Genomic DNA, 56,825 nt, shown 5'->3' with positions numbered 1-56,825 from the left:
TTCAGTTCGAATTGATGTTCACGGCTTACAATCACTATTGCGCCGTCAGCGAACGAATCGTAGCTGCTGCCTATCATTAACAACATGGGGGATATCCCTCGTGACATGCCTTGTAACACCCGATAGATTTCATTAAAAAGACCCCGATTTTTATTACCTCATGATCGAATTTCAGCATGTGTTCAAGTCATATGGCCGCAGCCGGAACATTCTGGCTGACATCAACTTTCGCATCGAGCCGGGCGAGTTTGTGTTCGTGTCGGGCCCGTCGGGCGCCGGCAAGTCCACATTGCTGAAGCTGATCGGGGGGCTGGAACCGCCCAGCCGAGGATCGGTGCACGTGAACGGACACCGCATCGACAAGATGCCGGGCCGTGCCCGCCCTTATCTGCGGCGGGCGGTGGGCGTCATTTTGCAGGACATGCACCTTCTGTACGACCGCAATGCCGTCAACAATGTCCTGCTGCCGCTGGCCGTCACTGGGCTGGACACGCGGCTGGCCGGCACGCGGGCGCGCGCCGCCATGGAAAAGGTCGGCCTGTCGGGCAAGGAAGATCTGAATCCCATCGAAATGTCGGGCGGAGAACAGCAGCGCCTGGCCATCGCCCGCGCCATCGTGAACCGCCCCGCCATCCTGATCGCCGACGAACCCACCGCCAACCTGGATGAAGAAAGCGCGCGCAAGATCATGGAGGTCTTCCGGGATTTCAACCGGGTCGGTGTCACCACGCTGATCGCCTCGCACGATCGCGCGTTGATGGCGGCGTACGCCTCGCGTACCCTGCGCATCGACGCGGGCCGGTTTTCCGACACGCAAGGAGTCCACCCATGAGGCGCTGGCTGCGACAACATCGTTACGCCCTGCTGGTGGCCATACGCCGCCTGCTGGCCCAACCCTTTTCTTCGCTGGCCAACATTCTGGTCATCGGCCTGACCCTGGCCATTCCCATTATCGCCGCGTCGGTACTGGTGTCGGCCCAGCCCATTGCCCGGCAAATACCGGTGTCCCCCGAACTCACCCTGTTCCTGAATCCCTCGACCACGCAGGACGACGCCAGGCGCCTGGCGGACCAGTTGCGAAGCGAACATGCCCAGGCCGTCCTGGACGCCAGCGTGGTCACGCGCGAACAGGCGCTGGAAACCCTGCAGGCCAATCCCTCATGGAGCGATGCCCTGGCCGTCCTGCCCGGCAACCCCCTGCCCGACGCCCTTGTCGTCACCTTGCGCGACTCGCCCGAGCTGGCCCAACAAGCCAACGAGCTGGCACAGGCGTGGCGCCGTCTGGATCAGGTCGACTCGGTGCAGCTGGATAGCGATTGGGTCAGGCGGCTGGAGGCCATGCTTCGCTTCATCCGCATAGGCCTGGGCATGCTGGCCATTGGCGTGGCCGTAGTGGTGCTGGCCACGGTATTCAACACGGTGCGCATGCAGGCCTTGACCCAGCGCGAGGAAATCGGCGTTGCCCGCCTGGTAGGCGCGACCGAATCATTTGTCCGGCGTCCCTTCCTGTATCTGGGCGCCCTGACGGGCATCGTGGCCAGTGTGGTGGCCATCGGCCTGGCTGCGCTGTCGCTGCAGCCGCTCAATGCGGCGCTCGCCCGGCTGGCCAGCCAATACGGCACACAGTTTTCCCTGCAATTGCCCGACCCCCTGAGCCTGCTGCTGGCCATTGTCATCGTGGCGATACTGGCCGCCTTGTCGGCACGCTGGTCCGTCACGCGCAACACCCGGTTCTGATGCTGTTGAACAAAACCCCGCAGATCGCCGGCTTTGCCGGCACCATTACGGCCTGGCAGAAACAGCATGGCCGGCATCACCTGCCCTGGCAGGATACCCGCGATCCCTACCGGATATGGCTGTCGGAAATCATGCTGCAGCAAACGCAGGTTGCGACAGTCATCGGCTATTACCAGCGCTTCCTGTCGCGCTTTCCCGATATCGCTTCGTTGGCCGCGGCCAGCCAGGACGAGGTCATGCCATATTGGGCCGGGCTGGGCTACTACGCCCGGGCCCGCAATCTGCATCGCTGCGCGCAGGTGATCTGCGCCGACTGGGGCGGCCGCTTTCCCGGCAACGCAGACGATATCGCCACCCTGCCGGGTATCGGACGCTCAACGGCCGCCGCCATTGCCGCCTTCGCCTATGGCGAGCGCGGCCCCATCATGGACGGCAACGTAAAACGGGTTTTCACGCGTTACTTCGGCATCGAAGGCATCACCAGTGAACGCGCCACCGAACAAGCGCTGTGGCGCACAGCCGAAGCGGTGCTGGATGCCGCGCCCGACAGCCTGGACATGGTGGCCTACACCCAGGGCCTGATGGACCTGGGGTCGCAGTGCTGTACCCGCAGCAGGCCCGATTGCCTGCTGTGCCCGCTGCAGGACCGCTGCTATGCCCGGGCCCATGGACGGCAACATGAACTGCCGACGCCGCGAAAAAAGAAAGCCAGCCCCGAAAGGCACTGCCGGATGCTGGTCGCCCATTGCGGCGGCCATATTCTGCTGGAACAACAGGCCTCGCCCGGCATCTGGGGCGGCCTGTGGAGCCTGCCGCTCTATGACAGCGACGAAGATGTGCAGCACGCCTGTAGGCGATTGGGCGCCGGCCCGGCGGCGCAGAAGATGGCCGGCTTGCTGCACGTTTTCACGCATTTCAAGCTGCACATAGAACCCTGGTACATGCGTTGCGATGAAGCGCCTCTGACGGAAACGAGCCCAGCGCAACGCTGGATTGCGCTGGCCGACCTGCCCGCCACGGCCCTTCCGGCGCCTGTAAAGAAAATCCTGGCGGGGCTGTTTCCCGCTCCGGATTAGAAGGAGCTTGGGGCTGGCTGTTTACAGTGCGGCATGTGTAGCTGTGCGGCACATGTGCACAACAGCGCGGCATGTTTACAGCAGTGCGGGAAGATGTTGTCTGCTGCGGGCGGGGGCGGTCCGGCTACGGCGTGCTTATTTCCGCATCTTCCTCGTTCGGCCGGGCGTCGGGCGAACTCACTCGCTACGCTCGCTCAGACAACGCCCGACGACAGCCCCCGGCCTGCCTTCGGAAGCCTGCGGCGCACGCCTAACCGCCGGACCGCCCCCGCCCGCAGCAGCCAACCGCGGCATATGCCAGAAGTCAGCTTGGCCGCTTGATCGGATTGTTCATATAAAGGCTCATGTGGGAGGACACATAAAGGCTCATGCGGAGGTTTATATAGAAGCCTGCTTAAGTTAGAAGCTTGCATAAGACCTTCGATAAGGACTTAGATAACGGCTCACTTAGATCACGGCTAGCTTAAAAGCCCAAATAGGCATCCACATAGCCCCCTGCATAAAGGGTGAGGGCCCCCAACCTTCGCTCCTGCAAAAAGCCGGGTGTGGCAAAGGGCTGTGCAGGCGCCTCGCGCACGCCGGTTCAGGCGCGCAAATCGTGGATTCAAGAGTGCGGCCTGTTTGAGGCCGGCGAATGTCGGGCCACTGGCCCGACCGGCCGAGTTCCGCACTCGCCACGATTTGCGCGCCTGGACCGGGCAGCCCTGGCGCAGCCAGGGCCGTAGCGCGCGAAGCCGGAACAGCCCTTTGCCACACCCGGCTTTCTTTAGAACGAAGAGCCCCACCTTTAGAACGAAGAGCCCCCAACACCGCCACAAGCCATCAAGCCGCTAATTCCTCACCGGCCGATAACGGCTGATGCTCATCAAAATCCCGCAGGCGATCCCCAGCGTCAGCAAGGCCGTGCCGCCATAGCTCATGAAAGGCAAAGGCACGCCCACCACCGGCAGAATGCCCGTGACCATGCCCACATTCACAAACACATAGACGAAAAACATCATCGACATGGCGCCCGCCATCAGCCGGCCGAACTGGGTGTGCGCACGCGCCGCAATCGCCAGCCCGCGCACAATCAACAGCGCATACAGCACCAGCAGCATAATGCCGCCGTAAAAACCGAACTCTTCCGCATACACTGCAAAAATAAAGTCCGTCGTGCGCTCTGGAATAAAGTCCAGATGCGTCTGCGTCCCCATCATATAGCCCTTGCCGTACACACCGCCCGAGCCCACCGCGATCATGGACTGTATGGTGTGAAAACCCTTGCCCAGCGGATCGGAGCTGGGGTCCAGCAGCGTACACACCCGGTGCTTCTGGTACTCATGCAAGACCACCCAATCGATTCCCGGCTGGCAGATGTCCGTTTCGTAATACACCAGCGTCCCCAGCCCCAAGACCATCACCACCGCGGCCGGCGCCAGCAGTTTGAACGACAGCCCCCCGAAGTAAATAACGCAGAAACCCGACGCAAATACCAACAGGGCCGTACCCAGATCGGGCTGCATCACGATCAGGGCGAAAGGAATAGCCAGCAAGACGCTTGCTACGAAGAAGTCCAGCACGCGCAGGCGCCCCTGATTGCGATGGAAGTACCAGGCAAGCATCATGGGCACCGAGATCTTCAGCATTTCGGACGGCTGGATACGCACCAGACCCAGGTCCAGCCAGCGCGTGGCGCCCTTGCTGGTTTCGCCGAAAAACTCCACCCCCAGCAACAGCACCACGCCCATGACATAAAAATAAGGCGCCAGACGCATCAGCAACGGGGGCGGCATCATGGCGGCTCCCCACATGAAGACAAAGGCAATCAGGAAGTTGCGCGACTGATCCGTAAAGCGCCAATCGGTTCCGCCCACCGCGGAATGCATGACGGTCATGCCCAGGATCGTCATCAATACCAGCAGCGCCAGCAGGGGCCAGTCGAACGCCGTGACGGCCTTGATCACCCATTGCATCAGGCGTTTCATTGCACGCTCCCGGAATCAGGCGCCCGGCCGGCCACGACTGCCTCTCCTGGCCTGTGGCCCGCGGTCTGCCGCTCGGGCGCAAGCCAATAGTCGAACACGCGGCGGGCCACCGGCGCGGCCACCGTCGCCCCCCAACCGCTGTTCTCCACGATCAGGGCCAGCGCTATCTTGGGGTTCTCCATGGGAGCATAAGCCATGAACAGGGCATGGTCGCGCAAACGCTCGTCAATCTCGCTGGCTTTGTATTTGGCGCCCCTTAGGCTATAGACCTGCGCCGTGCCGGTTTTTCCGGCAGCCTGATACGGAGCCCCTGCGAATGCCCGCCGGGCGGTGCCTTTGCGCATGACATCCGCCATCGCGTTGCGGATCACTTCAAGGTTCTCGGGTTTCAGCGGAATGACATGCGACGGTTCGGTCACGGTGGGCGTGAGCGTGCCGGCCTGGGAATTCTCGACCAGGCTGACCAGATGCGGTTTCATGTAAACCCCTCCGTTGGCCAGCACCGAGGTCGCCTGCGCCAACTGCAGCAGCGTGAAAGCGTTGTAGCCCTGCCCTACCGCAACCGACACTGTCTCGCCTGCATACCAGCGCTGCTGATCGGGCTTCTTGTATGCCTGGCGCTTCCATTCAGTGGACGGCAGGACGCCCCGGCGCTCGCCGTCCAGGTCAATACCGGTAATCTGGCCGAAGCCAAACTGCTGGCTGAAGTCGTGCAAGGCGTTGACGCCTATGTCGGGACCCAGCGAATAAAAATAAGTGTCGGACGACACCACGATGGCGCGGTGCATATCGGTGGGTCCGTAGGCCACGCTGCCCGCATTGCGAAAGCGCTGGCCGCCCAGTTCGAAAAAGCCCGGATCGGGAATACGCTCGGTGGCGCTGCGCTTGCCCATTTCCAGCGCGGCAAGGCCCACAAAAGGCTTGTAGGTCGACCCGATGGGGTAGGTGCCGTACAACGGCCGGTTGATCAGGGGGTGGTCAGGTGATTCGTTCAGCTTGCGCCAGTTCTCGACATCGATGCCGTCGATAAACAGATTCGGGTCGAATGACGGCGCCGACACGAAGGCCAGCACATCGCCCGTGCTGGGCTCGATCGCCACCAGGGCGCCGCGCCGCCCGGCGAATTCCTGCTCCGCCACCTTCTGCAGGCCGATATCAAGGGACAAGACTAGGTCCGAGCCCGGCACGGGATCGATGCGGCTAAGCGTGCGCACCGGCCGGCCGGTGGCCGTGACCTCGACCTCTTCGACGCCGGTACGGCCATGCAGGGTTTCTTCCCAGGTCTTTTCGATGCCCTTTTTGCCGATGATGTTGCTGCCGCGATAGTTGCCCGACCGGCCTTCCCGCTCGAGGGTTTCAAGGTCGGCCTCGGAAATGCGGCCTACATAGCCCAGCACGTGCGCCGCGGACTCGCCTTCGGGGTACTCGCGCACCCACCGCGCGCTCAGATCGACGCCGGGGAACTTGTAGGCATGCGCCGCAAACCAGGACGCTTCGGTATCGTTCAGATTGTTGCGCAGCAGAATCGGCGCATAGCGCCCGCTTTGATTCAGGTTCTGGAAGAACCGCCGGCGGTCGTTGGCGCTCAGATATACAAGCTGCCCCAGCTCGTTCAGAATGTCTTCCATGTCTTGCTTGACATAGGCGGGGGTGATGGACAAGGTATAGTCGCGATAGTTGCGGGCCAGCACCACCCCATTGCGGTCGACGATTTCGCCGCGCCGCGGCGGTATGGGAACCACCGCTATCCGGTTCTGGTCGGCGCGCGCCGCCAGCCCTTCGTAGCGGACGACCTGCAAATACCACAGCCGCGCCCCCAGCCCGCCAAAACACAGGGCCGCAAAGACGCCCGCCACCACGACGCGTATCAGCATGCGCCGCTTCAGATGGTGGGTGGTCTTCTTGAATTCGAACATGGGGCGGATCCTGGCTAGTCGGTCACACGGAGCCCGCGTCCGTTTCGTCCATCCTGCGCTGCGGCATATGCAGCAGAATATCGGCCAGCGGCCAGAGCGCCGCGGTAAACAGCGCCGACCAGAGCCACGACCAGCCGACCCACTCACCCGAAAGCCAGGCGCAAATGAACTGGGTCACCGCCGCCGCCACGACAAAGACCGGCAACATGTGGATGGCCTGTATGGTTGCATTGAAGCGCTGCAGGCGGCGGCGCAGAACCAGCGCGCCATAGGCGACCAGGGTATAGCTCAGGGCATGCCCGCCCAGCAAGGCCGCGTCATGCACATCCATGAAAATCCCGAATACAAAGGCGGTCAGCATGGTGACGCGCTGCGGCTCATTCAGGCACCAAAATGCAATGACCAGCAACAATAGGTCGGGGGCCGGGTCCCATAGCCGCCAGGGCAAAAGCGATATCATCCAGAACAGCAAAACCGTGAACCAGACGAACAGCAGGCTTGAAGGCTGCTTGAAGGGCGATGTGTCGATAGGCTGCAGGGCCGTCAACGGCGAGTGCCTGCCTGCGCTGAGCGGCATGCCGCTATTCGGCTTGCGAACCATTCAACAGGCCCCCTTGAAGCGTTTGATCCGCGTTATCGACCCGCAGGACCAGAAAATGGCGGTGCCGCTCGGGGTGCGACAAGGGTGTCGCTACCGCCAGGGCAAAACCCGACGCCGCATCGCGCTGCACGTGGTCGACCGTGGCCACTGACAGGCCGGCGGGAAACAAACCGCCGATGCCGCTGGTAATCAGCGTGTCGCCGGGGGCCAGATCGACATTGGCGGTCAGGTAACGCACCTCGACCTTGCCCGATATATTGCCGCCGAAGGCAATCAAGCGCAAGCCATTGCGCAGCACCTGGACCGGAATCGACACCTTGTCGTCGGTCAGCAATGCCGCCTCGGACGTAAAAGGGGTGACCCGCACGATCTGCCCCACGACACCGCCCTCGTCAATGACGGGCATGCCCGGACGGATGCCGCTGGCCGAACCTTTATTGAAAATAAGGTGGTGCGAGAACGCATTGGAAGGCTCGTACAGCACCTCGACCGCCACAGACGGCTGGACAACCGCATCGGCTACGCTAAGAAGGCGGCGCAACTGTTCGTTTTCGGCGGCCAACTGCGCCGCATGCGTCGAAATCTGCGCCAGCTCGATCCGCTGGCGCTGCAGGGCTTCTTTTTCAGTGCGCGCCACGGCGGCGGCGTCCGCCCAGTTATTGATGTGCTCAAGGGCGTCGCGCGGCGCGAACATGGCGCGCTGAAACGGGTAAATCACGACCGACACGGCCTGCCGGGCCGGATCGAGCACTGTCCAGCGCGCATCGACCAGCAGCAGGCCAAGCGCCATCAGGACGAACACGAACAGCCTGAACTCCGCGGTGGGCCCGCGCTTGAACAGCTTGATCGTGCCTGACTCTTGCATGGATGAGTGTGCCTACGCCTTGACAGATCCGGCGCACCAAGGAAACACCGGATCCTGCTGAATCGAATTTAGTCGTAAATGAAGACCGAACCCAGGCGCTCCAGGTGTTCAAGCGCTTCGCCGCAGCCGCGCACCACGCAGGTCAGGGGGTCTTCGGCCACCACCACGGGCAGGCCGGTTTCTTCTTGCAGCAGGCGATCCAGATCGTGCAGCAGCGCGCCGCCGCCGGTCAGGGCAATGCCTTTGTCGGTGATGTCGGCGCCCAGTTCCGGGGGCGTCTGTTCGAGCGCCGTCTTGACGGCCGATACGATCTGATTCAGGGGGTCGGTGAGGGATTCCAGGATCTCGTTGGACGACACCGTGAAGCTGCGCGGCACGCCTTCAGACAGGTTGCGGCCCTTGACTTCGATTTCACGGATCTCAGAGCCCGGGAATGCGGAACCGATTTCTTTCTTGATGAGTTCGGCGGTGGGCTCGCCGATGAGCATGCCGTAGTTGCGGCGGATGTAGTTGATAATGGCTTCGTCGAACTTGTCGCCGCCAACGCGGACCGAGCCTTTGTACACCATGCCGCCCAAGGAAATAATGGCCACTTCGGTGGTGCCGCCGCCGATATCGACCACCATTGAGCCGCTGGCATCGGATACGGCCAGGCCCGCGCCGATGGCGGCCGCCATGGGTTCTTCGATCAGGTAGACTTGGCTGGCGCCGGCGCCCAGGGCCGACTCGCGGATCGCGCGGCGCTCGACCTGCGTGGAGCCGCAAGGCACGCACACAATGATGCGGGGGCTGGGGGCAAACATGCTGCGCGGATGCACCATGCGGATGAACTGCTTGAGCATTTGCTCGGTCACGGTGAAGTCGGCGATCACGCCGTCTTTCATGGGACGTATGGCTTCGATGTTGCCCGGCACGCGGCCCAGCATCTGTTTGGCCTCGCGGCCGACAGCCTGGATGATTTTCTTGCCGCTGGGTCCGCCGTCGTGGCGAATGGCGACGACCGAAGGCTCGTCCAGCACAATGCCCTTGCCGCGGACGTAAATCAGGGTGTTGGCGGTACCGAGGTCGATCGCCATATCGCTGGAGAAGTAACTACGAAGGAATCCGAACATGGGCGCTCAGTGATATGAAAATTGAAAGAAATCCGTTAAGGTCAGCCCCACGGCAGGCACAAAGAGGCGCGCAGAAAAATGACTAACGAATTAAACCGACAATGATAACTTATAATTGTCGCTTGATAAGGTCGAATAACGGCATATTATTTTCTGTAACCAGCCCGTTCACAGAGCCGCTTACGCTTTATTGCATGTCGGCCGGAACCCTCTCTAATATATAAACCCATGGCAATTACCGAACAAGACGTAGCCCGCATCGCGAGGCTTGCGCGCATTGAGCTTTCGCCAGACGAAAGCGCACGCGCCCAGCATGAACTGAACGGCATCCTGGGCCTGATCGAGCAGTTGCAGGCCGTTGATACCCACGGTATCGAGCCCATGGCCCACCCCCTGTCGGCGCACCAGGACATCAAGCTGCGCCTGCGCGACGACGCCGCCGCGGCGACCCGGACGCTCGATGAGCGCAAGGCCCTGATGGCCAATGCCCCCGCCGAAGACAATGGCCTTTTCCTGGTTCCCACGGTAATCGAGTAAACGATGTCAAGCACGCCACTTCATACTGAATTCGACAGCATCGCCCACTTGCGCGATGCCCTGAGGGACCGCAAAGTCAGCGCCCGCGAGCTGGCGTCCAGCGCGCTGGACGCCGCCCAGGCACGCGCGGACCTGAACGCCTTCCTGCATATCGACCCTGACCTGACCCTGGCGCAGGCCGACGCCGCCGATCAGCGGCTGGCGAGCGGGCAGCCGCCGGCCCTGGCGGGCGTGCCCATCGCCCATAAAGACGTTTTCGTCACGCAGGGCTGGCGCACCACCGCGGCCAGCAAAATGCTGGGCCAGTATGTCAGCCCCTTCGACGCGACGGTGGTCAGCCGCCTGCAACAGGCCGGCGCCGTCTCGCTGGGCAAGCTCAATTGCGACGAATTCGCCATGGGCTCGGGCAACGAGAACTCCGCCTTCGGCCCCGTCCGCAACCCCTGGGACCCTTCCGCCGTACCCGGCGGGTCGTCAGGCGGGTCGGCCGCGGCCGTTGCGGCTGGACTGGTCATGGGCGCGACCGGCACCGACACCGGCGGCTCGGTACGCCAGCCTGCGGCGCTTTGCGGCGTCAGCGGCATCAAGCCCACTTACGGCACAGTCTCGCGGTTTGGCATGGTCGCCTATGGCTCCAGCCTGGATCAGGCCGGCCCCATTGCGCGCCACGCCCGCGACCTGCTGGCGCTGCTGGACCCCATGTCGGGCTTCGACCCCCGCGACGCCACCAGTCTTGAAAGCTGCGACGGCAGCCAGAACCAGCCTGGCCGCATCCAGGCCGATTTCCAGACCGCCGCCGCCAGCCAGGAAGCCGCCGGCAGCCAGCCGCTGAAAGGCTTGCGCATTGGCGTGCCCAAGGAATTCTTCAACGCCAGCCTGGCGCCCGACGTTGCCGGCGCAATAGAGGCCGCCCTGCAGGTGTTCGAATCGCTGGGAGCCGTGCGCGTCGGCATCTCGCTGCCCCGCACCGAGCTGTCCATCCCCACTTATTACGTCATTGCGCCCGCCGAGGCCTCCAGCAACCTGTCGCGCTATGACGGCGTGCGTTACGGCCACCGCGCCGCGCAGTATGGCGACCTGGCTGAAATGACCAGCCGCTCGCGCACGGAAGGCTTCGGCGCCGAAGTCCTGCGCCGCATCATGGTAGGCACCTATGTGCTGTCGCATGGCTATTACGACGCCTATTATCTGCAGGCCCAGCGCGTGCGCCGCATGATCGTCAACGACTTCCAGCAAGCCTTTTCCAGCCAGTGCGACGTCATCATGGGGCCGGTCACCCCCAGCGTTGCCAAGCACATTGGCGATAATCGCGAAGACCCGACTGCCGACTGGCTGGCCGACATCTACACCCTGGGCATCAGCCTGGCCGGCCTGCCGGCCATGTCCATACCTTGCGGCTTCGGCGCCGAAAGGCCCTTGCCGGTGGGGCTGCAGATCATCGGCAATTATTTCACCGAAGGCCGGCTGCTTGCCCTGGCCGACCGCTACCAGCAAGTCACTGACTGGCACCAACGCAAACCGGAACAGCAATAATGGAATGGGAAATCGTCATCGGCCTGGAAACGCACACGCAGCTTTCCACCGAATCCAAGATTTTTTCTGACAGCAGCACGCAATTCGGCGCAGCACCCAATACCCAGGCCAACGAAGTCGACATGGCCCTGCCCGGCAGCCTGCCCGTCATGAACAAAGGCGCGGTTGAGCGCGCCATCCGGCTGGGCCTGGCGGTTGGCGCGCACATTGCGCCCCGCTCCATTTTTGCCCGCAAGAACTACTTCTACCCCGATCTGCCCAAAAACTACCAGATCAGCCAGTTCGAAATCCCCGTCGTACAAGGCGGCGCCATCAGTTTTTTCGTCGATGGCGAAGCAAAAACGGTGAATCTGACGCGCGCGCACCTGGAAGAAGACGCCGGCAAGTCCCTGCACGAGAATTTCACCGGGCCGCACGGGGAATCCTCGACCGGCATCGACCTGAATCGCGCCGGCACGCCTTTGCTGGAAATCGTCTCGGAGCCTGAAATGCGCTCGGCGGCCGAAGCGGTGGCCTACGCCCGCGCCCTGCACGGGCTGGTCGTCTGGCTGGGCATCTGCGACGGCAACATGCAGGAAGGCTCGTTCCGCTGCGACGCCAACGTATCGGTGCGCCGCAAGGGCGACCCGGTACTGGGCACCCGCACCGAGATCAAGAACGTCAACTCCTTCCGCTTTCTGGAACGCGCCATTCTGTTCGAGGCGCGCCGCCAGATAGAACTCATCGAAGACGGCGGCAAGGTGGTGCAGGAAACGCGCCTGTACGACTCCGACCTGGACGAAACCCGCAGTATGCGCAGCAAGGAAGACGCCCACGATTACCGCTACTTTCCCGATCCCGACCTGCCCCCGCTGGTGATCGAGCCTGAATGGGTGGAACGCGTCAAGGCCGCTATGCCGGAACTGCCCGCCCAGAAGCGCGCCCGCTTCGAGCAGGACCTGGGCCTGAGCGCCTACGATGCCGCCCAGCTCACCATGTCGCGCGCCGGCGCCGACTATTTCGAAGCCGTGTCCGGCCAGTTGCCGCAAGGCCAGGCCAAGCTGGCCGCCAACTGGGTGCTGGGTGAATTGTCGGCCGCCCTGAATCGCGAGGAACTGGATATCGCCCAAAGTCCTGTCGCGCCGGCCGGCCTGGCCGCGCTGATCGCACGCATCATCGATGGCACGATCTCGAACAAAATGGCCCGCGATGTATTCGGCGCCATGTGGGCCAAGGAACACGGCGGCGATCCCGATGCGATTATCCAGGCGCGCGGCCTGAAGCAGATCAGCGACAGCGGCGCCATTAGCGCCATGATCGACGAGGTCCTGGCGGCCCACCCCGCCATCGTCGAGGAATATCGGGCCGGCAAGCAGAAGGCCTTCAATTCCCTGGTCGGCCAGGTCATGAAAGCCGCCAAAGGCAAGGCCAACCCGCAGCAGGTGAATGACCTGCTTAAGGAAAAGCTGGGCTAAACGCCGTATTTGGCCCGATAGGCCGCGACGGCTTCGCGGTGCTCGGCCAATGCGGCATCGCCTTCGAGCACGGCCATGATGTCGGCCAGCGAAGCGATGCTGACCACCGGGATGCCGTAAGTTGCGGCCACGTGCTGCACCGCGGAATGCGCCGACAAGGCATCGTCGGCGCCGGCGCGCTCCATGCGGTCCAGCGCAATCAGCACAGCGGCAGGCTCGGCCCCGGCTTGCCGGATAATGTCCACCGACTCGCGCACTGACGTTCCCGCCGTAATCACATCGTCGATGATCACGACCTTGCCGCGCAGCGGCGCCCCCACCAGCATGCCGCCTTCGCCATGGTCTTTGGCTTCTTTGCGATTGAAGGCGAACGGCACATCGCGGCCGGCCAGCGACGCGTGGCCGGCCAGCGCGACCGATGTGGCGGCCGCCAATGGAATCCCTTTGTAGGCCGGACCGAACAGCATATCGAACGCAATGCCCGAATCGACCAGGGCCTGCGCATAGAATTGCGCCAGCCGCCCCACCGAGCGGCCGGTGTTGAAGAGCCCGGCATTGAAGAAGTAAGGGCTCAGGCGCCCTGATTTAACCTTGAAGCTGCCAAAACGCAAAACCCCCTGATCCAAGGAAAAGCGCACGAAATCCGCGCGGTTGGAAGTATCAGCCATGATTCATATTGAAAGGGAAAACCGGTATTATCCGTCATAACGCCCAGTTGCCCAATGCGCCGGCCAGGTGCTTCTTAATGAAACACCCGGCACTGCGCGCCGGACATTTGGGATTACTATACGCAGCAACCGCCGATTTTTGCAGTGCTTATGTTTTATCAAGGCCGTATCTTGCACCACCACACCAACCGGGGAATGACATGATGAACGACACTTGCACCACTTGGACACCACGCGTACTCAGTATCTTGCGCATTGTCGCCGGCTACTGCCTGTTGTGGCATGGCACCAGCAAATATTTCGGATTTCCCGGAAACGCCATCGACGGCCTGCAGATATTCTCGATGATGGGTATTGCAGGGCTGATCGAACTGATCGCCGGCATTTTGCTGATCATCGGCCTGTTCACCCGCGGCGCAGCTTTCGTGGCCTCGGGCTTCACCGCGGCCGCCTATTTCATCGGCCATGTGGCGTCCAAGGGCATGCTGCTGTTCCCAGCCATGAATGGGGGCGAAGCCGCCGTCTTGTTCTGCTTTGTTTTCCTGTACATTTTTTTCGCCGGCCCCGGCCCCTGGAGCGTCGACGCGGCACGCCGTAAATCGTAAGCGCGGCATCCGCCGCGCAGTTCCATGCCCGGGGCGGCGAATCATCGGCCGCAGCGCCCGGGCCCTTCAATTCGGGTTACAGTTTGGGCTTCTTCAGTACTTTAGAAGCGCCACATCATGCTCCGTGTCATCTCCGCCAACCTCAACGGCATCCGCTCAGCGGTCAGCAAAGGCTTTCTGGGCTGGGTCGCCCAGCAAAATGCCGACTTCATCTGCATGCAGGAATTGAAGGCCCAGGCCGACAACATGACCGCCGACATGCTGAACCCCGAAGGCTACTACGGCTACTTCCACTATGCCGAGAAAAAAGGCTATAGCGGCGTGGGCCTGTATGCGCGCCAACAGCCGCAGCAGGTGATCCAGGGACTGGGCGTGCCTGAAATCGACATGGAAGGCCGCTACCTGGAACTCCTCTACGACCAATTGTCGGTCATTTCCGTCTACCTGCCCTCCGGCTCCAGCGGGGATCATAGGCAGGCCGCCAAGTATGTATTCATGGAACACTTCTTCAGCCACCTGGATGCGCTGGCCAAGTGCGGGCGCCAGGTCATCCTGTGCGGCGACTGGAATATCGCCCACCAGGAAATCGACCTGAAGAACTGGAAGGGCAATCTGAAAAACAGCGGCTTCCTGCCGGAAGAGCGCGCCTGGCTGACCCGCGTCTTCGATGAAATGGGCTGGATGGATGTGTACCGCCGCCTATACCCCGACGCCACAGGCGACGCCTACACCTGGTGGAGCAACCGGGGGCAGGCCTGGGCCAAAAACGTGGGGTGGCGCATCGATTACCAGATCGCAACCCCCGACATCGCTGCCACCGCAAAAGAAGCGCGCATCTACAAAGCGGAACGCTTCAGCGACCACGCTCCGCTTACCATCGACTACGACTGGACGCTGTCCGGCGCATCGTAAAAGCAGTAGGCATTGCTTCCGCCTCGTTTGGCGTGATACATGGCCATATCGGCCTGCGACAGCAAATGGCCGGCCGTCAGCGGCCCGCCCTGATACACCGCGATCCCTATCGATACGGTCAACGCCAGCGTGTGCTCGCCGACGCGATAGGGCTGGCGCATGCGAACCAGGTACTCCTCGGCGATTTTCCCGGCATTGCGGTGGGCGTCATCCAGATCGATCAACAGCACGATGAACTCATCGCCCCCAAACCGGGCCACGGTGTCGGTGCGCCGCCGCCCTTGGGCCAGGCGCTTGGCCACCTGCACCAGCGCGGCGTCGCCCACCTCGTGCCCATACCGATCATTGATAGGCTTGAACTGGTCCAGATCAAAGAACAGCACCGCAAAGGAGGTCCCGTTCCTGGCTGCCCGCTCCACCGCCTGCTGCAGCCTATCGTCCAGAATGCCGCGGTTGAGCAAGCCGGTCAGTGCATCGTGATGCGCCATGAACGACAAGCGCGCCTCGGTGTCCTTGAGCGCTTCTTCCTTTTCCCGCAGGCGGCCCACCAGCCTGTTGAACCCCTGTACCAGTTCGCCCACCTCGTCATTCCGGGTGATGGCCAACTGGCCCAGTTCGCGCTTGCCATCAGCCATATCCCGGATAGCCCTGGCGGTGTTGGTCAGCGGCGTCAATATGCGGGACAACAGCAAAAGCAGCGCACCCAGCACGACCACCAGGGCCACCACAGTGCTATTCAGGATCATGCTCTGCAAAAGCTGGATGGGTGCGAACGCCTCTTTGACCGGAAGATGCGCCTCTACAAACCAACCCGTGCTGGGGATGCTGACGATGGCCGACAATTCCTCGACGCCTGCGGCATTGATGGTGGTGCCCGTGCCCCGGTAGCCTTCCATCGCGCGGTCATGCAGCAGGTTCACGCCGGGCCCGGGCGTAGGCTTGAGTATCATCGACGGGTCGCTGGCGCTGACATACACCTTGTCAGCCGGTGAAATCAGCAGCAGGCCGCCGCCCGTGTCCCTGGAATGGTGCAGCAAGCCCTGAAGAAAGCCCGACGCGTCCAGCCTGACAAAACCGGCCAGGACCGCCACCGAGTGCCCCTCGTCATCGCGCACCGGCATGGCAAAGGCGATGACCGGCTCACCCGCCGCGAATCCCCGCTGTGGGCCGCCGACAACGGGAGCATGGGTATTCAGCGCCGCAAGAAACCATCCCTTCTCCCTGAAATCCATGGACTCGTTCTCAGCAACGGGCGACGAGCCGCCCAGCAATGACGTGCCCTCGGTATCGATCGCGTACAAGCCCGCCCGGAAACTGCCCAGCAGGCGCTGACGCTCTTGAAGCCAGTCCGACAAAGCACCCGGCTGGTCGAGCCGTTCATGCGGAAACGAATGGGCCATCAACTGGATCGCCGTTCGCCGCTGCTCGATGCTCCGCTCGATATCGCGAGCCACGTAGGATGCGATGGACAATTGCTGGTCGGCCACCAGATCGCGCAGCAAATCCTTGACCGGCGGCAATGCAATCAACAACCGCAGCACGGCGCTCGCCAAGACGAGTGAAACGCCCAGCGCAATCAGACGGAACCGTATGGTGTGGACATTCATTGACCGCCTACCTTACCGCAACAGCGTGAAACCAAATGATACTTAAGATTTGGCCTATTGAGACGCTAGCGCCACTCATCGCGATAAACGAACTTGGGCATTTGCCAGTTGTAGCGTAGCGCCAGCATGCGCACCACCAGACCGACAATCATGGAAGCGACCATGGACACGTTCAGGTTCATCCCCAGGTACTGCGCACCGATGAACAATGATCCGGTCAGCACCGACACGCTGGCGTACAGCTCTTTGCGCAGCAGCAAGGGAATGTCGTTGCACAAGATATCGCGCAATATGCCGCCGGCGCAGCCGGTGATCATGCCGCTGATCAGCACCACCGTCGTGGGCAGTTCCATGCGCAGCGCAATCTGGCAACCGATCACCGTAAAGACCACCAGCCCCAAGGCATCGAGCCATAGAAAGACGCGGCGCAGACGGCGCATCACGGGGGCGACCAGCGCCGTCAGCAAGGCCGCTGCCGCCGTGATCCATAGATACTCGGGATGCAATACCCAGGTGACGGGATAATGTCCCAGCACCACATCGCGCAAGGTGCCCCCGCCCAACGCCGTCACGCAGGCAATAATCGATACCCCGACCCAGTCCATATCGCGCCGGCCGGCGGCCAGCGCCGCCGTCATGGCTTCGGCGGTAATGGCGATCAAGTACAGGGCGAGCAGCATGGCTAAGGCTGGCCGTCCAGGCCGTCGATTTCCGCCCGGCGCAAGCGCAGCAGAATCAGGCCCGGCAAGGCAATCAGCACCGTGACGACGAAAAAGCCCGGCCATCCTATGGTTTCCACCAGCGGCGGCGTGAGCGGGCCGGCCAGATAAGTGCGCCCCACCGCCGACAAGGCGGACAGCAAGGCAAACTGGGTTGCCGAGAATTCCTGCTTGCACAATGCCATCAGCAAAGCCACGAACGCGGCCGTGCCCAGCCCGCCGCACAGGTTTTCAACCGCCACCACCAGCGCCATGGAATACACATGCGGCGGCGTCACCGCCAGCACCCAATATCCGAAGTTGGATACGGCCTGCAGCAGGCCGAACAGCATCAAGGACCGGTACAGGCCGAGCCGCGTCATGATGGAACCGCCGGCCAGGGCGCCGACAATGGTGGCGGCCAGGCCGAACACCTTGTTGATAGTGCCGACTTCGGAAACGCTGAAACCCGCCCCGCGCAGCAGGAACGTCGTCGACAAGGCGCCGGCGAAGGCATCGCCCAGCTTGTACAGCACGATAAGCAGCAAGATCGTGATCGCGCCCCGGCGCCTGAAGAATTCCACCATGGGCTCGACCACCGCCACGGCCAGCGAGCGCGGCGCCTGCGCCACCACTTCCGGTTCGGGCGCGAGCAAGGTGGCAATGGCGCATACCGCCATGAAGCCGCCCATCAGGAAATACATATTCCCCCAGCCCAGCCACTGGTCGGCCAGGACCAGGGCCAGCCCCCCCGACACAATCATGGCCAGGCGGTACCCCAGCACCTTGACGGCCGCGCCCGCGGCCCGCTCTTCCGTGCGCAGCACGTCGGTGCTGTAGGCATCGAACGCAATGTCCTGCGTGGCCGACAAAAAGGCAACCAGAACCGCCAGCGCGGCCAGCAGACCCAGGCTGCCCGAGGGCGACAACAGCCCCATGCCGGCAATCGAGGCCGCCAGCAGAAGCTGCGTCAGGAATATCCAACTGCGCCGCCGCCCCAGCACCGGCGGCGCGTAGCGGTCAATCAAGGGCGCCCACAGAAACTTAAGCGTGTACGCCGTGCCGATCAGCGTCAGAAAACCGATATTCTGCAACGACACATTATCGACCGTTGCCCATGCCTGCAGTGTTCCGGTGGTCAAGGCCAGCGGCAGCCCGCTTGCAAAGCCCAGCACCAGCAAAGGGAAAACGCGCGGACTGGCATAGACACGGGTCAATGAAGAGATGATGGCACCTTTTTACGTCAGTTAGGGGACTCGAAGCGATAGACCGCCAGGGTGCTGCGCCAACTGGGCAGAAGTTTAACTTCTTTGTTGCCATTGAAGGTGGCCAGGTGCGTGATGCGCAACTGCAAAGCCAAGGCAAGGTCTTCAAAGTCCTTCAACGTGCACAGGTGGATATTGGGCGTGTCAAACCACTGATAAGGCATTTCGCCCGTCACCGGCATGCGGCCCCGCAATATCGACCAGCCATGCGGCCAATAGCCGAAATTGGGGAAGGACACAATGCCGAAACGGGCAACGCGCGCCATTTCCCGCAGGATGTGCTCGGTGTTGTGCATGGACTGCAGGGTGCGGGACAGCACCACCGTGTCGAACTGCTGGTCGTCGAACAGCGCCAGCCCTTCTTCCAGGTTCTGCTGAATGACCGGCACGCCGCGCCGCACGGCCGCGATCATTTGCTCGTCGTTCAGCTCAACCCCGGCGCCCACCACATTCTTGCTGTTTTGCAGATAAGCCAGCAAGGTGCCGTCGGCGCAGCCCAGGTCCAGCACCCTGCTGTCAGGCGCTATCCAGCTGGCGATGCGTTTCAGGTCGGCGCGGACGTGGCGCGGCGCGATGGCTGCTTGGCGGCTCATGCCAGGACCCCCGTCGTGCGTTTGCGCTCGTCCAGCCCCAGCTTGGCCGCGATCCGGTCATAGTAGCCCTGGACCACCGCATGGTAGCGCGCATCGTCCAGCAAAAAGGCGTCATGGCCATGCGGCGCATTGATTTCGGCATAGGTGACCGGCCGCTTGTTCTTGAGCAGCGCCCGCACGATCTCGCGCGAGCGTTCCGGTGGAAAGCGCCAATCGGTGCTGAAGGACACCAGCAGGAAATCCGCCGTGACGGCCTGCAGCGCGCGCGCCAGATCGCCGCCATGGCTGCGCGACGGATCGAAGTAATCCAGGGCGCGCGTAATCAGCAGATAAGTATTCGCGTCGAAATAAGTCGAGAACTTTTCACCCTGATAGCGCAGGTAGGATTCGACCTCGAACTCGACATCGTAGCCGTAATGGAACTCGCCATTGTCGGCGGGCGCGCGTTGCGTGCGGCCGAACTTGGCCGCCATGTCGTCATCCGACAAATAGGTAATGTGGCCCACCATGCGCGCCACAGACAGACCGTGCCGCGGCACGGTGTTGTTGGCGTAATAATCGCCGCCGTTGAAATCGGGGTCGCTGATAATGGACCGGCGCGCCACTTCGTTGAAGCCGATATTCTGCGCCGACAGGCGCGGTGTGCTGGCGATGACGATACAGTGCTCGATACGCTCGGGGCAGGTAATGGCCCAACTCAGGGCCTGCATCCCCCCCAGCGACCCGCCCATGACCGCCGCAAACTTGCCAATGCCGAAATGATCGGCCAACCGCGCCTGCGCCCGCACCCAATCCTCGACGGTCAGCATGGGGAACGCCGCCCCCCACGGCTTGCCTGATTCCGGATTGATGCTGGCCGGCCCCGTGGAGCCAAAGCAGGAACCAATATTATTGACGCCAATCACGAAAAACCGATCGGTATCAACCGCCTTGCCCGGACCCACCATGTTGTCCCACCAGCCGATATCCTTGGGATTGTCGGCGGCGATGCCCGCCACATGGTGAGAAGCGTTGAGCGCGTGGCATATGAGCACCGCATTGTTGCGCTGCGCATTGAGTTGCCCATAGGTTTCAACGGCCAGCTCATAGCTGGGCAGCACCTGCCCGCTGCTCAGCGCAAGCGGTTCGGAAAAAGAAATGAATTGGGGGGAGACAATGCCTACGGAACCCGCCGGTATGGCCGGCGCTGCGCAAGCGGAAACGGTGGAGGAATCGGGTACGGAAAGTTCGGCCATATGGACCCCTTTAGCTGGATTTATGAGGCGCCCGCAAGCAGATCAAGCAAATCGGCGCCGTATCGAATCGCTATTTTATCATTCTTGCCAAGGCCGTACCCCGGGCTGTCAGCCGCGATTTTGTCCTGCGACATTTTACCTGGGCGATAAAAATTGATACATTCACTTAGAAGATGTTATTACATGTCATAAAACATCATAAGAGAGGTAAGTATGAAGCCGCTGACCGAACGAGAACTGTCATGCCTGCAGTGGGCAGCCGTCGGCAAAACCAGTTGGGAAGTGGGGATCATCATGGGGCTTGCCGAAAGAACGGTGAACTTTCATATCCATAACGCATGCCGGAAGCTGGGGGTGCACGGACGCCAGGCCGCGATTACAGCGGCCTTGCAGGCGGGCTGGCTGTCCGTGCTTACTGAGCCACGCTCAGGCCCTGCAAAAACTCATCAGCCTGCGCAGCGGGAAATGCGTCCGGCGCGGCCGTCACCAGCCCTTCGACCAGCGTGCGATCAGTCAACCAAACCCTAGCCTGCAGGCGCACGGGGCCCTGCGGCCCCTGCCCTTCGATCACGAAAGCCTGGCCGAACGCCGGTAACGGTTCGGGCTCTTGCGCCCCCAGATTCCGGTAAAGCGAACGCAGCACGGCCGTGGCAAACTCAAGCCGGTCGGCTTGGCTGGCGCGCAGCGCATCGGGCAAGGGGGCATGGGCCACCGTGAACAAGGCATCGCCCACCGTCGCGCTGGTCAGGCTGAAAGCAATGTCGTGCCCTGAAAATGGCAGCGTGCGTTCCTGGGTCCTGGGCTTGTCGGGAAAGAACGCCGTGACGACGCCATCACCCACCGACACCTGCCGCCAGTTATAGTCAGGGGAACAGGCTGCCAGGAAAATGGACATCAACCCTATCAAGCCAATACGTATCAAAGCCGCACCTCAGGTAAAATCGCCAGCGATAAAAACTTCTTTAAAGATACCCTGCAATGACCTCAAGCCAACAACGCCTCGCCCTGCTCGGCCAACACCTGACCGTGCTTCAGGGCATTTTGCGCGGTATTGAAAAAGAAGGCCTGCGCGTCGACGCCCAAGGCAGGCTGGCCACGACACCGCACCCGGAAGCATTGGGGTCGGCATTGACCAACCCGCGCATCACGACAGATTACTCCGAAGCCCTGCTCGAGCTGATCACGGGAACCCATGATTCTACCGAAAGCCTTATTCAAGAGCTTGAGCAGACCCATCGCTACGTTGCCCTGCAACTGCAGGATGAACTGGTATGGAATCAGTCCATGCCGGCAACGCTGCCGCCCGAGGCCGACATCCCCATTGCCTGGTACGGCGACTCCAACACCGGCATGCTCAAGCATGTCTACCGCCGCGGCCTGGCCGAACGCTATGGCAAAGCGATGCAATGCATTGCCGGCGTGCATTACAACTTTTCGGTGCCGGAACAGCTATGGGAACTGCTGGACATAGGGGGCGATTCGCCCGAACAGCGCAGATCCCGGGGTTACCTGGCCCAAATACGTAATTTCACACGCTATTCCTGGTTGCTGATGTACCTGTTCGGCGCCTCGCCCGCCATTTCCAGGGGCTTCCTCCCGAGCGCTGAGCCGTCTTTGCAGGTATTCGACGCCGACACCCTGTATCTGCCCTATGCCACCAGCTTGCGCATGAGCGACCTGGGCTACAAGAGCAACCAGGCGCAGGCCGAACTGCAGCTTTGCTATAACGACCTGGAAACGTTCCTGACCCGCATGCACACCGCGGTCACCACCCCCTGGCCAGAATACGAGGCCATAGGCACGCATCGCAACGGCGAATGGATACAGCTGAACACGAACATCATCCAGATCGAAAACGAGTACTACTCCAACATACGCCCCAAGCGCGCCACCGGCCGGGGCGAACGGCCCTCCGCCGCCCTGGCCGAGCGCGGCGTGCAGTACATCGAAGTGCGCTGCCTGGACATCGATCCGGCATCGCCTATCGGCATTTCAGCCGAAACCAGCCGCTTCATGGACGCCTTCCTGCTGTTCTGCGCCGCCGAGCCCAGCGCCCAGTTCGCCAATAACGGCTTCTGTACCGACAGCCACGACAACTTCGGCCTGGTCGTCAAAGAGGGCCGCAAGCCCGGCCTGACCCTGGTCAGGGAACAGCAAACGATCACCCTTGCCGACTGGGGCACTGAACTGCTCGACCGCATCATGCCCTACGCCGGCCTGCTGGACGAGGCCCAGGGCGGCGGAGATCAATACGCCCGCGCCGTCACGCTGCAACAGGCCAAGGTCGACGACAGCGCCCTGACCCCCTCGGCCGCCCTGCTGGCCGATATGCGCGCCCAAGGCCTGAGCCTGCACGATTACACGCTCAGGCAAAGCCTGCAGCATCACGACACGCTGCGCGCGGGCGGCCTGAACCCGGCCGACCTGCACGACTATGAACGGATCGTGCGGGACTCCTTTGCCGAGCAAAAGCGCCTGGAAGACGGCGATGCCGAGGATTTCGACAGCTACGTGGCGCGTTTTCACGCCGCGCTCAAGCCGCTCTGATAGCAGAAACGAAGCCGCTCGCCACGGCTTTTTTTCCCTCATCTGCATCGTTTGACGGCCGTTTAATAATAAAACCATGACGGCGGTACGGACGGCTGCCGATAGTACTGGACGTCACGGCCGCTGGCCCAAGGTGTTCTAGAATAGAGGCTGCGCATCACTTCTCATCTTCCCGGGACCTCATGGCGTCCGCTCGCAATACGCCCTTTACACACTCCAACAACACTCGCCCCAGCCCGGCCATACTGCTTGGCGCGCTAGGCGTCGTATTCGGCGACATCGGCACCAGTCCGCTGTATGCGATCAAGGTTTCACTTGCGGGATTCCCGGTGCTGGACCAGGCACATGTCCTGGGTGTTCTGTCGCTGCTCTTCTGGCTGCTGACCCTGGTGGTCTCGCTGAAATATGTGGTCTGCATCATGCGGGCCGATAACCAGGGCGAAGGCGGCATCCTGGCATTGATGGAGTTGGCCATCGGCAAGCTCCAGGGCGGAAAAAGATGGGCCTGCATCACTTTCGGCATCATCGGGGCCGCCCTGTTCTATGGCGACAGCATCATCACGCCCGCGATCTCCGTGCTCTCCGCCATCGAGGGCCTGGGCATCGTGTCCCATCGCCTGGACGCCTGGATCGTGCCCGTTTCCATCGGGGTGCTGGCCAGCCTGTTTGCCATCCAGTCGCGCGGGACCGGCGCCATGGGCAAACTGTTCGGCCCCATCATGCTGACCTGGTTTCTGGTCATCGGCCTGCTCGGCTTGTGGCGGACCATACAAACGCCTGAGGTACTGCAGGCGCTCAACCCCTGGTGGGCCTGGCAGTTCATCCACACAGCCCCGTGGGAAGTCTTCCTGCTGCTGGGCGCCATCGTGCTGGCTATTACCGGAGCGGAAACCCTGTATGTCGACATGGGCCACTTCGGCCGGCGCGCCATACGGCTGGCCTGGTTCGGCCTGGTCATGCCGGCCCTGGTCCTGGCCTATTTCGGCCAGGGCGCCTTGTTGCTGCAGAACCCGGGCGCCATCAAGAATCCGTTTTTCCTGCTGGCTCCCAATGCCGCCCTGCTGGCCTTGGTGGTTCTGGCCACCCTGGCCACCGTGATTGCGTCCCAGGCCGTCATCGCGGGAGCCTTTTCCATCACGCGCCAGGCCGTGCAACTAGGGTATTGGCCCCGCATGCAGATCGAACACACCTCTGCCAGCACCGAGGGTCAGATCTACTTGCCTCAGGTCAACCTGCTGCTGTTCATGGCTGTCATGGTGTTGATACTGGGTTTTGGATCGTCCGAGCGCCTGGCCCACGCCTACGGCTTTGCGGTGACCGGCACCATGCTTATGACCTCGCTGCTGGCCTTCATGGTATTGCCGCGGCAGGGATCGGGCTACCGGCGCGGAGTATGGTTCGCCGTGCTGACCCTATTCCTGACGATCGATCTGCTTCTGTTTTCATCCAACGCCCTGAAGATACCCCAGGGCGGCTGGCTGCCCCTGGGCATTGGCATGGCGGTCTTCACCCTGATGATGACCTGGAAAAGAGGCCGGGAGCGCCTGCACCAGGCGCTGGCCGAAGAGCACCACACGCTGGACGAGTTCATGCACAATCTGGAAGCCTTTCCACCCACGCGGGTGCCGGGTACGGCCGTGTTCATGAGCATGTTCTACGGCACTGTACCGCCCGCGCTGCTGCATAACCTCAAGCACAACAAAATCCTGCACGAACAAGTGCTGTTCCTGACGGTGCAGACAGCCAGGGTGCCCTACGTTCCCTTCCAGGAACGCTATGACATCCAGCATGTCGGCCGTGACAGCTGGCAGGTCAGGGCAACCTGGGGATTCAAGCAGGAACCCAATGTCCCCCAAATGCTGGAACAGTTGGCGCAAGATATGCCCGAGCTGAACCTGGACCCGCTACAGGTCTCATTTTTCCTGTCCAGGCAGACCATCCTGGTGCTGCGCAAGCTACCGCCCTGGGCCCGCCTGCAGCGCAGAATATTCGCCTTCATGGCCCGCAATGCGACGCGCAGCACCCGCTTCTATAAGATCCCGCCCAATCGGGTGGTTGAAATGGGCATGCAGCAAGAAGTCTGAGCCGGGCAATAATGGTATGGTCTGAGTCCTACGCTTATACCCCAGGCGCCATGGCGCCTGGCACACCAAGGATCAAAAATGAGTACATTGCCGCCCTGCCCCGCATGCGGGTCTGAATACACCTATGAAGATAGCCAGCTTCTAGTCTGTCCCGAATGCGCGCACGAGTGGCCGGCGCAGGCCGCCGCGGCGCCGGAAGAAACGGACAAGGTTTACCGCGATGCCGTCGGGAACGTCCTGCAGGACGGCGATACCGTCACGGTGATCAAGGATTTGAAACTGAAGGGATCGGGCGGCGTCGTCAAGATCGGCACTCGGGTCAAGAACATCCGCCTGGTCGACAGCGACCACGACATCGACTGCAAGATCGACGGCTTCGGCCCCATGAGCCTGAAGTCCGAGTTCGTCAAGAAGGTGTGAAGGGTATGCGGGCAGTTCAGGAGCCCGGGTCACGGCTCGCTCAACGTTGAATTTTCATTCGACACCGGCTCGCCCGTCTTGATCACGCTAAATTCACCTGTCGATTCGAGATAGGCGCGCTTGACGACGGCGAGTGACTCAATCCCTTTCAACCTGAGCTGCTCCATCAGTTCCCCATGCGTGATCTGTTCGCTGCGCAGTCCTGATTGCACAATTCTGCCATCGCGTATCAAACACACGCGTTCTGGTTCCAGTAAGCGTCGCAGGGGTGGAAAATGATAGCTGGCGCGATCGAGCAGAACACTCCACGCCACAATCGTGGCAACCACAATCATTCCATCGCCCACCGACGTTGAGTCGCCGGACATGGCATTTCCGGCCGCATCTGCCACCAGAACCAGCACCAGCATATCGGCCACCCCCAGCGAGCCCATGTCGCGCCGGCCCGACAACCTCAACAAGACGAAGAGCGCCCAGTATATTGAGGTTCCCCGGATCATCATTTCGAGAAAGCCTGCCTGCAGGCTGAATATTTCAATAAGGTCAGACAAACTTTGCTCTCCATCGTTCGGGCAGACGCATGGTTGGAGCAAACAGCATGCCTGGGCTCAAGCCTCATGACGGACGCGCCACGCGAACGCCCGTTCTCGCACCTGCGCCGCGACCGGAGCGTACCCGCACCATCGCCAGCGGGTAGTGAATTAAATGAATGTTGTGTATTTGTGTGTATTGTGTATGATTACACAAATGAACAGCGCAGACCTTATCAAGCAGATCAAAGCCGATGGCTGGTACCTGGCACATACAGTCGGGTCGCATCACCAGTTCAAGCACCCGACAAAGCCGGGTAAGGTCACTGTCCCGCATCCCAAAAAGGATTTGCCCAAGCCGACAGTGCGCAGCATCATGAAGCAAGCCGGCCTGCGATAAGCCAGCCGGTCACAGAAAAGGAGAACCGTATGCTTTATCCCATCTACGTGCATAAGGAAGACGACAGCGCCTATGGCGCCGCCTTCCCTGATATACCCGGCTGCTTTGCCGGTGCCGATGATATCCAGGCGCTTCCTCAAGCAGCGCAAGAGGCGGTCGAAGCGCACTTTGGCACTGATGAGGATCCTATCCCCGCTGCCAGCGCCCCCGATGTCTGGGCCAATGATCCCGATTACCAAGACGGTGGCTTTTGGATGCTCGTGGATATCGACCTGACTCGTATTCGCGCCCGCGCTGTGCGCTTGAATATCAGCCTACCAGAGAACTTGGTACTGCGTATCGATGCTACCGCACGTCAGCGTGGACAATCGCGCTCGGCGTTCCTGGCCACCGCTGCAGAACGAGAAATGGCCGAGGCCTGAATCGATACTACGAAGCCTTCGCAGTATCCAGAAATACAAATTTCTGGCGAATCTTTTTTGGGCAGAAAGTGGGCACAAACACCACTAACCCATTGAAATATGGCGCGCCCGACAGGAATCGAACCTGTATCAAGAGCTTCGGAAACTCTCATTCTATCCATTGAACTACGGGCGCAGGGTCGTCATTGTAGCGTGTTTGCGCGAACTTTTTTTGTCTTGAGCGCAAAGCGCGTGTTAGCGGGTATCGGCAGACGCCAAGCACGGTTTATGCATTGAAGCACTACTCTAGTTATAATCGCAGATTCAAGAGCGCCTGCTGCTTTCGCGTCCCCACGCGAGCGGGCCTCCTGCAAACAACACAACCATACAGAATTCAGGCCTTGGCGCCCTCAGACTAGGAACACGCAGGATTCGATTATGAACAATACGGAAGAACACGTCGAAGAGACCATCGAGGAGCACGAAGGCCTCATCAAAACGCCCAAGCAGTTGATCGTAACCGTCATTCTGGCGTTCATCGTGCCGATTATCGTGATCGTTCTGCTGGTGAACCTGGTTGCGGCAAGCTCTAAAATGGGCTCAGGTTCCGATGCACAATCCGAAGAAGCCATTGCCAACCGCATCAAGCCCGTCGCCGGCTTCAGCCTGGTTGACGCCAACGCGCCCAAGGTCTTCAAAACAGGCCAGCAGGTATACGAGTCCACCTGTACCGCCTGCCATGCGGCGGGTGTTGCCGGCGCCCCCAAGCTGGGTGACGAGGCAGCCTGGGCGCCGTTTATCAAGGCCGGCTACGAAGACATGATAAAGAACGCCATTCACGGCGTCGGCGCCATGCCTCCGAAGGGCGGCAATCCTTCGCTCAGCGATTTCGAAGTGGAACGCGCTGTGGTCTACATTGCCAATCAGTCCGGCGCATCGTTCGACGAGCCCAAAGAACCCGCCGGCGACGATGCCGCCGAGGCCCCGCCCGCCGACACCGCTGCGGCGGCAGCCCCTGCGCCCGCTGCCGAGCCGGCCGCGCCTCAAGCCGAACAGGCTCCCGCGGCCGAAGCTGAAGCCGCCGCCCCTGCCGCGGCGCCCGCCGACCAGGCAGCGGCCATCGATCCCGCTGGCGAAAAACTGTACAAGTCGGTCTGTTTTGCATGCCACGCCGCGGGTGTGGCCAATGCGCCCAAGCTGGGCGACAAAGCAGCCTGGGCGCCGCTTATCGCCGAAGGCATGGACAGCATGGTCGCCATCGCCATCAACGGCAAGGGCGCCATGCCGCCACGCGGCGGCTCGCAAGCCAGCGATGCGGAAATCAAGGCGGCTGTCGAATACATGGTTCACGCTTCCCAGTAATCGGTCATCCGCTCCCTGGAGCTATAAAAAAAGCCGCCGCAGTACTGAACTGCGGCGGCTTTTTTGCCGCCCCCGCCGGACCGCCCCAGCGGCTTAACGCGCTACGCAAGCCGGCTCGTCGCGCAGCGACAGCCCCAGTTGCACCCTGCGCTGCAGCCACGGGCTGGGCCGGTAGCGCATGTCGCCGGTAACACGTTGCATTGTGCGCAATACTTCCAGGATATGCGCGGCGCCCAGGCTGTCGCCCATGGCAAGCGGCCCGCCTTGCGGGTAGCCCAGGCCCAGCGACACCGCTTGGTCGATGTCGGCAGGCGTCGCGATGGATTGCTGGGCAATATCGCTGGCGACATTGACAATGGACGCCACAATGCGCTGCGCCACGAAACCGGCGGAATCCGCGATCACGGATACGGGCGTAGCGTCGGAGGCAAACAGGGCATGGGCGGCATCGCGCCACTGCGGCAAGGTGGCCGCCGAACACATCAGCACACGCCGCTTACCCTGTTCCAATCCAAAAAAGGTATCCAGCCCGATCGTGCGCTCGCCATCCAGTTGGTGCGAGCCGACCACGCTAGCCACGTCCTCGCCATAAGGGGTGACCACAATCAGCGCATCGGCAGGCGGGGTTTCTGCCGCGATCACCTGTGCGCCCAGGTTTTTCAGCAAGGCCGCGGCGCGCCGGTGCCCGCTGGAATGGTAGGGGGCCAGCCACACCTTCAGCCCATCGGGCAGCGCCGGGGCTTCAGCTTCGGCAGGCAGTTGCTTCTGCCCATCGGCATAGCGATAAAAGCCTTCGCCGGTTTTACGGCCCAACAAACGTCCGGCCGAGCGCACGGCGGCGATGGGCGAAGGGCGAAAGCGCGGCTCATCGTAGAACTGCTGGTAGATCGACTCCATGACCGGGTGAGACACATCCAGGCCGGTCAGGTCCAGCAGCTCGAAGGGGCCCATCCGGAAGCCCGCCTGCTCGCGCATGATGGCGTCGATCTGGTCATAAGGCGCCACCGATTCCTGAGCGGTTTTCAAGCCTTCGATGTTCATGCCGCGCCCGGCATGATTCACGATGAACCCCGGCATGTCCTTGGCCCGCACCGGCGTATGCCCCATATCGCGCGCCAGCGCCATCAAGGCGTCGCCGGTCTGCGCATCGCTGCGCAAGCCGTCAATGACCTCGACCACTTTCATGAGCGGCACGGGATTGAAGAAGTGAAAGCCCGCCACGCGGGCGGGATTCGCGCAGGCCTGCGCAATGGCGGTAATGGACAGGGACGACGTATTGGACGCCAGTATGCAGTCAGGCGCCACAATATCTTCCAACTGCTTGAACAGCGCGCACTTGACGTCCAGGCGCTCGACCACCGCCTCGATCACCAGATCAGCCCGGCTCATGGCTTGCAGGTCGGCGCAGGCGGCAACGCGATCCAGCGACTCGGCGGCCTGCGCGGCGGTCATCTTGCCCTTGCCGGCCAGCTTGTCCCACATTTGCCGCAGGCTTTCACGGGCGGCATCCACAGCCTGGGCATTCAGGTCAAACAAAAGCACCTCGAAACCGGCTTGCGCCGCAATTTGTGCAATGCCGCGCCCCATGGCGCCCGCACCGATCACGCCTATGACCTTGATGCTTTTCATCTGACTCATCCTTATAGTGATATTGACTGGCGGCGTGCACCTACACGCTGCACGCTGTGAACTGCCTCGCGTTGCACGGCCCGCCAGCCAGGCGGGCACGGACCGCGGCAAAGACTGTTATTTTGCCCGATATCGGGGGTGCCCGCCCAAGACGCGCGGCCCCTGTCTCACCCCACGGCCGGTTTAGTCCTAGAATAAGCGGCAATGCCGCAGACGCATTGCCGTCCTGCAAGGTCCACTGAAGCAACATAGGAGGCGTCCAAATGCCACGTACCCTGGTCAACGCCCTGTACCAGCAGCTTAGCCTGCCGGTGATATCGGCGCCCATGTTCATTGTTTCCTGCCCCGAGCTGGTGATCGCCCAGTGCGCCAGCGGCATCGTCGGCTCGATGCCCGCCCTTAATGCACGCCCCCAAAGCCTGCTGACAGAATGGCTGACACAGATTGAGCAGGCGCTGGCCGACCTCAAGCAGCGGGAACCCGACCGGGTGATCGCCCCTTACGCCATCAACCACATCATCCATCAGTCCAACGACCGCCTGCAGGAAGACCTGGCCGTATGCGCCGACCATAAAGTGCCCCTGATCATCACCAGCCTGCGCGCGCCCAACCACGTGGTCGATACCGTCCACGGCTGGGGCGGCAAGGTATTCCACGATGTGACGACCTTGCGGCACGCGCAGAAAGCGCTGGAAGCCGGCGTGGACGGCTTGATACTGGTGTGCTCGGGCGCGGGCGGCCATGCCGGCACCCTCAGCCCCTTCGCCCTGCTGGCAGAGGTACGCAAGATCTTTGACGGCCCGATTGCCCTGTCCGGCGCCATTTCCCGCGGGCACGACGTGTTGGCGGCGCGCGCCATGGGCGCGGATTTTGCCTATATCGGCACCCGCTTCATTGCCAGCGACGAAGCACAGGCCCAGGACGCCTACAAGCAAATGCTGGTCGATGCCCAGGCCAACGATGTGCTTTATACGCCTTTCTTCACCGGCATCCCGGGCAATTACTTGAAGCCCAGCATTACCGCCGCCGGCCTGGATCCCGACAACCTGCCCAAGGCCGACCCCGATGCCGCCAACTTCGGCACCACCCGCAGCAAGCCCTGGCGCGATATCTGGGGCGCCGGCCAGGGGGTGGGCAGCATAGACAGCGTGCTGCCGGTGGCCCAGATTGTGGACCGGCTCAAGCAGGAATATCAACGGGCCTGCCACGGGCTCAATGATGGCTTCAAAGAGGCCTGCGCATGATAGAAACCGAGAAACGGGGCGCTTGCCTGATACTGCGCATCAATCGTCCCGAACGCCGCAATGCGCTGAACAATGCCATGTATGGCGAGCTGGAACAGGCGCTGCAGGCCGCACAGGCCGATCCCGCCTGCAGCGCCGTCATCCTGACCGGCACGCAAGGCCATTTCACGGCTGGCAACGACTTGGCTGAATTCCAGGCCGGGCGCAGCAGCCCCGAAAGCCCCGCCTTGTCTTTCCTGCGCACCCTGGCCAAGGTCGACGTGCCTGTCATCGCCGCCGTCCAGGGGCAGGCTGTGGGGGTCGGCGTGACCTTGCTGCAACACTGCGATTTCGTCTATGCCGATGACACTGCGCGTTTCAGCATGCCTTTTCTGGCGCTCGGGCTTTGCCCGGAAGGCGGGTCCAGCCTGCTGATGGCGCGTCTGGCAGGCACGCGCCGGGCCGCCGAATGGCTATTGCTGGGTAAACCGTTCTCGGCCCGCGAAGCCGCCGATTGCGGTTTTATTACCGCCGTATCCGGCCCCGGCAAGGCCATGGAAGACGCGCAGGCGGCCGCCGCTGCGCTGGCGCGACAGCCCGTGCAAGCCCTCAGGGCCTCCAAGCGCCTGCTGCGGCAAGCCGATCAGACAGCCCTGACGCGGACTTTCGACATGGAAAGAGACCTGTTCACCGAACGCCTGCGGTCGGACGAGGCCCAAGCGGCGTTCAAGCAATTCTTTGCGCGCAAGCAGAAATGATGCAAATAAACGACGATTCCGGCCCAACTCAGGATTACTAGGGTTTACCCCTAGCTTTATCCTAGGGTAAACCCTATAATTACTTCTGTCAGCACACAACATTTTGTTCTGTCAGACACATCCTGAATAGGTGAGGTAATTATGTCGGATCTTTCTTTCAACCAATACAGCCGCCTGAGTGACTCTCTTGAGCGTGACTTGATGCGTAATGCATTGAGCAATGGTGAGTCAGTTTCGATTGTTACCCTGACCCAGAAAGCACTGGCGTCCATCAAGAAGGGTTTTGTGGCAGTCTATGACTACATCATCGATGTCACAGAAGCCCTGAATGACGCTCGCGCCAAAGATGCCCGTTATTCTGGCACGCAGTGGTAACAAGCACGCGTCAAGCTTGCATCTGAACAGCGCTGATTAAGCGCTAAAGGCCGAAAGCCTGCCATTCATGGGCAGGCTTTTTGTTTTGTGGGCGATGCGCCTGAAGCGCGATGGCCGGCAGCGCGCCGGCCCTATTTGTTCAGCATGGCCTTGAGCATGCCCAGGCGATCCTTGGGACTTAGCGCCTTGGTGGCCGGGTCCTCGGCCACGCCCGGCTCATCCAGCCCCATTTCCTCGATAAAGCGCGATTTTTCGCGCACGACATCTTCACGTGCGCGGCGCCGCTTCTTGCACCAGGTCAAGTGCAGGCTGCGCTGAGCCCGCGTGATCCCCACATACATCAGGCGGCGCTCTTCCTGGATGCGCTGCGCCAGCGCCTCGGCGGCCGTGGCCGGGTCGGCATCGTCTTCGTCGCGCCCCAAGTGGGGCAACAAGCCCTCTTCCACGCCCGCCAGGAAAACATGCGGATACTCAAGCCCCTTGGATGCATGCAGGGTGGATAACTTGACCGCATCGGGCTCGTCGTCGTCGCTGCGCTCCAGCATGGTGACCAGCGCCACATGCTGCACCAGTTCCAGCAAGGTCAAGTCATCTTCCGTAGCCTTGCGCTTGAGCCAGCCCGTCAGCTCCAGGACATTGTGCCACCGGTTCTGCGCCGGTTTTTCTTCCAGCGTGTCATACAGAAAGCGCTCGTACTGAATGGCGGCCAGCAAGTCGTCCAGAATCAGGCCGGCCGAGTCCGCAACCGCCCCGTCCACGCCCGACACCCTGCCCATGTCCGCCGCATCGCCCTGGGCTGCAGCGCCCGACAACAAGCTGGCCTGGGCCGGCTGCCACACCGCAGCCGGCCGCTTGCGGCCCGCCCGGTCCTGAATGCGTTGGATGAATGCGCCGAACACCTGCAGCGGCTCCAACTGCTTGGCGGCCAGCCTGTCGGTGGCGCCAATCTCGAAAATCGCCTCGAACAACGACAGTTGCCGCTCGGCGGCGAACTGTCCCAGCACTTGCAAGGTCGCCTGGCCGATACCGCGGCGCGGCGTGGTGACCGCCCGGATAAAAGCCGGATCGTCACTATCGTTGGCAATCAGGCGCAGGTACGCCAGAATGTCGCGTATTTCGGGTTTCTCGAAAAAGCTCTGCCCGCCGGAAATCGTGTAAGGAATCCGCAGATTGCGCAGCGCCTGCTCTAACGTGCGGGCCTGATGATTACTGCGGTACAGCACCGCAAAATCACGCCACTCGGCCTGCCGCTCGAAGCGCGCGGCCGACAGCCGGATCGCAATCGACTCGGCCTCGGCCTCTTCGTTGTCCATGGGCGTGACCTGTATGGGTTCCCCCACACCCAGCTCGGACCACAGCTTTTTCCCGAACAAGTTCGGATTCTTGCTGATCACCTGGTTGGCCGCCGATAATATTCTTTGCACCGAACGGTAGTTCTGTTCCAGCTTGATGACCTTCAGCGCCGGGTAATCCGTCGTCAGGTTCGCCAGGTTTTCCACTGTTGCGCCGCGCCAGGCATAAATCGCCTGGTCATCATCGCCCACGGCGGTAAACATGGCCCGCTGCCCCGTCAGCCATTGCACCAGCCGGTACTGGCACACATTGGTATCCTGGTACTCGTCCACCAGCAAATAATGCACGCGCGCCTGCCAGCGCTGCCTGACCTGGGCATTGTGCTCCAGCAGCATGGCGGGCAGCCGGATCAGATCATCAAAATCCACCGCTTGGTACGCGGCCAGCGTAGCGCTATAACTGCGGTAGATTCTTGCCGCTTCGGCCTCGCTGGCAGACGAGGCGCTGCGATCGGCCGCATCGGGGTCCATGAGCGCATTCTTCCACAAGGAAATATTTTGCTGGACCGCGCGCAGGCGCGCCTTGTCGGTGGTGGCCAGCAGTTCCTGAATGATCGCCAGCGCGTCATTCGAGTCCAGAATGGAAAACTGCGGCTTCAAGCCCGCGTGCGCCGCTTCCTCGCGCAGGAAACGCAGCCCCAGTGAATGGAATGTGCTGACCGTGAGCCCCTTGGCCAGCTTGCTGTCGACCAGCAGCTTGACCCGCTCGTTCATCTCGCGCGCGGCCTTGTTGGTGAAAGTCAGCGCCACCACTTGCCGGGCCGGGTAGCCGCATTCGCGCAGCAAATAGGCGATTTTCTGCGTGATCACGCGCGTCTTGCCGCTGCCTGCCCCCGCCAGCACCAGACAAGGGCCGTCCAGATACAGCACCGCCTGGCGCTGCATGGCATTCATGTCGGAAGCAACGGTATGACCGCGAGGCAGATTCAATGTGTTTACGTTCCTATATTTCCAGCGGGTCGACTTCAAGATTCCAGCGCACCCGGAACGCTTTGGCCACGTCAGCCAGCGCAGCCGACCAGGTCGTTAGAAACGCCTGCAGGGCCGGGCGGTTATCGCTTTCGACCAAAAGCTGCGCCCGCTCGATATTGGCCACCCGAACCACGCGCAGCGGTACCGGGTCATAGAGCGTCAAGGCGCTGGCGGTGGGGTAGTCCTGCGCATGCTGATCGGGCAGTTGACGCGCTTCGGCCAGGAAGCCCAGCGCTGTCGCCAGCTCGCGCGCCTCGGCGGTCAGCAGGGCCTGATAGGCATAAGGCGGCAGGCCCACCGCTTGCCGCTCGGCCAGTCCGTACTGCGCAAAGCCTTGATAATCATGACGCAGCAGCGCCTGATACACCGACTGCTCGGGATAATCGGTTTGAATGATGACTTCACCGCCCTTCACATGGCGGCCCGCCCGCCCCGCCACCTGCATCAGTTGGGCGAACAGGCGCTCGGGCGCCCTGAAATCCTGGGCGAACAACATGGCGTCGGCATTCAGCACACCGACCAGGCCCAGATTGGCAAAATCGTGCCCCTTGGCCACCATCTGGGTGCCCACCAACAGATCAACCTCGCCCGCATGTACTTTAGCGAACAGCGCCGCCGCGCTGCCTTTCAGGCGGGTGCTGTCGGCATCGATACGGGCGATACGCGCATCAGGGAACAGCTCGGCCAGATGCTCTTCGACGCGCTGTGTGCCCCGCCCCATGGGTTTCAGGTCCTGGTCGCCGCAGTCGGGGCAGGCGTGGGGCACGCGGGCCTGGAAGCCGCAGTGATGGCATTGCAGAATATTGCGCCGCCCGCCCGCCCGGTGCAGCACGGTATACGCCGTGCAACGCGGGCACTGGCTGACCCAGCCGCAGGATGTGCAATTCAGCACGGGAGCATAGCCGCGCCGGTTCAGGAAGATCAGCGACTGCTGTCCCGCTTCAAGCCGCTCGCCCAGCGCCTTGATCAGTTGCGGGGAAAAGCCTTGCTCTAGCGCCAGGCGGCGGGTATCGACCAGTTTGATGGCCGGCAGGGCGACCGCCTTGGCCCGCTGCGCCAGCGTATAGCGCAGGTAATGACCGGTTTCAGCGTGATTCCAGCTTTCCAGGGAAGGCGTGGCCGAGCCCAGGACGACCGGGATGTTCCGGTCCCGCGCCCGCCACACGGCCAAGTCGCGGGCGGAGTAGCGCAAACCGTCTTGCTGCTTGTACGAGGCATCGTGCTCTTCATCGACAATGATCAAGCCCAGATCGGGCAGCGGCGCAAAAATGGACAGCCTGGTCCCCAGCAGAACACGCGCCTCGCCGCGCTGCGCGCGCATCCAGGCCCGCAAACGCTCGCCGTCAGACAAGCCGCTATGCATCACAGCCAGGCTTTCACCCACCCCGACACCGGCCAGGCGGACTCGCAACGATTGCTCCAGTTGCGGCGTCAGATTGATTTCAGGCACCATGAGCAGCACCTGCCGCCCCTGTGCCAGCACGGCCTGCGCGGCATGCAGATAGACTTCGGTCTTGCCGCTGCCGGTAACGCCGTGCAAAAGTATGGTTTTATGCCCTTGCTGGCCGGCAATCGCCTGCGCCGCAGCGGTCTGCTCACTATTGAGCAAAGGCGGCGTATCGGCCTGGGCCGGCTTGCCGGCGGGCTTGGCCCGCTTGTCCATGCGCTTGACCGGCCCGCCCTCAGAACGCTTGCCTTGATAAGCAGACACCTTGCGCAGGCCGGCGGGCAAGGCCGGCAGCATCACTTCACCCAAGGGCCGCTGATAATATTGCGCGGCGAAGGACGCCAGGCGCAGCCAGTCGGCCGGCAGCGGGGGCGTATCGTCAAGGATTTCGTCCACCGGCTTGATCAACTTGGCGTCCACCGCCGGCGCGGCCGGCGTCGCCACTACGACCCCGACAAGCTTGCGGCGGCCGAACGGAACAATGACCCGGGTGCCGGGCGGAATGTGCGTTGCACTGCAATAGTCGAACAGACCATTCAATGGAACATCAAGGGCCACGCGTACCCAATGCACCGGCTCGGCAACAGAGGCCGCGCTGGCTTGTGCCGGGCTTGGGGTAGGGGTGGAAAGTGCCATCGATACTTCAAGTAAATTCTTGCTTAACGTCTTAAATGCCCGCCGTTATGGGATTTCAATATGGCACAAGGCGCCTGTGGATAACTTTGGGGAAAATCCGGACAACAACTTGGTAAAAGTCAACGGCCCGAATAGGATTATTTTTTTATTTCCTAATAAGAAAGCCATTTTTCTGTTGAATAACAAGCAGTTATAACTTCAATTGAAACTCAGGCACCGTTGTTGACGGTCATGTTGCACAGCACCGTAAACTGTGCACAACCCTTGATCAGCAGCAAGAGATTAAGGGTTTCACCTCTTGCCACCGGATCAATTTAGTGCTTGGCGCGGCTGTAGGCGTGAACCTCGTCGACCAGCGCAGTAACGGCTGCGGGCGGCGTGAAACGTGAAATCCCGTGCCCCAGATTGAAGACATGGCCACCCTGGCCGACGGTGCCGAAGTCATCGATGACTTTGCGGGCCTGGGCGCGTATGGCCGCTTCGCCGCCGAACAGCGCCATGGGGTCGAGGTTGCCCTGCAAGGCGACGCGGTCGCCAACGCGCTGGCGCACCTGCCCAAGGCTGGCCGTCCAGTCGAGTCCGACGGCATCACAGCCTGCGTCTGCGATCTGCTCTATCCATTGGGCGCCGCCTTTGGTGAACACGATGACGGGCACCCTGCGCCCCTCGTGCTCGCGCACCAGGCCCTGTACCACCTTGCGGGTATAAGCCAGGGAGAACTCCTGGAACAGGCCATCGGCCAACACACCGCCCCAGCTGTCGAAAATCATGACGGCCTGGGCCCCTGCCTGAATCTGCGCGTTCAGGTATTGCTGGGTGGCCTGCGCGTTGACCTCGAGGATGCGATGCAATAGGTCGGGACGGCTGTACAGCATGGTTTTGATCAGGCGATAGTCGCTGGACCCCTGCCCTTCGACCATATAGCAGCCTACCGTCCAGGGGCTGCCGGCAAAGCCGATCAGTGGGACTTTGCCGTCAAGCTCCTTGCGGATAAGCGACACGGCGTCGAACACATACTGCAGCCGGGCCATATCGGGCACGGTCAGCTTCTTGACGTCGTCTTCCGTGCGGACCGGATGGGCGAACTTGGGGCCTTCGCCCGCCAGAAAATCAAGCCCCAGGCCCATGGCATGGGGGATGGTGAGGATATCGGAAAACAGAATCGCCGCATCCAGATCGAAGCGCTGCAATGGCTGCAAGGTGACTTCGCAGGCATACTCGCGATTCTGGGCCAATTGCAGAAATGAGCCGGCCCGAGCGCGGGTTTCGTTGTATTCGGGCAGATAACGCCCCGCCTGGCGCATGAGCCAGATAGGGGTGTAGGGAACCGGCTCGCGCATGAGCGCACGCAGGAAGACATCATTTTTCAAAGTGGGAGCAGTCACGATCATCCTTATTCCAAGACTATTGATTTTACCCGGCTCTGGGGGGGTTGGGGGGAGGGTCGCGGCGAAACGGCGCCGCGTCGATATCATGCTTGCGCATCAGCGCCCAAAATGCGCGCCGATGTTTTTGCGCCGCGCGCGCAGCCATGGCAATATTGCCCGAATGGCGTCCGAGCGCCGCGGTGATATAGGCCCGTTCGAATCGCTCGATAACCTGGCTTTTTGCCAGCTTGAACGATTCCCTGCTGGTCGCGCATCGCGAAGCCGAAGCGACCGCAAAGGCTTCGAGTTCCATGCCGCTGCGATTCAGTATGGTGTCGCACAAAGCCTGCTCGGACTGGTTTGCCACCTGCCCCGCACGCGCACGGTAATCCGTCAGGGCCTCGCCCACCACGGTATGGCCCGGCGCCGCCTTGGCGGCATTATAGCGGCGCGTGTCCAACTGGCGCTCGACGCGGGCGCGAAGTTCTTCGGTGCACACCGGGTCGCGGATGAAATCGGCCAGGCCCAACGCGTACAAGTCGTCGATGGCCCCGGCGCGGAGCCCGTTGACCGAAGCCAGGATGGGTGTGCGCACAACACCCTGGGCGGCTGACAAGGCGGTGCGTACCCAGCCCAGGTTCTTGGGCGAAACCGGCATCAGGCAGGCGTCGAACCGCTGCAGCCGCATGGATGCCTTGGCCAGCACATGTACCGAGTCAGGGCTGGAGACATCGGCGTCGCTATCAAAGGCATGGACATGCAACCGCCCGCCGGCGTGAGCCCCCAGCCATGAACGGGCCCAGTCTTGGTGGCAGCGTGTACTGAGTATGGCGCAATCGAGCCGTTCCCTCATGTTTTTCCCCTTGATTGTCGTGGATGAATCTGGTGCTACAAGCATAGTAAGCACCTGATAAAGCAACAATCCGGAGAACTCTTAACTCGGAAAGTACCTACGCAAAAACAAACCCCGCGGCCAAAGGCAGCGGGGTTGTCGGTACACAGGCGGCGGATTGCGCGCCGGAGCGGGACACCGGCAGGCCGGCGCCCAGGATACGGCTTAGTGCGTGCGCCGGACCTGGCTGAGCTTGCGCGCCGCGGCCGCCTGAGCGGCCAGCATGGCAAGTTCGGCCTCGACGACGGCGATATCGGCCTTGTCGTGCGTGTTGCGCAAGGCTTCTTCGGCACGCTTGCGCGCTTCGATCGCCTTGGCTTCGTCAAGGTCTTCCGCGCGGATGGCCGTGTCGGAAAGCACCGTAACCGTGCCGGGCTGGATCTCGAGGATGCCGCCAGCAACGAAGATGCTGACCTCGGAGCCGTCGGTCAGAACGACTTTGACCGTACCGGGCCGGATACGCGAGATAAGAGGCGTGTGGCCGGGCAGTATGCCCAGCTCGCCGGACTCGCCGGGCAGCGTCACGAATTTCGCCTCGCCGGCGAAAATCGACTCTTCTGCACTGACGACGTCAACATGCAAGGTGGCCATGTGTATTCCTTATTGGAGCGTCTTGGCTTTTTCGAAAGCTTCGTCGATAGAGCCGACCATGTAGAAGGCTTGCTCGGGCAAGGCATCGCATTCGCCGTCGACAATCATCTTGAAGCCACGCAGGGTTTCTGCCAGCGGTACGTACTTGCCGGGAGAACCGGTAAACACTTCGGCCACATGGAAGGGCTGCGACAGGAAGCGCTGGATCTTGCGCGCGCGCGCAACAGCCTGCTTGTCTTCGGGAGACAGTTCGTCCATGCCCAGAATGGCGATAATGTCGCGCAGTTCTTTATAGCGTTGCAGGGTCTGCTGAACGCCACGGGCAACCGCGTAATGCTCTTCGCCCACGACTTGCGGGTCGAGCTGGCGGCTGGTGGAGTCGAGCGGGTCGACGGCGGGGTAGATACCCAGCGCTGCGATGTCCCGCGACAGCACCACGGTCGAGTCCAAGTGCTGGAAGGTGGTGGCGGGCGAAGGATCGGTCAAGTCATCGGCGGGCACGTAAACGGCCTGGATGGAGGTAATCGAACCGGTCTTGGTCGATGTAATGCGCTCTTGCAGCTTGCCCATTTCTTCGGCCAGCGTAGGCTGGTAGCCCACAGCCGAAGGCATACGGCCCAGCAGTGCCGATACCTCCGTCCCGGCCAGCGTGTAGCGGTAGATGTTGTCGACGAAGAACAGAATGTCGCGGCCTTCGTCGCGGAACTTCTCGGCCATGGTCAGGCCCGACAGCGCAACGCGCAGACGGTTGCCGGGAGGCTCGTTCATCTGACCGAACACCATCGCCACCTTGGACTCTTTCAGGTCGTCCATTTTGATGACGCCGGCTTCAGCCATTTCGTGGTAGAAGTCGTTACCTTCGCGGGTACGTTCACCCACGCCGGCAAACACCGACAAGCCGCTGTGCGCCTTGGCGATGTTGTTGATCAGTTCGAGCATGTTGACGGTCTTGCCCACGCCGGCGCCGCCGAACAGACCCACCTTGCCGCCTTTGGCGAACGGGCAGACCAGGTCGATCACCTTGATGCCGGTTTCGAGCAGCTCGACCGAGGGCGAGAGCTCGTCGAACTTGGGGGCGTCCTGGTGGATGGCGCGGACTTCATCGCTTTGAATCGGACCGCGTTCGTCGATGGGGCGACCCAGAACGTCCATAATGCGGCCCAGCGTGCCTTCACCGACAGGCACCGAGATGGGCGCGCCCGAATTGGCCACTTCCATGCCGCGGCGCAGGCCGTCCGACGAACCCATGGCAATGGTACGCACCACGCCGTCGCCCAATTGTTGCTGGACTTCAAAGATCAGGCCGGCTTCGGCAAATGCCGAGCTGGTGTCGACAAGCTTGAGCGCGTCGTAAATTTTTGGGATGCGGTCGCGGGGGAACTGAATATCCACCACGGCGCCGATGCACTGAACGATGGTACCGTTGCTCATGTTTAGTCCTTGCTAAATATCTTTGACGGGATGCCTGTCTGTTAAACCTTAAACAGCGGCAGCGCCCCCCACGATTTCTGAAATTTCTTTGGTAATGGCGGCTTGACGGGTTTTGTTGTAAACCAGTTCAAGATCGCCGATGACTTTCTTGGCGTTGTCGGATGCGGCCTTCATGGCCACCATGCGCGCCGATTGCTCGGAGGCCATGTTTTCTGCCACTGCCTGGTACACCAGGCCTTCTACGTAGCGCATCAGCAAATCGTCAATGACGGTTTTGGAATCAGGCTCGTAGATGTAGTCCCAGCCGTAAGTGGACTTGACGGCGTCCTGGTCGTCTTCGGCATTGCCGCTGTCGGACTGGAATGGATCGGCCAGGCCACTGGGCAAAGGCAACAGACGGATGAAGCTGGGGTCCTGCTTCATGGTGTTCACGAAGCGGTTCGTGGCTATGTAGATGGCATCGATCTTGCCGTCGACGAAGTCGTCGATCTGCACCTTGATGGCGCCGATCAGACGATCCAGGTTGGGCGTATCGCCAAGCTGCACTTCCTGGGACACCAGGTTGGCGCCAATGCGCGTCAGCGTACCCGCGCCCTTGTTGCCCAACGCAGTGGCCTGCACCTTGATGCCTTTCTGGTCGAACTCTTTGAGACGGGCCAGCACCAGACGCATGATGTTGGTGTTCAGACCGCCGCAAAGGCCCTTGTCGGTTGTGACGACCACAACGCCAACCGCCCGCACGTCGCTGCGTTCGATCATGTAAGGATGCGAGTAATCGGGATGCGCCTGCATCAAATGAGCGGCGATCTCGCGCACCTTGGTTGCATAGGGACGGCCCGCGCGCATCCGTTCCTGCGCCTTGCGCATTTTGGATGCCGCCACCATCTCCATGGCTTTGGTGATCTTGCGCGTGTTTTGCACGCTCTTGATCTTGGTTCGAATTTCCTTGATTCCGGCCATCGCTCTTTCCTGAAAGGGCGTTATGACAGAGCCCGGATGGGCTCTGCATTACGTATGGATACTGAAGCAATCACGCTTCATCACCCTAAACAGTCAAACTTAAAAAGCACCGTGCTTTTTGAACTCTTGTATGGCTGCGGCCAACTCGGCTTCGTCGTCCTTGGACAATTCTTTCTTGTCTTCGATACGCTGAATCAGACTTTCGTTCTTCGACTTCAAGTGATCCTTGAGCGCTTTTTCGAAAGGCAGAATCTGATCGACTTCCAGGTCGTCGAGGTAGCCGTTGTTGACCGAATACAGCGTTACGGACAGTTCCCAGACTTGCAGCGGCTGATACTGGGGCTGCTTGAGCAGCTCGACCACACGCTTGCCGCGCTCGAGCTGGCGACGGGTCGCGTCGTCCAGGTCGGAGGCAAACTGGGCAAAAGCGGCCAGTTCGCGGTACTGGGCCAAGTCGGTACGAATACCGCCGGACAGCTTCTTGACTACCTTGGTTTGCGCCGCGCCACCCACACGCGACACCGAGATACCGGCGTTGATGGCGGGACGTACCCCGGCATTGAACAAGTCGGTTTCAAGGAAGATCTGGCCGTCGGTAATGGAGATGACGTTGGTCGGAACGAAGGCCGAGACGTCGCCGGCTTGCGTTTCGATGATGGGCAGCGCCGTCAGTGAACCCGTCTTGCCCTTGACTTCGCCGTTGGTGAACTTTTCAACGTACTCGGGGTTGACGCGCGCGGCACGCTCGAGCAAGCGCGAGTGCAGGTAGAACACGTCGCCGGGGTAGGCTTCGCGGCCCGGCGGACGGCGCAACAGCAGCGAGACCTGGCGATAGGCCCAGGCTTGCTTGGTCAGATCGTCATAAATGATCAGGGCGTCTTCGCCACGGTCGCGGAAGTATTCGCCCATGGTGCAGCCCGAGTAGGCCGACAGGTACTGCATGGCGGCCGAGTCGGACGCCGCGGCGGCCACGATAATGGTGTATTCCAGCGCGCCGTGCTCTTCGAGCTTGCGGACGACGTTACTGATGGTGGAGGCTTTCTGCCCGATGGCGACGTACACGCAGGTAACGTTCTTGCCCTTCTGGCTGATGATCGTGTCGACGGCAACAGCCGTTTTACCGGTTTGGCGGTCGCCAATGATCAGCTCGCGCTGGCCACGGCCGATAGGCACCATGGAGTCGATGGCCTTGATGCCGGTTTGCAGCGGTTGCGACACCGACTGGCGGGCAATCACGCCGGGCGCGACTTTTTCGATGATGTCGGTGGCTTTGGCATTGATGGGGCCCTTGCCGTCGATGGGCATGCCCAGCGCGTCGACGACGCGTCCGCGCAGCTCGGGGCCGACCGGCACTTCAAGAATGCGGCCGGTGGTCTTGACCGGATCGCCTTCCGACACGCCGGTGTAGTCGCCCAGAATAACGGCGCCGACAGAGTCACGCTCGAGGTTGAGCGCGAGTCCGAACACGTTATTCGGAAATTCAAGCATTTCGCCTTGCATCACGTCGGACAAACCGTGGATGCGGGTAATACCGTCGGTCACGGAAACGACCGTGCCTTGCGTGCGAACGTCGGTCGACGCGCCCAAGCCTTCGATGCGGCTTTTGAGCAGTTCGCTGATCTCTGACGGGTTAAGTTGCATGTTCAGACTCCTGGAATCCTGTTATCCGGCGCGCGTCAGGCGGCCAGAGTATCGCGCATGCGGGCCAGTTGGGCCTGCACAGACGTATCAAGTACTTGATCGCCAACCGTTACGCGCACGCCGCCGATCAGGTCGGCATCCACGGTAACAGCCGGTTTGAGCTTGAGGCCGAATTTCTTTTCCAGCCCCGACACAAGCTGCTGCACCTGATCGTCGCTGAGCGCATAAGCGCTGCGAATATCAGCCAGCGCGGTGCCTTCGTGCTGGTTTTTCAATACTTCGAATTGCTCGGCAATTTGCGGCAAAACCAGAATACGGTTGTTGCTGACCAGCAATTCGATGAAATTTCGCGCCTGAGCCGACAGCGGTGATTTGATCAGGCCCGCAAACAGCTCGATGCGCTGAGCGGCGTTAAGCCGCGGATCGGTCAGCGCTTCGCGCACGTCTTCCTGGCCTGCCACCTGTGCAAGCTCGGATACCAGACCTGACCACGACTCCAGGCTGCTGGCCTGGTCGTTGCGAGCCGTTGTGAACAACGCCTCGGCGTATGGTCTGGCAATAGTCGATAGTTCAGCCATGGCCTGCCCTGAGTTTAGAGTTGCGCCTTGAGCTGTTCCAACAGCTCGGCGTGTGCCTGTGCGTCGATTTCTCGTTTGAGAATCTGCTCGGCGCCTTTAACCGCAAGCACGGCGACATCGGCACGCAAGCTTTCGCGTACGCGCTGGGCCTCTTGGGCCGCATCTTGCTGAGCCTGGGCAACAATGCGCGCTTTCTCGGCTTCGGCTTCGCGGCGAGCCTGATCGATAAGAGCGGCAGCCTGCTTCTCGGCTTCGACCATGCGAGCATGGTTTTCTGTTTTTGCAGATGCCTCGATCAGGCTGATGCGCGCCTGGGCCTGGGCCAGATCGGCCTTGCCCTTGTCGGCGGCTGCTAGGCCGTCGGCAATTTTCTGGCGGCGATCATCCATTGCTTTCGTGAGGGGAGGCCATACGAATTTCATCGTAAACCAGCCCAACACGAAAAACACGATCATCTGAAAAAAGAGAGTCGCGTTTAAATTCACGGTCGTTTCCCTTTATTACCACGGGTGTCAGGCAGCCCTGCTGCATAACACTGGATGTCCAAGCCGCAGGCCGGCGGCAACGGCCGGCTGCAGCTGCTTAACCCGCCGGCGGCGGGCCTGCAATGCTCTTATCCGACGAACGGATTGGCGAAAGCAAACAACATGGCAATACCAACACCGATCAGGAATGCAGCGTCGATAAGACCGGCCAACAGGAACATCTTGGTCTGCAAAGCGTTCATCAGTTCGGGCTGACGAGCCGAAGCTTCCAGATATTTACCGCCCATCAGAGCGATACCAATGCAAGCGCCGATAGCGCCAAGACCAATAATAATACCGCAAGCTAGAGCAACGAAAGCAACGTTGGTCATAACAACTCCTTGGTTAAAAACCGTGTAATCAAAAAGTCAAAAACTGCATCGCAAGAAAATCTTGCACCCCGGCCGGACGAAACTGCCCAGACCGAAAACTATTAATGGCCTTCGTGAGCCTGACCCACATATACCAAGGTCAGCATCATGAAGATAAAGGCCTGCAACAGCACGATCAGAATGTGGAAGATGGCCCACATGGATCCTGCCAGAACGTGCCCGATACCCAAGCCTATGCTTGCGCCATTAAATCCGGTCCATGCGCCGCCCAGCAAGGCAATCAGCATGAAGATGAGTTCACCGGCAAACATGTTGCCGAACAACCGCATGCCCAGCGACACCGACTTGGCGGCGTACTCGATGCAGTTCAGAAGAAAGTTGAACGGTGCCAGGAACAGGCCGGCGATGCCGGGCGCATGAAAGGGCGCCGTGAACAATTCTTTGACGAAGCCGCCAGGATGCTTGATCTTGATGCCGTAGTAGAACATCAGCAGCAACACGCCCAGCGACATGCCCATGGGCACGTTCAGGTCGGCCGTAGGCAGAATACGATGGTGATAAAGGATATCGCCGTGCTCGGCGCCCAGGCCGGTGGCCTTGAACACCCAGGCCAGGAAGTCGACCGGCACCAGGTCGAGCACGTTCATCAGGATGATCCACAGGAAGACCGTCAGCGCCAGGGGCGAGACGAAGCGGCGGGAGACCTCGCTGGGAACAATGCTTTTGGCTTGCTCTTCGACCATGTCGACGAGCATTTCGATGGATGTCTGGAAGCGGCCGGGAACACCGGCGGTGACGGCCTTGGCGGCGCGCCACAAGACAAATACGACAATCAAGCCCATCAAGATGGACCAGAACAAGGAATCGAAATTGACCACACCGAAGTCCGCGATGGCGGACTGCTTTTCACCGATGCTGTTCAGGTGAACCAAATGGTGTTGAATGTACTCAGACTGGGGCGAAGTATTGCTAGCAGCAGCCATCTGTAACCTTATCCTGTATGCTTGAATCAGGGCCGGTTGGCCCTACGAATTAACTTGCGGCTATGGCAACCTGCGAAACAACAACAGCAGCACATAGCCTTTTAAAACACATAACAACCCGAACAGCATGGCGGGCCAAACCAGCCAGCCGCGCCCCAGCCATGCGGCAAGGCCCAGCACCACCACCGCCGACCCAAGCTTGAACGCCTCGCCCACGAAAAAGGTGAACGGACTGGACTTGAGCGGCCCAAACAAACCAACCAGCAGGCGCAACGCAAACAGGGCGTTGGGCACAAAATAAGCAGCGGCGCCAATAAAGGCCGAAACCGCTGCAGCACCGCCCGCCACCAGCCACGAAACCAGCACCGCCATACCCAGCATCGCCGCCTGGGCGGCAAGCGTGCGGACGATTCCGCTGCTTGCGCGCCGGGTAATGGCCGCGCGATCCTGATCTGTCAGCACGAGCCGGGGGACATCGCTATCACCCTGGGCATAATCTTGATTCATTGCTGGCGACCGCCATTGTGGCCAAAACAAAACCTGGTTGAACCGCCCTGCACGACCCCGCAAAAAACTTGATGCGGATCAAATAGTGCGGCCGTCAAACTCATAGAGTATAGCTTTATTTTTCATATGTAAGCAACTTGTCAGGTGCACGGCCTGTTGCGCGTGCCCATCACCGTGCGTGCCCGCAACACGTTTTACAGGGCCGGCCAGGCCCTGCTCCCTGACAGGCTTATTGGTGCTTGAATTCCGGCTTACGCTTCTCGACAAAGGCCTTCATGCCCTCTTTCTGGTCCTCGGTGGCGAACAGCGCATGGAAGTTGCGGCGCTCGTACATCAACGTGTCGTTCAACGAGCCTTCATAGGCCATATTGACGCATTCCTTGGCCATGATGACGGAGGGCAAGGACATCGACGCAATAACCGTGGCGGCTTCGATTGCTTCGTCCATCAGCTTATCGAGCGGCACGACCCGCGACACCAGCCCGGCGCGCTCGGCTTCGGCCGCATCCATCATGCGCGCGGTCAGGACCAAGTCCATGGCTTTGGCTTTGCTGATGGCGCGCGGCAGACGCTGCGTGCCGCCGAAACCGGGGATCACCCCCAGCTTGATCTCGGGCTGCCCGAACTTGGCGTTGTCGGCGGCAATGATGAAATCGCACAGCATGGCCAGCTCGCAGCCGCCGCCCAGGGCATAGCCCGCCACGGCCGCAATAATGGGCTTGCGCACGCGCTTAAGCCCTTCCCAATTGCCGCCCAGATAATCCTGCTTGTAGACGTCCATGTAGGACCAGCCCTGCATGGCGCCAATATCGGCGCCGGCGGCAAATGCCTTTTCACTGCCTGTCAGTACGATGGCGCCGATGTTTTCGTCGGCATCGAAGGCCCGCAACGCGTCGGCCAGTTCATCGATCACCTCGTTGCTCAGGGCGTTCAATGCCTTGGGCCTGTCCAGCGTAAGCAAACCCACGCGACCGCGAACTTCGACTTTTACCAATGGCGCATTCATGCTGTCTCCTTGCACAGTAATATAAGAATATGAAAAAACGAACTCTACTTTATAGCGTAACGCCTTTTGATCCATCCGGTCATCGTCTGAAGGTGCGCCTGACCATTGCCCAACCCGACCCAGACGGACAGGAGCTGTCAATGCCTGCCTGGATACCGGGCAGCTATCTTATTCGAGATTTCTCGCGGCAGATAGAAACCATACAGGCTTTCAGCCGGGGCCAGCCTGTTGCCATCGCCAAGACAGGCAGCCATACCTGGCGCTGCGCGCCCAGCGCCGCCCCGCTGTCGGTGGAATACACGGTCTATGCGTGGGACTTGTCCGTACGCGGCGCCCACGTCGACGAATCGCACGCTTTTTTCAATGGCACCAGCGTATTCCTGGCCGTGTCGGGCCAGACCCAAGACGTCTGCCATGTAGAGCTTTGCCCGCCGCCACATACCAAGAAGTGGAAGGTATACACCAGCCTGCCGGAAGCTGCCGGCCATCCGCGCGCTGCAAAGCGGCACGGTTTCGGCCTGTATGCAGCGCCCGACTACGATGCCCTGATCGACCACCCCGTTGAAATGGGCACACCCCAGGTCGTGCAATTCACGGCGCACGGCGCCGAGCACGAAATGGTCTTCACCGGCGTGATTCCCAAGCTTGACCTGGCGCGCATTGCGGGCGATGTCCAGAAGATTTGCGCGGCGCAGATCGAGCTGTTCGAGCCGCAGGCGCGGCGCGCCCCATTCCTGGAGAGCGCCAACCGCTACGTGTTCATGACCATGGTCACCGGCGACGGCTACGGCGGCCTGGAGCATCGTGCCTCGACGGCCCTGATGGCCTCGCGCAACGACTTGCCGGTGCGCGGGCGGGACGATGCGGGCGCGGGCTACCAAACCTTCCTGGGCCTGGTCAGCCACGAATACTTCCATACCTGGAACGTCAAGCGCATCAAGCCGGCCGCCTTTGCCCCCTACGACCTGAGCCGCGAAACACACACCAGCCTGCTCTGGGTGTTTGAAGGCTTTACGTCGTACTACGATGACCTGATGCTGTTGCGTTCGGGCACGATCAATGAAAACGACTACCTGCGCCTGCTGGGCAAGGTCATCAGCAATGTCAGGCGCGGCGCGGGCCGCCTCAAGCAAAGCGTGGCGGAAAGCTCTTTCGATGCTTGGACGCGCTACTACAAGCAGGACGAAAACTCCCCCAACGCGCTGGTCAGCTACTACACCAAGGGCTCGCTGGTCGCGCTGGGGCTGGACATCACCCTGCGCCACGCCACCTCCGGCACCCGCTCGCTGGACGATGTGATGCGGCTGCTATGGCAACGTTTTGGCCGCGACTTTTATCAGGGCGGGGGCCAGGGCATCGCCGAAGACGCCATGCCCGCCCTGATTCAAGAAGCCACCGGGGTTGACACCCGCGACTTCATCGCCCGCTACGCCTATGGCCGCGAGGATGTGCCGCTGGAGCGGCTGCTGCCGCTGCAAGGCATCGCCATGAACTGGAAAGCGGCCTCGGCGGCGCCGGCCCTAGATGCACGGCTGCGCAGCAGCCACGGCGAAACACAGATCGCGACCGTGTACGAAGGGGGCCGCGCCCATGCCGCAGGCTTGTCCGCCGGCGATACGCTGCTTGCCATTAATGGCTTGCGGGTGACGGACACCGCCTCGGCAGAGCGATTGCTGGGCGCCTACCAAGCCGGCGACGAGGTGGATGTGCACGTGTTCCGACGCGATGAACTCAGGGCATTCCGGCTTGGGCTGGGCGAGCCCGCTGCGACGGAGTGTGTGCTTGAACGCAAGGGGTAGGCGGCGTTAAGGCTGCTGCGTTAATGGTGCTTGCGGCGTTGCCGGAATGGGGGGCTCTGTTTTCGTGTTCTAAAGACGTTGCCGGGCGCAGGCTGTTCTTTTTCGTGTTCTGAAGACGTTGCCGGGGGCGGGTGAGGGCCGCTCCGGCTTCGCGCGCTACGGCCTTGGCTGTGCCAAGGCTACCCGTTTTAGCCCTTTAAATCGTTGCGGGCGTGGAACTCGCCCGAATGGACAGCCACTGGCTGTCCATCAACCCGGGCTCAAACAGCCACGCCCTTGCCTCACCGATTTAAAGGGCTAAAACGGCGTGCGCGAGGCGCCTACGCAGCCCTCACCCGCCCCCGGCAACTCTGGCAGCGCAAGCCTTAAAGGCACCGTAGCAGTTTTTCTTGATTGGCCCGCACGACAGAAAACCCAAAACCTTCAAGCCTTCGACGGTATTAAAAGGCTGGCGTGGCAAGGGCTGTGCAGGCGCCTCGCGCACGCCGGTTCAGGCACGCAAATCGTGGATTCAAGAGTGCGGCCTGCTTGAGGCCGACGCATGTCGGGCCACTGGCCCGACCGGCCGAGTTCCGCACTCGCCACGATTTGCGTGCCTGGACCGGGCAGCCCTGGCGCAGCCAGGGCCGTAGCGCGCGAAGCCGGAACAGCCCTTGCCACGCCAGCCTTTCTAAAGAACCTGCACGATTGGCATATCCACAGGAGGCACATCAAAAACCAAAAACAACGGCCGTCAAGCTAAACCGCCGCTTCGATGCGCGCCTGGATCGCCTTCGCCGCCGTCACCCCATCGGCCAGCGCCGTCACCACGCATGGATGCTGGCGCTGCGCCACCTCGCCAATGGCATAGACACCGGCGCAGCTCGTTTGCGCCGTCTGCATATCGGTCGCAATAAACCCTCGCGCACTGCGATGCAAACCCAGGCCATCCGCGAACTGCGTGCAAGGCTCCCAGCCGTAGAACACCATGATCACATCAAAGCGTTCGCCATTCACCGTACGCGCCGCGGGGTCCACCGTATACGGCCCCAGCGTCATGTTGCCCGCATCAAACCGCCGTACAAACTGCCGCTGCGCCCGCAGGCTGCGCGCGTACACACGCACGCTGGCCGCACCCCGCTCCTGCGCATACAAGGCGTTTTCAAACGCGTTATCGCCTCCACCCAACACCGCCACCCGCTTGCCGTGGAAATCCTGGGCCACCACATGCGCGCCCGGACCGATCAGCACCCCTTCGGCGGCAGCCCCGGTACGCCCGTCCTGCGGAAACAGGCCACGCGCGCGCACGCCGGTGGCCAGCACCAGATAACGCGCCCGCAGCGGCTCGGCAAGCCCGGTGCCCGCCACCACAAAGCCGTCGGCAACAAGGCGCACGCCTTCGACCACACACGACAGATGGGTGGGCACACCAGCCTGCGCCAGGCTCAGTGCCAGATTGTCGGCCACTTCAGGCCCCGTCATGGCGGGCAGCGACGCGTTCCATTCGTCTACAAACGGATTGCGCCGGCACAGTCCGCCTATCGACTCGCTGGCCTCGACCAGCACAGGCGCCAAGCCCAGGCGCGCCAGCCACACGGCACACGACACGCCCGCCGGGCCGCCGCCAATAATGGCCGCGTCATACTTTCCCTTACCCGCACTCATATCGATTCCAGCCTACCGTTTAGTCTCTGCCCGCCACGCCGCGCTGGTCCGCCGGCAGCCGGCCGGGCGCGCTCGCGGCGCTAAAGCACTACAATTCCTGTAATTCTACAAGGCCTCACTGCTATGCCCACCCGCCGCATCTTCTTCAGCCAGCTCGCCCTGGACGCACGCATTGGTATCCTGGAACATGAGTTGCGCGCCACCCAGCCGCTGCACATCGACGCGGAGTTCGACGTCGATATCACCCAGGAAGTGCACGACCAGAATATCCAGACCGTGCTGGACTACCGTTTGCTGCGCCATGCCATCGTCGACGAATGCACCCAGGCCCATGTGAATTTGCTGGAAACCCTGAGCGAGCGCGTCGTCCAGCGGATACTGGATGAATTCCCGCAAGTGCAGCTTGTCAAGATACGCATCAGCAAGCCCCTGGCGTTTTCCGATTGCGCCGCCGTAGGCATTGAACTGCAACGCAGCCGCTGACATTTTTTTATTTTTATTGCCATGCACGCCGACACCCTTCGCCCCGCCACCGCCGATCAGGACACCGCCGCCGACAGCCGACGCACGCAAAAGCAGCGCGTCAATGAAAACAAGCTGGCCAAGCGCCTGATACGCGAAACAGGCCGCGCCATTACCGACTTCAATATGATCGAAGAGGGCGACAAGGTCATGGTGTGCCTGTCGGGCGGCAAGGATTCGTACAGCATGCTGGACATCCTGCTGACGCTCAAGGCCCGCGCGCCGATCAACTTTGACATCATCGCCGTCAACCTGGATCAGAAACAGCCTGGCTTCCCCGACCACATCCTGCCGGATTACCTGCGCTCGCTGGGCGTGCCTTTTCACATTGAAACCCAGGATACCTACTCCATCGTCACGCGCGTGATCCCCGAAGGGAAAACCATGTGCTCGCTGTGTTCGCGCCTGCGGCGCGGCATTCTGTACCGCGTTGCATCCGAACTGGGCGCCACCAAAATTGCGCTGGGCCACCACCGCGACGACATTCTGGGCACTTTCTTCCTGAACCTGTTCTACGGCGGGCGCATGAAGGCCATGCCGCCCAAGCTCATGTCCGACGATGGCCAGCATATTGTGATCCGCCCGCTGGCCTATGTTCCCGAGAAAGACATCATTGCCTACGCACAACTCAAGCAGTTTCCGATCATTCCCTGCAATTTGTGCGGCTCGCAGGAAAACCTCAAGCGCAAAGAGGTCGGCCGCATGATCGCTGAATGGGACAAGCACTTCCCCGGGCGCTCATGGAATGTATTCGGCGCCTTGTCGCGCGTGGTGCCCACGCACCTGATGGATAAGGACCTATTCGACTTTGCCGGCCTTGCCGCCACCGGCCAGCCGGACGACAATGGCGACAAGGCTTTCGATGAAGACCCGCTCGAGCCGCCCATGGGCCTGTACCCGGACCCGGACGATATTCCAACCGTACGGCGCGGCATCGCGCCGCCCAACGCCTACAAGGAGTCTGCCTAGTGGCACCAAGAAACAGACACACCTTCATCCATCACGTTTTCCTCCCCTCTTTTTTCGCCGTGCTCATCTTGTTGATGGGCACGGTGTTCACCCCCAGCGCCACCGCCCAGACCGATCCGGCCACGGCCGACAATGACCCGTCCTATGCCGCGCTGGCCGACCTGCTCGAAAACGACAAGGCGCGCGACAAGCTCATTGAACAATTGCGCGGCCTGGCGCCAGAAGGCGAAGCAAGCCGGGGCGCCGGCGCCGCCCCATCGGAACAGACCCCTGTCCAGCGCGATCCCGCCGATCTGCCTCTGTCGCAGCGCCTGGCCGTAGGCCTGCAAACCTTCACCGCCGGCGTCCTGCACGACACGGCCGCGACCATGACCGCCGTGCGGGCAGCCATCAGCGGCAAGCCCGTCCCCGGCAACCACCTGCGCGCATCCTTGCCCGCCCTGCGCATACTGCTGTTCACGATACTGGGTACGCTGCTGGCCTATTTTGTCTTTCGCACGCTGGCCAAATTCGGCTTTGCCCGCCTGAACAGCTGGATTCTGAACGACAGCAAAGGAAAAGCCGGCCCCTCGGCCCAGCAGCCGTCCGATATGGCGCCCGCCGTCAAGCGGTACCGTTATGCCGCACTGGCGCTGAGCCGCAGGCTGCTGGGCGTACTGGCCGCCTTCCTGATCGATGTGGCCGCGTCCCTGTTGGCGGCACTGGCCGGCTATGTGCTGTCCACCGCCCTGTCGGGCGGCCACAGCGGCGACACCCTGTTCGCCCTGCAGTTCCTGACCGCCTTTGTCATGATAGAAATCGCCAAGTCGGTTTCACGGGGCATATTCGCCACCCGCTACGATCAGCTCAGGCTGCTGCCGCTATCGCCTGAAGCGGCCGCCTACTGGAATCACTGGCTCACACTGCTGATCGGCTTGACGGGTTACGGGCTGCTGGTCGTCGTGCCCATCGCCGAAGCAGTCTTCCTGCCCGCCGCCGCCAAGATCATCGGCCTGATCATCATGCTGGGCGTCTATATTTACGGCGTACGCGTGGTATGGAAGAACCGCAAGGCGGTACGGGCCGGACTGGTGCAGCGGGCCGAACAATCCAGCACCGCCCTATTCGGCACCCTGCTTCGTGTGCTGGGACGCGTCTGGCACCTGATCGCGCTGGCCTACTTTACGATGCTGCTGGTCGTCAGCCAGGCGGACCACGACCAGGCCCTGGCTTTCATGGCGCGCGCCACCATACAAACGGTTGCCGCGGTGGTGATCGGCCTGATCCTGGCGGCGGCGCTGTCGTCCTTGCTGTCGCGCCGCATCCAGCTGCCGGACGATTGGCGCCGCGCCCTGCCTTTGCTGGAGACTCGCATCAACGCCTATGTGCCGGCCACCCTGAAAACCCTGCGCCTACTGATCCTGATCACGGTGTCGCTGGTCGTCCTGGACGCCTGGCATGCATTCGATCTGCTTGCCTGGCTGGAGTCGGACAATGGCCGGGCGACCGTGGCGCTGGTCTTCCGGGTAGGGATTATTCTGGCCCTGGCAGCGCTGAGCTGGACCGTGCTGGCCAGCCTGATCGAGCATCGCCTGGGCATATCCAGCGGCACCCACCGGCCCAGCGAACGCGAGAAAACGCTCCTCATGCTGTTCCGCAACGCGGCCGCCGTGGTCATTGCCACCATGACCGTGCTGATCGTGCTGTCCCAGATCGGCATCAATATCGGACCGCTGATTGCCGGCGCGGGGGTTGCCGGCCTGGCCATCGGCTTTGGCGCCCAGAAGCTGGTTCAGGACGTGATTACCGGTGTCTTCATCCAGCTGGAAAATGGCATGAACCAGAACGACGTGGTCGAGCTGGCCGGTATTTTCGGCACCGTCGAGAAGATCACCATCCGCTCGGTCGTGATTCGCACGCTGGACGGCGGCTATCACCTGATCCCTTTCTCGACCATCGACAAGCTGACCAACCATACGCGCGACTACGGCTACCACTATGGCGAGTACAACGTCGCGCACCGCGAGAACGTCGATGAGGCCATCGCGCAGCTGGAACTGGCCTTCAAGGATCTGATGGACGATCCGGCGCTTGCGCGCGAGGTGCTGGAAGATATTTCCATACCCGGCGTAACGGGCCTGACCGACCGCGGTTTCACCATACGCGTACTGATCAAGACCACGCCGGGCAACCAGTGGGCCATACAGCGCGGCTTCAACCGGCTGGTCAAGCAGCGCTTCGACGCCGCCGGCATCGAACTGCCCTACCCGCAGACCGTGCTGCATTTCGGGCGCGACAAGCTGGGTTATGCCGCCCCCGTGGACGTACGCGGCGTCGACGCCCTGAAACACTCAACGGGGCCAACACCCGCAGCCGGGCAGACCATGCGGCCAGCCCTGGATGAAGGTAGTTGAAGCGTTGAAGGCTTGCCCGGCCTTGGCCGGGCGCCCCCAGGTCAGGTGCTGGAGGACGCCTGGCCTGGCCCGGGCGCAATGCCGTCCCAATGGGGGCCCGGCACGTGGATATCGAAAAGCTCCAGCACGCGGGCCACGGTGTGATCGACCATGTCGTCCAGCGTTTCAGGATGATGATAGAAGGCCGGTAGCGGCGGAAAGATGATGCCGCCCATTTCAGTCACGGCCGTCATATTGCGCAGATGCGCCAGATTCAGCGGCGTTTCCCGCACCATCATGACCAGCCGCCGGCGCTCTTTGAGCGTGACGTCGGCCGCGCGCGTGATCAGATTGTCGGACAAGCCATGCGCTACAGCGGCCAACGTGCGCATGGAGCACGGCACCACCACCATGCCCGCCGTGGCAAAGCCGCCGCTGGACAGCGTGGCGCCCACATCGCGGAAGCTGTAGACGCGATCCGCCAGGGCATGGATGTCCTGGCGGGTCTGGTTCAGTTCGTATTTGATATTGAGCACACCCGGCGGGGACACCACCAGGTGCGTTTCAACATCGGTAACGGCACGCAGCGCCTGCAGCATGCGCACGGCGTAAATGGCGCCCGTGGCACCGGTTACCCCGACAACCAGCCGGCGTTTGCTGGTCACGCAAGCGCCCCGGCCTCTTTCAATACGTTGCCGAGCTCGCCGTTTTCGTACATTTCAGCAATGATGTCGGAACCGCCGATGAACTCGCCCGCCACATACAACTGGGGAATGGTCGGCCAGTTGGAGTATTCCTTGATGCCTTGGCGCACTTCCTCGTCGTCCAGCACATTGACCGTCACCAGCTTGGTCACGCCGGAAGCCTTCAACACCTGAATGGCGCGGCCGGAAAAACCGCACTGCGGAAACTGGGCCGTGCCCTTCATAAACAGCACAACCGGATTGGCCGTGACCGTTTCACGGATGAAATCTTGAACTTCGCTCATGATGCTCTTTCCAGGAAAAAGTGGATGGTCTGGATGACTATCCTTCATTATATATACCGCCGGTCACCCGTTCGATGCCGGCCAGATCGGGCAGGCTGGCCACCTGCGTGAAACCCGCCAGCCGCAACAACTGCCGCAACGCCTGCGCCTGATCCCAGCCATGCTCCATGAACAGCGCGCCCCGCGGCGCCAGCTTCGCGCCGGCCCCTTGCACAATCGCACGCAAGGCCGCAAGGCCGTCGTGACCGTCCGTCAGGGCCAGCCTGGGTTCGAACCGCACATCGCCCTGCGCCAGATGCGGATCGCCGGCGGCAATATACGGCGGATTCGACACAATCAGGTCAAAGCCACTATGGCCAGCCAGGGCATCGTACCAACTCCCGTGCAAAAACTCGACCCGGGCCCCCAACTGCTGCGCATTCAACCGCGCAAGCGCCAGGGCATCGGGGCTGACATCGCTGGCGAACACCGTTGCCGCCGGGCAAGCCAGAGCAATCGAAATGGCGATGGCCCCCGTACCTGTACCCAGATCAAGCACCCTGGGCGTGGCGCGTTCACGAAGATAGTCTAACGCAGTCTCGACCAGAAGTTCAGTCTCTGGCCGGGGAATCAGCGCGGCGGGCGTCGCCTTGAAATCATGCCCCATGAATTCCCGCGAACCCAGGATATAGGCCATGGGCTCGCCTGCCTGGCGGCGCTCCTGCAGCGCCAGAAAGCGCGTGACGGCTTCCGGGGCCAAAGGGTCCCGGTCGTGGGCAATCAGCCAGGCGCGCGGCACCTGCAATACATGCTGCCACAGCATGTGCACCTCCAGCCGGGGCAGCGGACTGCCTTGCGACACGCTGTGCACGCTATCCATGCCCATGCCGCCTAGCCGTGCCCCAGGGCGGCCAACTGCTCGGCCTGATGCTCGGCCCGCAGCGCACCCGTCAGCTCGTCCAGGTCGCCTTCCATGATGTTGCCCAACTTGTACAGCGTCAGGTTGATGCGGTGATCCGTTACCCTGCCCTGCGGATAATTGTAGGTGCGTATGCGTTCGGAGCGGTCGCCCGTGCCCACCAGGCTCTTGCGCTGCGCGGCCTCTTTGTCGTGCTGCTCTTGCTGCTGCTTGTCTTTCAGGCGGGCCGCCAGCACCTGCATGGCCTTGTCTTTGTTGCGATGCTGCGAACGGTCGTCCTGGCACTCCACCACCAGTCCCGTGG

Annotated in this window: 55 protein-coding genes, 1 tRNA gene and 1 riboswitch (1 of these 57 running past the window's edge); of the genes, 22 read left to right on the top strand and 34 right to left on the bottom strand. The window is 61.6% G+C overall.

All coding sequences use genetic code 11. The annotated features are described in order from the left end of the window. The first annotated feature begins 160 nt into the window (after nt 1-160). The 3 genes from RE432_RS07720 to mutY are packed head-to-tail and all read left to right on the top strand — an operon-like array spanning nt 161 to nt 2,813. Nucleotides 161-832 carry an ATP-binding cassette domain-containing protein gene (locus tag RE432_RS07720; RefSeq protein WP_310932721.1) on the top strand — a complete coding sequence of 224 codons (672 nt, stop codon included), beginning with the start codon at nt 161-163 and terminating at the stop codon, nt 830-832. Beyond that, entirely contained in the window at nt 829-1,737 is a 909-nt protein-coding gene (locus RE432_RS07715; RefSeq protein ID WP_310932719.1) for an ABC transporter permease, read from the top strand. Before RE432_RS07720 ends, RE432_RS07715 begins: the two co-directional genes overlap by 4 nt. Beyond that, complete coding sequence (mutY, locus tag RE432_RS07710; protein ID WP_310932718.1) at nt 1,737-2,813, top strand: A/G-specific adenine glycosylase; 1,077 nt, start codon at nt 1,737-1,739, stop codon at nt 2,811-2,813. The genes RE432_RS07715 and mutY overlap by 1 nt, the downstream gene beginning before the upstream one ends. Nucleotides 2,814-3,643: 830 nt before the next feature. Here the strand turns inward: mutY and rodA are convergent. From rodA to RE432_RS07685, 5 genes are all read right to left on the bottom strand, one after another. Beyond that, nucleotides 3,644-4,780: a rod shape-determining protein RodA gene (gene rodA, locus RE432_RS07705; RefSeq protein ID WP_310932717.1), complete on the bottom strand. Its 1,137-nt coding sequence runs from the start codon at nt 4,778-4,780 to the stop codon at nt 3,644-3,646. After that, complete coding sequence (mrdA, locus tag RE432_RS07700; RefSeq protein ID WP_310932715.1) at nt 4,777-6,696, bottom strand: penicillin-binding protein 2; 1,920 nt, start codon at nt 6,694-6,696, stop codon at nt 4,777-4,779. Before mrdA ends, rodA begins: the two co-directional genes overlap by 4 nt. A gap of 22 nt (nt 6,697-6,718) precedes the next feature. Continuing rightward, a complete protein-coding gene (gene mreD, locus RE432_RS07695; protein ID WP_310932714.1) occupies nt 6,719-7,297 on the bottom strand; it encodes a rod shape-determining protein MreD in 579 nt (192 codons plus the stop codon). Then, nucleotides 7,278-8,162: a rod shape-determining protein MreC gene (gene mreC / locus RE432_RS07690; protein ID WP_310932712.1), complete on the bottom strand. Its 885-nt coding sequence runs from the start codon at nt 8,160-8,162 to the stop codon at nt 7,278-7,280. Before mreC ends, mreD begins: the two co-directional genes overlap by 20 nt. Nucleotides 8,163-8,230: 68 nt before the next feature. After that, nucleotides 8,231-9,274, bottom strand: coding sequence for a rod shape-determining protein (locus RE432_RS07685; RefSeq protein WP_130037429.1), 1,044 nt, complete (start codon nt 9,272-9,274; stop codon nt 8,231-8,233). Nucleotides 9,275-9,502: 228 nt separating this feature from the next. Between RE432_RS07685 and gatC the strand changes: the two genes are divergently transcribed. The 3 genes from gatC to gatB are packed head-to-tail and all read left to right on the top strand — an operon-like array spanning nt 9,503 to nt 12,798. After that, nucleotides 9,503-9,811, top strand: a complete 309-nt coding sequence (gatC, locus tag RE432_RS07680; RefSeq protein ID WP_310932710.1) for an Asp-tRNA(Asn)/Glu-tRNA(Gln) amidotransferase subunit GatC — start codon at nt 9,503-9,505, stop codon at nt 9,809-9,811. A 3-nt stretch (nt 9,812-9,814) separates the two neighbouring features. Beyond that, nucleotides 9,815-11,344: an Asp-tRNA(Asn)/Glu-tRNA(Gln) amidotransferase subunit GatA gene (gatA, locus tag RE432_RS07675; protein ID WP_310932709.1), complete on the top strand. Its 1,530-nt coding sequence runs from the start codon at nt 9,815-9,817 to the stop codon at nt 11,342-11,344. Next, a complete protein-coding gene (gene gatB, locus RE432_RS07670) occupies nt 11,344-12,798 on the top strand; it encodes an Asp-tRNA(Asn)/Glu-tRNA(Gln) amidotransferase subunit GatB (RefSeq protein ID WP_310932708.1) in 1,455 nt (484 codons plus the stop codon). Before gatA ends, gatB begins: the two co-directional genes overlap by 1 nt. On the opposite strand, the gene pyrE is transcribed toward gatB, so the two are convergent. After that, on the bottom strand, nt 12,795-13,466 hold the full coding sequence (gene pyrE, locus RE432_RS07665) for an orotate phosphoribosyltransferase (RefSeq protein ID WP_310932707.1): 672 nt from the start codon (nt 13,464-13,466) through the stop codon (nt 12,795-12,797). The two genes, gatB and pyrE, sit on opposite strands and share 4 nt — an antisense overlap. 203 nt (nt 13,467-13,669) lie before the next feature. On the opposite strand from pyrE, the gene RE432_RS07660 reads away from it, so the two are divergent. Further along, on the top strand, nt 13,670-14,071 hold the full coding sequence (locus tag RE432_RS07660; protein ID WP_310933059.1) for a DoxX family protein: 402 nt from the start codon (nt 13,670-13,672) through the stop codon (nt 14,069-14,071). Between the two features lie 117 nt (nt 14,072-14,188). Then, nucleotides 14,189-14,983: an exodeoxyribonuclease III gene (locus RE432_RS07655; RefSeq protein ID WP_310932706.1), complete on the top strand. Its 795-nt coding sequence runs from the start codon at nt 14,189-14,191 to the stop codon at nt 14,981-14,983. Here RE432_RS07655 and RE432_RS07650 read toward each other — a convergent pair. The 5 genes from RE432_RS07650 to RE432_RS07630 all read right to left on the bottom strand — a co-directional run bounded on the left by RE432_RS07650 (nt 14,953) and on the right by RE432_RS07630 (nt 20,381). Then, nucleotides 14,953-16,590, bottom strand: a complete 1,638-nt coding sequence (locus RE432_RS07650; RefSeq protein ID WP_310932705.1) for a GGDEF domain-containing protein — start codon at nt 16,588-16,590, stop codon at nt 14,953-14,955. The genes RE432_RS07655 and RE432_RS07650 overlap by 31 nt on opposite strands. A 65-nt stretch (nt 16,591-16,655) precedes the next feature. Continuing rightward, the gene (locus tag RE432_RS07645) at nt 16,656-17,270 is read right to left on the bottom strand and encodes a trimeric intracellular cation channel family protein (protein ID WP_310932704.1); all 615 of its coding nucleotides are present in this window, start codon (nt 17,268-17,270) and stop codon (nt 16,656-16,658) included. Nucleotides 17,271-17,272: 2 nt separating this feature from the next. Further along, nucleotides 17,273-18,505 carry a muropeptide transporter gene (locus tag RE432_RS07640; protein ID WP_310932703.1) on the bottom strand — a complete coding sequence of 411 codons (1,233 nt, stop codon included), beginning with the start codon at nt 18,503-18,505 and terminating at the stop codon, nt 17,273-17,275. Nucleotides 18,506-18,531: 26 nt separating this feature from the next. Next, nucleotides 18,532-19,146, bottom strand: coding sequence for a methionine biosynthesis protein MetW (gene metW, locus RE432_RS07635; protein WP_310932702.1), 615 nt, complete (start codon nt 19,144-19,146; stop codon nt 18,532-18,534). Next, nucleotides 19,143-20,381 carry a homoserine O-acetyltransferase gene (locus RE432_RS07630; protein ID WP_310932701.1) on the bottom strand — a complete coding sequence of 413 codons (1,239 nt, stop codon included), beginning with the start codon at nt 20,379-20,381 and terminating at the stop codon, nt 19,143-19,145. Before RE432_RS07630 ends, metW begins: the two co-directional genes overlap by 4 nt. Next, nucleotides 20,371-20,449, bottom strand: a riboswitch (SAM riboswitch). Its footprint overlaps the gene before it by 11 nt. Before the next feature lie 145 nt (nt 20,450-20,594). Here RE432_RS07630 and RE432_RS07625 point away from each other — a divergent pair. Beyond that, nucleotides 20,595-20,909 carry a helix-turn-helix domain-containing protein gene (locus tag RE432_RS07625; protein ID WP_310932700.1) on the top strand — a complete coding sequence of 105 codons (315 nt, stop codon included), beginning with the start codon at nt 20,595-20,597 and terminating at the stop codon, nt 20,907-20,909. Here RE432_RS07625 and RE432_RS07620 read toward each other — a convergent pair. Further along, the gene (locus RE432_RS07620) at nt 20,794-21,276 is read right to left on the bottom strand and encodes a hypothetical protein (protein WP_310932699.1); all 483 of its coding nucleotides are present in this window, start codon (nt 21,274-21,276) and stop codon (nt 20,794-20,796) included. The genes RE432_RS07625 and RE432_RS07620 overlap by 116 nt on opposite strands. Before the next feature lie 83 nt (nt 21,277-21,359). Between RE432_RS07620 and gshA the strand changes: the two genes are divergently transcribed. The 3 genes from gshA (at nt 21,360) to RE432_RS07605 (ending at nt 25,432) form a co-directional block, all read left to right on the top strand. Further along, nucleotides 21,360-22,928 (top strand): glutamate--cysteine ligase, encoded by a 1,569-nt coding sequence (gene gshA / locus RE432_RS07615; protein ID WP_310932698.1) that lies wholly within the window; start codon nt 21,360-21,362, stop codon nt 22,926-22,928. Nucleotides 22,929-23,110: 182 nt separating this feature from the next. Further along, nucleotides 23,111-25,012, top strand: coding sequence for a potassium transporter Kup (locus RE432_RS07610; protein ID WP_310932697.1), 1,902 nt, complete (start codon nt 23,111-23,113; stop codon nt 25,010-25,012). Nucleotides 25,013-25,090: 78 nt separating this feature from the next. Next, nucleotides 25,091-25,432 carry a zinc ribbon domain-containing protein YjdM gene (locus RE432_RS07605; RefSeq protein WP_310932696.1) on the top strand — a complete coding sequence of 114 codons (342 nt, stop codon included), beginning with the start codon at nt 25,091-25,093 and terminating at the stop codon, nt 25,430-25,432. Nucleotides 25,433-25,461: 29 nt separating this feature from the next. Here the strand turns inward: RE432_RS07605 and RE432_RS07600 are convergent, their stop codons facing one another. Further along, entirely contained in the window at nt 25,462-25,983 is a 522-nt protein-coding gene (locus RE432_RS07600; protein WP_310932695.1) for a YetF domain-containing protein, read from the bottom strand. Nucleotides 25,984-26,179: 196 nt separating this feature from the next. Between RE432_RS07600 and RE432_RS07595 the strand changes: the two genes are divergently transcribed. Continuing rightward, nucleotides 26,180-26,362 carry a type II toxin-antitoxin system HicA family toxin gene (locus tag RE432_RS07595; protein ID WP_310932694.1) on the top strand — a complete coding sequence of 61 codons (183 nt, stop codon included), beginning with the start codon at nt 26,180-26,182 and terminating at the stop codon, nt 26,360-26,362. Between the two features lie 29 nt (nt 26,363-26,391). Continuing rightward, complete coding sequence (locus tag RE432_RS07590; RefSeq protein WP_310932693.1) at nt 26,392-26,784, top strand: type II toxin-antitoxin system HicB family antitoxin; 393 nt, start codon at nt 26,392-26,394, stop codon at nt 26,782-26,784. Nucleotides 26,785-26,884: 100 nt separating this feature from the next. Here RE432_RS07590 and RE432_RS07585 read toward each other — a convergent pair. Beyond that, nucleotides 26,885-26,959 (bottom strand) — tRNA-Arg (locus RE432_RS07585). Nucleotides 26,960-27,201: 242 nt separating this feature from the next. Between RE432_RS07585 and RE432_RS07580 the strand changes: the two genes are divergently transcribed. Then, nucleotides 27,202-28,125 (top strand): c-type cytochrome, encoded by a 924-nt coding sequence (locus RE432_RS07580; protein WP_310932692.1) that lies wholly within the window; start codon nt 27,202-27,204, stop codon nt 28,123-28,125. Between the two features lie 93 nt (nt 28,126-28,218). Here RE432_RS07580 and RE432_RS07575 read toward each other — a convergent pair whose 3' ends face one another. Beyond that, the gene (locus RE432_RS07575; protein WP_310932691.1) at nt 28,219-29,754 is read right to left on the bottom strand and encodes a 3-hydroxyacyl-CoA dehydrogenase; all 1,536 of its coding nucleotides are present in this window, start codon (nt 29,752-29,754) and stop codon (nt 28,219-28,221) included. A 263-nt stretch (nt 29,755-30,017) separates the two neighbouring features. Here RE432_RS07575 and RE432_RS07570 point away from each other — a divergent pair, with 263 nt between their 5' ends. The 3 genes from RE432_RS07570 to RE432_RS07560 all read left to right on the top strand — a co-directional run bounded on the left by RE432_RS07570 (nt 30,018) and on the right by RE432_RS07560 (nt 32,110). Beyond that, complete coding sequence (locus tag RE432_RS07570) at nt 30,018-30,998, top strand: nitronate monooxygenase family protein (RefSeq protein ID WP_310932690.1); 981 nt, start codon at nt 30,018-30,020, stop codon at nt 30,996-30,998. Beyond that, nucleotides 30,989-31,735, top strand: a complete 747-nt coding sequence (locus RE432_RS07565; protein ID WP_310933058.1) for an enoyl-CoA hydratase-related protein — start codon at nt 30,989-30,991, stop codon at nt 31,733-31,735. The genes RE432_RS07570 and RE432_RS07565 overlap by 10 nt, the downstream gene beginning before the upstream one ends. Before the next feature lie 141 nt (nt 31,736-31,876). Then, nucleotides 31,877-32,110, top strand: coding sequence for a hypothetical protein (locus tag RE432_RS07560; protein WP_310932689.1), 234 nt, complete (start codon nt 31,877-31,879; stop codon nt 32,108-32,110). A 131-nt stretch (nt 32,111-32,241) separates the two neighbouring features. On the opposite strand, the gene RE432_RS07555 is transcribed toward RE432_RS07560, so the two are convergent. From RE432_RS07555 to RE432_RS07490, 14 genes are all read right to left on the bottom strand, one after another. Next, entirely contained in the window at nt 32,242-34,356 is a 2,115-nt protein-coding gene (locus RE432_RS07555) for a UvrD-helicase domain-containing protein (RefSeq protein WP_310933057.1), read from the bottom strand. A 49-nt stretch (nt 34,357-34,405) separates the two neighbouring features. Further along, entirely contained in the window at nt 34,406-36,517 is a 2,112-nt protein-coding gene (locus RE432_RS07550) for a primosomal protein N' (protein WP_310932688.1), read from the bottom strand. A 314-nt stretch (nt 36,518-36,831) separates the two neighbouring features. Beyond that, nucleotides 36,832-37,908, bottom strand: coding sequence for a uroporphyrinogen decarboxylase (gene hemE, locus RE432_RS07545; RefSeq protein ID WP_409079823.1), 1,077 nt, complete (start codon nt 37,906-37,908; stop codon nt 36,832-36,834). A gap of 22 nt (nt 37,909-37,930) precedes the next feature. Next, the gene (locus RE432_RS07540) at nt 37,931-38,782 is read right to left on the bottom strand and encodes a hypothetical protein (protein ID WP_310932686.1); all 852 of its coding nucleotides are present in this window, start codon (nt 38,780-38,782) and stop codon (nt 37,931-37,933) included. Nucleotides 38,783-38,941: 159 nt separating this feature from the next. Next, complete coding sequence (locus RE432_RS07535; protein WP_310932685.1) at nt 38,942-39,367, bottom strand: F0F1 ATP synthase subunit epsilon; 426 nt, start codon at nt 39,365-39,367, stop codon at nt 38,942-38,944. A 9-nt stretch (nt 39,368-39,376) separates the two neighbouring features. Continuing rightward, a complete protein-coding gene (gene atpD, locus RE432_RS07530; RefSeq protein WP_310932684.1) occupies nt 39,377-40,798 on the bottom strand; it encodes a F0F1 ATP synthase subunit beta in 1,422 nt (473 codons plus the stop codon). A gap of 48 nt (nt 40,799-40,846) precedes the next feature. After that, on the bottom strand, nt 40,847-41,758 hold the full coding sequence (gene atpG, locus RE432_RS07525; protein WP_310932683.1) for a F0F1 ATP synthase subunit gamma: 912 nt from the start codon (nt 41,756-41,758) through the stop codon (nt 40,847-40,849). A 99-nt stretch (nt 41,759-41,857) separates the two neighbouring features. After that, nucleotides 41,858-43,399, bottom strand: coding sequence for a F0F1 ATP synthase subunit alpha (gene atpA / locus RE432_RS07520; RefSeq protein WP_310932682.1), 1,542 nt, complete (start codon nt 43,397-43,399; stop codon nt 41,858-41,860). Nucleotides 43,400-43,434: 35 nt separating this feature from the next. Then, nucleotides 43,435-43,977, bottom strand: a complete 543-nt coding sequence (locus tag RE432_RS07515) for a F0F1 ATP synthase subunit delta (protein ID WP_310932681.1) — start codon at nt 43,975-43,977, stop codon at nt 43,435-43,437. 14 nt (nt 43,978-43,991) lie between these two features. Beyond that, nucleotides 43,992-44,462, bottom strand: a complete 471-nt coding sequence (locus tag RE432_RS07510; protein WP_310932680.1) for a F0F1 ATP synthase subunit B — start codon at nt 44,460-44,462, stop codon at nt 43,992-43,994. Between the two features lie 128 nt (nt 44,463-44,590). Next, nucleotides 44,591-44,833 (bottom strand): F0F1 ATP synthase subunit C, encoded by a 243-nt coding sequence (atpE, locus tag RE432_RS07505; RefSeq protein WP_310932679.1) that lies wholly within the window; start codon nt 44,831-44,833, stop codon nt 44,591-44,593. A 101-nt stretch (nt 44,834-44,934) separates the two neighbouring features. Further along, the gene (atpB, locus tag RE432_RS07500) at nt 44,935-45,816 is read right to left on the bottom strand and encodes a F0F1 ATP synthase subunit A (protein ID WP_310932678.1); all 882 of its coding nucleotides are present in this window, start codon (nt 45,814-45,816) and stop codon (nt 44,935-44,937) included. A 60-nt stretch (nt 45,817-45,876) separates the two neighbouring features. Then, nucleotides 45,877-46,323 carry an ATP synthase subunit I gene (locus tag RE432_RS07495; RefSeq protein WP_310932677.1) on the bottom strand — a complete coding sequence of 149 codons (447 nt, stop codon included), beginning with the start codon at nt 46,321-46,323 and terminating at the stop codon, nt 45,877-45,879. A 229-nt stretch (nt 46,324-46,552) separates the two neighbouring features. Beyond that, complete coding sequence (locus RE432_RS07490) at nt 46,553-47,329, bottom strand: enoyl-CoA hydratase (protein ID WP_310932675.1); 777 nt, start codon at nt 47,327-47,329, stop codon at nt 46,553-46,555. 29 nt (nt 47,330-47,358) lie between these two features. Between RE432_RS07490 and RE432_RS07485 the strand changes: the two genes are divergently transcribed. After that, nucleotides 47,359-49,128 (top strand): PDZ domain-containing protein, encoded by a 1,770-nt coding sequence (locus tag RE432_RS07485; protein WP_310932674.1) that lies wholly within the window; start codon nt 47,359-47,361, stop codon nt 49,126-49,128. Between the two features lie 738 nt (nt 49,129-49,866). On the opposite strand, the gene RE432_RS07480 is transcribed toward RE432_RS07485, so the two are convergent. After that, complete coding sequence (locus RE432_RS07480; protein ID WP_310932673.1) at nt 49,867-50,772, bottom strand: NAD(P)/FAD-dependent oxidoreductase; 906 nt, start codon at nt 50,770-50,772, stop codon at nt 49,867-49,869. Nucleotides 50,773-50,895: 123 nt separating this feature from the next. On the opposite strand from RE432_RS07480, the gene folB reads away from it, so the two are divergent. Genes folB through RE432_RS07465 form a run of 3 tightly spaced genes read left to right on the top strand, consistent with a single transcriptional unit; the run spans nt 50,896 to nt 54,656 of the window. Continuing rightward, a complete protein-coding gene (folB, locus tag RE432_RS07475; RefSeq protein ID WP_310932672.1) occupies nt 50,896-51,255 on the top strand; it encodes a dihydroneopterin aldolase in 360 nt (119 codons plus the stop codon). Between the two features lie 21 nt (nt 51,256-51,276). After that, entirely contained in the window at nt 51,277-52,263 is a 987-nt protein-coding gene (gene ttcA / locus RE432_RS07470) for a tRNA 2-thiocytidine(32) synthetase TtcA (protein WP_310932671.1), read from the top strand. After that, nucleotides 52,263-54,656, top strand: a complete 2,394-nt coding sequence (locus tag RE432_RS07465) for a mechanosensitive ion channel domain-containing protein (protein ID WP_310932670.1) — start codon at nt 52,263-52,265, stop codon at nt 54,654-54,656. Before ttcA ends, RE432_RS07465 begins: the two co-directional genes overlap by 1 nt. A gap of 41 nt (nt 54,657-54,697) precedes the next feature. Here RE432_RS07465 and RE432_RS07460 read toward each other — a convergent pair whose 3' ends face one another. The 4 genes in view from RE432_RS07460 to prfA are tightly spaced (at most 37 nt apart) and all read right to left on the bottom strand, a layout consistent with a single transcriptional unit that may run on beyond the window. Beyond that, on the bottom strand, nt 54,698-55,300 hold the full coding sequence (locus RE432_RS07460) for a UbiX family flavin prenyltransferase (protein WP_310932669.1): 603 nt from the start codon (nt 55,298-55,300) through the stop codon (nt 54,698-54,700). Further along, complete coding sequence (gene grxD, locus RE432_RS07455) at nt 55,297-55,623, bottom strand: Grx4 family monothiol glutaredoxin (RefSeq protein ID WP_310932668.1); 327 nt, start codon at nt 55,621-55,623, stop codon at nt 55,297-55,299. Before grxD ends, RE432_RS07460 begins: the two co-directional genes overlap by 4 nt. A 37-nt stretch (nt 55,624-55,660) precedes the next feature. Next, nucleotides 55,661-56,482 carry a peptide chain release factor N(5)-glutamine methyltransferase gene (prmC, locus tag RE432_RS07450; protein ID WP_310932667.1) on the bottom strand — a complete coding sequence of 274 codons (822 nt, stop codon included), beginning with the start codon at nt 56,480-56,482 and terminating at the stop codon, nt 55,661-55,663. Nucleotides 56,483-56,493: 11 nt separating this feature from the next. Further along, nucleotides 56,494-56,825: the 3' end of a peptide chain release factor 1 gene (gene prfA / locus RE432_RS07445; protein ID WP_310932666.1), read on the bottom strand. 748 nt of this gene lie beyond the right edge of the window; only the last 332 of its 1,080 coding nucleotides appear in the window; the start codon falls outside the window, past its right edge; it ends in the stop codon at nt 56,494-56,496.

This window comes from Pusillimonas sp. SM2304 (assembly GCF_031628915.1).
GTDB lineage: Bacteria > Pseudomonadota > Gammaproteobacteria > Burkholderiales > Burkholderiaceae_B > Pusillimonas_C.
Note: the sequence above shows the minus strand (reverse complement) of the source record. Positions and strands in the feature narration are given on the sequence as shown.

Coding starts and splice junctions, on each gene's coding strand:
- RE432_RS07720 (WP_310932721.1), top strand. CDS start 161: ATGATCGAATTTCAGCATGTGTTCAAGTCATATGGCCGCAGCCGGAAC.
- RE432_RS07715 (WP_310932719.1), top strand. CDS start 829: ATGAGGCGCTGGCTGCGACAACATCGTTACGCCCTGCTGGTGGCCATA.
- mutY (WP_310932718.1), top strand. CDS start 1,737: ATGCTGTTGAACAAAACCCCGCAGATCGCCGGCTTTGCCGGCACCATT.
- rodA (WP_310932717.1), bottom strand. CDS start 4,780: ATGAAACGCCTGATGCAATGGGTGATCAAGGCCGTCACGGCGTTCGAC.
- mrdA (WP_310932715.1), bottom strand. CDS start 6,696: ATGTTCGAATTCAAGAAGACCACCCACCATCTGAAGCGGCGCATGCTG.
- mreD (WP_310932714.1), bottom strand. CDS start 7,297: ATGGTTCGCAAGCCGAATAGCGGCATGCCGCTCAGCGCAGGCAGGCAC.
- mreC (WP_310932712.1), bottom strand. CDS start 8,162: ATGCAAGAGTCAGGCACGATCAAGCTGTTCAAGCGCGGGCCCACCGCG.
- RE432_RS07685 (WP_130037429.1), bottom strand. CDS start 9,274: ATGTTCGGATTCCTTCGTAGTTACTTCTCCAGCGATATGGCGATCGAC.
- gatC (WP_310932710.1), top strand. CDS start 9,503: ATGGCAATTACCGAACAAGACGTAGCCCGCATCGCGAGGCTTGCGCGC.
- gatA (WP_310932709.1), top strand. CDS start 9,815: ATGTCAAGCACGCCACTTCATACTGAATTCGACAGCATCGCCCACTTG.
- gatB (WP_310932708.1), top strand. CDS start 11,344: ATGGAATGGGAAATCGTCATCGGCCTGGAAACGCACACGCAGCTTTCC.
- pyrE (WP_310932707.1), bottom strand. CDS start 13,466: ATGGCTGATACTTCCAACCGCGCGGATTTCGTGCGCTTTTCCTTGGAT.
- RE432_RS07660 (WP_310933059.1), top strand. CDS start 13,670: ATGAACGACACTTGCACCACTTGGACACCACGCGTACTCAGTATCTTG.
- RE432_RS07655 (WP_310932706.1), top strand. CDS start 14,189: ATGCTCCGTGTCATCTCCGCCAACCTCAACGGCATCCGCTCAGCGGTC.
- RE432_RS07650 (WP_310932705.1), bottom strand. CDS start 16,590: ATGAATGTCCACACCATACGGTTCCGTCTGATTGCGCTGGGCGTTTCA.
- RE432_RS07645 (WP_310932704.1), bottom strand. CDS start 17,270: ATGCTGCTCGCCCTGTACTTGATCGCCATTACCGCCGAAGCCATGACG.
- metW (WP_310932702.1), bottom strand. CDS start 19,146: ATGAGCCGCCAAGCAGCCATCGCGCCGCGCCACGTCCGCGCCGACCTG.
- RE432_RS07630 (WP_310932701.1), bottom strand. CDS start 20,381: ATGGCCGAACTTTCCGTACCCGATTCCTCCACCGTTTCCGCTTGCGCA.
- RE432_RS07625 (WP_310932700.1), top strand. CDS start 20,595: ATGAAGCCGCTGACCGAACGAGAACTGTCATGCCTGCAGTGGGCAGCC.
- RE432_RS07620 (WP_310932699.1), bottom strand. CDS start 21,276: ATGTCCATTTTCCTGGCAGCCTGTTCCCCTGACTATAACTGGCGGCAG.
- gshA (WP_310932698.1), top strand. CDS start 21,360: ATGACCTCAAGCCAACAACGCCTCGCCCTGCTCGGCCAACACCTGACC.
- RE432_RS07610 (WP_310932697.1), top strand. CDS start 23,111: ATGGCGTCCGCTCGCAATACGCCCTTTACACACTCCAACAACACTCGC.
- RE432_RS07605 (WP_310932696.1), top strand. CDS start 25,091: ATGAGTACATTGCCGCCCTGCCCCGCATGCGGGTCTGAATACACCTAT.
- RE432_RS07595 (WP_310932694.1), top strand. CDS start 26,180: ATGAACAGCGCAGACCTTATCAAGCAGATCAAAGCCGATGGCTGGTAC.
- RE432_RS07590 (WP_310932693.1), top strand. CDS start 26,392: ATGCTTTATCCCATCTACGTGCATAAGGAAGACGACAGCGCCTATGGC.
- RE432_RS07580 (WP_310932692.1), top strand. CDS start 27,202: ATGAACAATACGGAAGAACACGTCGAAGAGACCATCGAGGAGCACGAA.
- RE432_RS07575 (WP_310932691.1), bottom strand. CDS start 29,754: ATGAAAAGCATCAAGGTCATAGGCGTGATCGGTGCGGGCGCCATGGGG.
- RE432_RS07570 (WP_310932690.1), top strand. CDS start 30,018: ATGCCACGTACCCTGGTCAACGCCCTGTACCAGCAGCTTAGCCTGCCG.
- RE432_RS07560 (WP_310932689.1), top strand. CDS start 31,877: ATGTCGGATCTTTCTTTCAACCAATACAGCCGCCTGAGTGACTCTCTT.
- RE432_RS07555 (WP_310933057.1), bottom strand. CDS start 34,356: ATGAATGCCATGCAGCGCCAGGCGGTGCTGTATCTGGACGGCCCTTGT.
- RE432_RS07550 (WP_310932688.1), bottom strand. CDS start 36,517: ATGGCACTTTCCACCCCTACCCCAAGCCCGGCACAAGCCAGCGCGGCC.
- hemE (WP_409079823.1), bottom strand. CDS start 37,908: ATGATCGTGACTGCTCCCACTTTGAAAAATGATGTCTTCCTGCGTGCG.
- RE432_RS07540 (WP_310932686.1), bottom strand. CDS start 38,782: ATGCTTGTAGCACCAGATTCATCCACGACAATCAAGGGGAAAAACATG.
- RE432_RS07535 (WP_310932685.1), bottom strand. CDS start 39,367: ATGGCCACCTTGCATGTTGACGTCGTCAGTGCAGAAGAGTCGATTTTC.
- atpD (WP_310932684.1), bottom strand. CDS start 40,798: ATGAGCAACGGTACCATCGTTCAGTGCATCGGCGCCGTGGTGGATATT.
- atpG (WP_310932683.1), bottom strand. CDS start 41,758: ATGGCCGGAATCAAGGAAATTCGAACCAAGATCAAGAGCGTGCAAAAC.
- atpA (WP_310932682.1), bottom strand. CDS start 43,399: ATGCAACTTAACCCGTCAGAGATCAGCGAACTGCTCAAAAGCCGCATC.
- RE432_RS07515 (WP_310932681.1), bottom strand. CDS start 43,977: ATGGCTGAACTATCGACTATTGCCAGACCATACGCCGAGGCGTTGTTC.
- atpE (WP_310932679.1), bottom strand. CDS start 44,833: ATGACCAACGTTGCTTTCGTTGCTCTAGCTTGCGGTATTATTATTGGT.
- atpB (WP_310932678.1), bottom strand. CDS start 45,816: ATGGCTGCTGCTAGCAATACTTCGCCCCAGTCTGAGTACATTCAACAC.
- RE432_RS07495 (WP_310932677.1), bottom strand. CDS start 46,323: ATGAATCAAGATTATGCCCAGGGTGATAGCGATGTCCCCCGGCTCGTG.
- RE432_RS07490 (WP_310932675.1), bottom strand. CDS start 47,329: ATGAATGCGCCATTGGTAAAAGTCGAAGTTCGCGGTCGCGTGGGTTTG.
- RE432_RS07485 (WP_310932674.1), top strand. CDS start 47,359: ATGAAAAAACGAACTCTACTTTATAGCGTAACGCCTTTTGATCCATCC.
- RE432_RS07480 (WP_310932673.1), bottom strand. CDS start 50,772: ATGAGTGCGGGTAAGGGAAAGTATGACGCGGCCATTATTGGCGGCGGC.
- folB (WP_310932672.1), top strand. CDS start 50,896: ATGCCCACCCGCCGCATCTTCTTCAGCCAGCTCGCCCTGGACGCACGC.
- ttcA (WP_310932671.1), top strand. CDS start 51,277: ATGCACGCCGACACCCTTCGCCCCGCCACCGCCGATCAGGACACCGCC.
- grxD (WP_310932668.1), bottom strand. CDS start 55,623: ATGAGCGAAGTTCAAGATTTCATCCGTGAAACGGTCACGGCCAATCCG.
- prmC (WP_310932667.1), bottom strand. CDS start 56,482: ATGGATAGCGTGCACAGCGTGTCGCAAGGCAGTCCGCTGCCCCGGCTG.